Raw genomic sequence first — 55,463 nt, forward strand, 5'->3', positions numbered from 1 at the left:
ATCGTTCGACTTGCATGTGTTAAGCACGCCGCCAGCGTTCGTCCTGAGCCAGGATCAAACTCTCCGTAAAAAAATGCTGCCAAACCGGCCCCGAATAACCGGCGACAAACCATACGAAGACAAACCCCACGAGAACGCGGGGCCAATCCATGGCATCACACCCCCCACCCGACGAGGCAGGCAAGGGCATGTGTAACCAAAACAAAACAAAACCCGCGAACACCACCACACCAAACCAGACCGGCCGGCACGACGACGCCCACGAATCCATATGGCATCAAAAACTTGGCACACTGTTGAGTTCTCAAAGAACAGACACACACCATCAGCAGCCAGGAACCCAGTTCCCAACCCCTCCGGGGCAACCTCTCAAGCCTATCCTATCGAAATCCGTGCTCTTGCCATTCTCGACGAGACCTGGCTCACAGCGAATTTCTCAGGCAATCCTCCCTCGGACGCAGTTGACCTGCGAACCATTTGGCGGATTGTTCCCGCGGGACCGGCCACCATCTCGGTGTCCGTGCCTCCCTGGCGGGACTCCGAAATATTAGGCAGACCCCGAACCGACGGTCAAACCACCGGCACATGGCCTGCGCCACACCGGAGCGGTGGCGCCCTCGACGGCGTCCGCTGGCGTCAGCGCCACCGGACGCCGTCGAGGGTGGCCCGGAAGAACACCCCAGGACCGGCCGGCCAGCTCGCCTCGAACGATCGCGGCACGGTCACCCGGCCGCCGCCGTCGGTCGCGACCGTCACCTCGTCCTCGAAGGTGACCGTGAAGAGGTGCTCGGCGTACCCGTCCCCCACCGGGTTCCCCCAACGCGGTGCGGTCACCCGCCGCAGCGAGCCGTCGTCGTCGATCTCGACCTCGACGCGGTGCGTCGATCCTCCCAGCGCGATCTCGGCCGTCGCGCGGCGATCGTCGTCCGCCCGCCACACGATGGCCGGGTCGAGGGCGGCGCCGGGCAGCAGCATCGTCTCGGCGGCGAGGCGCCCGGCGGCGCTGCGGGGACGTCGGCGTCCCGGGCCGCCACGACGGGCACGAGACCGCCGAGCCGCCAGCGCATCTCCCCCTGCCCGTGGGTGTACCGGTCGAAGCCGCGAACCCGCAGCCCGCCTCGCCCCGCCCTCGCCGCCCAGACGTATCCCATGGGCGGCGCGAGCACCTGAAGGGCGGTGAAGGGTTGCCACCGGCCGAGCCGGATCTCGCCGTGCATCGCCAGGAGCGCGGCCCCCGGCACCTGGGTGCCGGGCGCGATCGCGTGGCGCAGCCACCGGGCCACCGGCGCGGGCAGGTGCTCGACGTCGGCCGGCTCGAACCTGCCAGGCTCGGGCCTCGGCGCGGCAACGGCCCGCCAGTCGCGGCGGACGGCGCGGGTGAGGCCGGCGGGAACGGCGGCGCCCGCGGCCGGCGGTACTGGGGAACGTGTGCTCGGCAGGCGGTCGCCGGTCCTGCCGGCCCAGGCGGCACGCTCGGCGCGCTCCTTCACCCCGAGCAGCATGCGCCGGTCCATGACGTACCCGATCGGCTCCACGAGCGTGGGACCGAACGTGATCCGCGTGAGCGCGTCGCGAGAGCTCGCGCTGCGGAAACGGCTGACGAACCGGCAGCGACCGCCAGGCAGGTCCTCGAGGTGGAAGAGCCAGGACACCGCCGTCCAGGGCTTGCCGGACGCCACCGCACCGGTGTCGGCGGCGGCGTGGGCGACGAACCACCGGCCCGGCTCGAGCGCCACCACCGGCAGCGCGGGGGACCTCGGGTGGAGCACCAGCCCGTCCCCGGTGCGCAATTGCCACGCCGGTTCGACGGTGTCGGCGTTGCGGACCCCGCAGCCGAAGAGGTCCTCCAACCAGGCGTAGCTGTAGAACCCGCCGCGGTCCGCACCCACCTGGGCGATCCAGGGCCACACCGCCGAGGCCGGGGCGTCGATCTCGATGCCGTGCGTCCACTGCCACCTCGGCGTCGGCACGAGGTCATCGCCCGGGTAGGAACGCCCGGCGTCGCGGCCCAGCCCCCACCGGCTGCGGCGCGGCCGGTCGAACGGCGTCACCATTGCGCCTGCCATCCGGGCGGCGCCGCCCAGCCCCTCGACCACCGCCCGCCAGCCCAGGTCGCGGGCCCGCGGGCGTGCGCCCTCGACGGCGGTGGGGCCACGACCGCCGTCGCGCTCGGCGGTGGGGTGGGCAGGGACGGTGGTCGCCACGACCTCGGTGTCGTTCGCCATGCCTCCAGCGTGCCGACGGTAGGGAGGCGGCACGAGGGCCCAAGGTCACCGAGGCGGTGCGAGGGCCCAAGGTCACCGGGGCGGTGCGAGGGCCCAAGGTCACCTACGCGGTGCGAGGGCCGAAGGCGGGCGCGGCACGCGCCGTCGCCGCTACCCTCCCGGCATGGCGCGAGTGATCTACAACGCGGCGGCGACGCTCAACGGCTTCATCGCCGACGAGGCGGACTCGCTGGGCTGGCTCTTCGCCGTCGACGGCGAGGGCGCCCCGGACAACGCCGCGTTCATGGACCGCATCGGGGCGCTGGCGATGGGGTCGACGACGTACGAGTGGATCCTGCGCCAGGAGAACGTCGACGAGCAGCCCGAGCGGTGGCACGAGCTGGCCTACGTCGGCGACCGGCCGACGTTCGTCTTCACGCGCCGGGTGCTCTCGGCGCCGCCGGGCGCCGACGTCCGCTTCGTCAGCGGCGCCGTGGCGCACGCGCTGCCCGAACTCGTCGGGGCGGCCGGCGGTCGGGCCGTCTGGGTGCTGGGCGGCGGCGACCTCGCCGGTCAGTTCCTCGACGCCGGCGCGCTCGACGAGATCCAGGTCTCCCTCGCCCCCGCCACGCTGGACGGCGGTGCCCCGCTGCTTCCCCGGCGGGTGGAGCCGGACCGGCTGCGGCTGCAGAGCGCCGAGCGGCACGGTCAGTTCGTCCACGTCGTCTATGCGGTGGTGAATCCGGCGCGCCCCTGACCCGGCCCGCGGCCCCGTGACCCGACGGACTTCCCTCAGGGCACGCAGGGGCCCGAGCCGAGGGCCGCGAGACCTTCCCGGTCCCCGGGGCCGAAGCCCTGCAGGCCGTTGTTCTCCGAGGACATCAGCTCAGAGGGGTCGTCCACGTGGTCCAGGCCCACCAGATGTCCGAGCTCGTGCATGATGATCGCGCGCGCCTGCGCGGCGCCGTCCGGCCGCTGGAGGATGGCCGCGAGGTCCGGCCCGTCGAGCGCGACGCCGCCCGTGACGTAGTGCGCGAGCGCGCCGGGGGTCTGCTCGGCCGTGCTGCCGCCGACGCCGGCGATGTCCCCCTCCAGGCGCGGCACCTCGACGGGCGAGGCCCACGCGATGACCACCGGGCCGTGGTTGCCGAGCACGGAGGGCGCCGCGAAAGGCATCTCGTCCGTGGCGCCCGCCGCCTCGAACACCAGCCCCGTCGCCCGGGAGACCTCCCCGATCGCCTCGGCGAGCAGGCCGGCGCCGCCGGCCGGTGCGTACGCCTCGTTCACGACGTACCGGATCGGCTCGCACGGGCTGTAGGTGACCGACGTGCCGGGGCGCCCGGGCTGCTCCTGGGCGAAGGCGAAGGAGCCCACGCCGGTCGCCACGTCGGGGGGCGTCCCCAACGGCGCGTCGCGTCCGAGGATGCCCAGCGGCTCGCCGTCGCCGAAGGCGGTGTAGCCCACCATCGCCGCCGCGGCCGCGGCGGCGAGCACCACCCACGCCCCCGCGCCACCTCGCCGACGGGGCCCGGGGCGACCGGGCGCGAGCGATCGTGCATCCATCCGGTCCAGCTCCCGGAGGAGGCGGCGCATCCGGCGCCGGCGCCGGGCCGGCCCGAACGCCAGCCGGTCGGCGAGCTCTCCCCTGGTCACCGACGCAGCATTCCAGGTTCGGGACGGCTTTGGACCCTTTTTGGGCACCGACGCAGCGACCGACGGCGCCCGCCGCGACGGCGCCACGAGAACCCCTTGACGCGGTACTTGCTTTTTGCAAGTGTGGTGCCGGTCCGCAGCAGCGGGCGGTGCCACACACGTCAAGGGAGACTGAGCATGGCCACGGAGATGTTCGTCAATCTGCCCACCTCCGACCTGGAGCGGGCCAAGGCGTTCTACACCGGCCTCGGCTGGCGCATCAACGAGAACTTCACCGACGAGAACGCCGCGTGCGTCATCATCGACGAGCACCTGTACCTCATGATCCTCACGCGGGAGTTCTTCGCGACGTTCACTGACAAGCCGATCGCCGACCCGCACACCTCGCTGCAGGTCGAGACGGCGTTCAGCCGCGACAGCCGCGCCGAGGTCGACGCCATCATCGAGCGCGCCGTCGCCGCCGGCGGCACCGAGCACCGCGAGGCCCAGGACTACGGCTTCATGTACTCCCGGGACTTCGAGGACCCGGACGGCAACCTCTTCAGCGCGCTGTGGATGGACCCGGTCGCGGCGGAGAAGGGCCCGGAGGCGTTCATGGCGCAGCAGGGGCAGCAGGAGGCGGGCGCCTGACGCATGCGTCCTCGCGCATACGGGCAGTACTGCGGCGTCGTCACGGCCCTCGAGCTGGTCGGCGAACGGTGGGCCCTGCTCATCGTTCGCGACCTGCTCGTGGGGCCGCGTCGCTACACCGACCTCAAGCAGGGCCTCCCGCGGATCCCGACCAACATCCTCAGCACCCGCCTCAAGGAGCTGCAGGCGGCCGGGGTCATCCACCGCGTGCCGCTCGCCCACGGCCTGGTCTACGAGCTCACCGAGTTCGGCCGCGGGCTGGAGGAGGTCGTCCTGGCGCTGGGCCGGTGGGGCTTCCGGGCCATGGGCGAGCCCGAGCCCGGCGACGTCGTCACCTCGGACTCGCTGACGATGGCGCTGCGCACGGCGTTCCACCCCGAGCGCGCCGCGGCGCTGCCGCCCACCGCGTACGAGGTGCACGTCGGCGACGTCGTCCTCGGGCTCGACGTCGCCGACGCGGCCCTCGCCGTCGCCCCCGGCCCGCGCCCCGGCGCCGACCTCGCTTTCGCGGCCGGGCCGGCGATCCGCTCGGTCATCGCCGGGGAGGTCTCCCCCGCCGAGGCCATCGAGCGCGGGGTCGTGCACGTGCTCGACGGGGACCCCGACCTGCTCGGGCGGTTCGCCACCACGTTCCACCTGGCCCCGCAGCCCGCGCCGGCGGCCGCGTGAGTGTCCCGGGGCTCGCGCCGCCTATCGCGCGGGCGCCGTGACCAGCAGCATCGTGGCGTCGTCCTCGGACTCGAGGCCGGCCAGGCGGTGCTCCAGGACCTCGAGGTCGAGGGTCACCTCGGTGGTGGCCCGCAGCTCCTCCAGCCGGGTCCGCATGGACGCGTCGCGCCGCTCGACGAGCCCGTCGCTGAACAGCAGCAGCGACTCGCCCGGCGCGAGGGTGAGCCGGCCGCCGTCGGGCCGGCCGCTCAGGAACCCCAGCGGCAGGTTGCGCGTCACCTCGGCCCACCGGGCGTGCCCGTCGCGCACCACCAACGGGGGCAGGTGCCCGGCGCAGACGTGGTCGACGACCCCGGTGTCCGGGTCGAGCACGCCGGCCCACAGCGTCGCCATCACCCCGGGCAGCAGCTGCTTGGCGAGCCGGTCCAGCGCCTCGAGCGCCGGTGCCACCGCGCCGTCGTGCGCCACGAGGAGCGAGCGCATGCCGTTGCGCAGCTGGTTCATGGACGACGCCGCCGGGAGCCCGTGGCCGGCGACGTCGCCGACCACCAGGGCCACGTGGCCTGAGGCGAGCTCGAAGCTGTCGTACCAGTCGCCCCCGACCCGGCCGCCGTCGGCCGGGCGGTAGCGCGCCGCGACCTGCCATCCGGCCGGCTGCGGCAGCCGCTCGGGCAGCGACGAGCGCTGCAGCGCCAGCGCCGCGCCGAGCTCGGGCCGGGTGCGGCGGTAGAGCATCTCGACGACGAGCCGGCGCACCGCCGCGGCTGCCTCGACGTCCTCGACCGACCACGGCCGCGCGGTGCCGCGCACCACCTGCTGCCACCGGGCGAAGGACCGCCGCGGGCCGAGGCGGGCGACGCCGTCGTCCCCCACGGTGACGGGCTTGTCGTCCGGGTTGCCGCCCCAGGCGACCTCGCGGGCCACCTCGCGGCGGAACAGCGCGAAGGTGTCGCCGTCGGGCAGCGGCACCACCAGCGCCCCGGCCACCTCGCCGAGGTCGCCGTGGCCGGGCAGCGCGGTGGATAGCGCGTCGTAGGTACGCAGCCCGGTGGTGTCGGCGACGGTGGCGCCGTCGTCGGTCTCGCGCAGCGCCCGGACGACGTCGTCGACGTCGGGCGGCACGAGGCCGACGGCGGCCGAGGTGCCGCCGACCCGCAGCATCAGCCCGTCGGCGTCGAGCAGCTCGAGCAACCGCGGCTGGGCGACGGCCTCGGCGAGCGGGCCGTCGTCGGTCGCCCCGGTCAGTCGCCGCAGCTCGCCGGCCACCACCTGCGCGTACCGGGCGCGGTCGGCGGCGGCGCGCACCACGGCCTGCAGGGACAGGCCGGCGGCGAGCGTCTCCGTGGCGGCGCGCACGGCGAGGGAGGGAGTGTGCGGGCCGGCGACGTGGTGGCAGGCGATCATGCCCCACAGGCGCCCGTCGTCGAGCAGGGAGATGGACATAGACGAGCGCACGCCCATGTTGTGCAGGTACTGCACGTGCACGCCGGAGACCGCGCGCAGGGTGGAGAAGGTCAGGTCGGTCGGCGCCCCGGTGCGCGGGTGCAGCGCGGGGACGAGGCGGGCGGTGGGCGCCGCGGTGTCGGAGATCAGCCGGATCCAGTTCTTCTCGTACAGCGCCCGCGCCTGCGCGGGGATGTCCGAGGCCGGGTAGTGCAGCCCGAGGTAGGGCTCGAGATCCTCCCGGCGGGCCTCGGCCACCACCTGGCCGTTGTGGTCGCGGTCGAAGCGGTAGACCATCACGCGGTCGAAGCCGGTCAGCCGGCGCACCCCGTCGGCGGCGAGGTCGTAGATCTCCTCGACGCTCGAGGCCGCGGCGGCCTCGCGGAGCACGCCATGGGCCTGCTGGAAGACGGTGGCGTCCGGCGTGCCGTCGGCGCCCGGCGCGGGCAGCGGTTCGGCCTCCACGAGCGCCGACCCGTCGCTGCTGCGGTGCGTGGCCACGAGCCAGTCGCCCCCGCGGATGGTCAGCTGCCGGACGGTGTCGCCGAGCGGGCCGCCGGCGCGGGACTCGGACAGGCGCAGACCCGACGCCGCCTCCTCGCCCAGCACGGCCGCCGGCGGCCGGCCCAGCGCCGCCTCGACCGCGACGCCGAGCAGGTCGGGCAGGTTGTCCGAGACCTGGACGACGACGTCGTCGTCCACCACCAGCAGCACGCCGCGGCGCTGGACCGCGCCGGGCACGTGGATGGGCTCGGCCTCGCACGCCTGCAGGTCGACCTCGTCCAGGGCCGTCTGGTCGTCGATCGTCATGCGCCTGCTTCCTGTCCCGCGCCGGGGCGGGTGATGTGGATCGTGCCGAGCTCGGCGAAGACCGCGCGGTTGAGCCGGAAGGCCTCCTGGGCCTCGGCGACCGTGCGCGCGGTCTCCGCGGCGTCGAGCTCCAGGGCGTCGAGACGCTCGCGGTAGCGGTCCTTGAACGGTTTGGCTTTCGGGATGTCGGGGAAGTCGTAGAACGTCAGCCCGTCGCCGCCCACGCCGTAGTGGCGCTGCACCATCCGCTTGATGATCTGCCCGCCGGAGAGGTCGCCGAGGTAGCGGGTGTAGGCGTGGGCGGCGTACTCGGGCAGGTGGCCGGCGACGGCGCGCAGCCGCGCCGCGTAGGCGCGGGTGGCGGGCAGGATGCGGAGCCGGTCGCGCCAGCCGGGGCCGTGGAGGTGGGCGAGGTCGCGCTCGATGGAGGGCACGCGTTCCAGCGCGGAGAACACCAGGTGCCGCCCCCGCGGGTCCCGGCGCATCGCGGAGCCGCCGTCCTCGAGCGCGCGGTAGATCGCGAGCTGCTGGCCGGCCAGGTCGGCGTAGGCGGCGACGTCCAGCTCGCCGGCGAGCAGCGCGCTCACGAAGGGCTGGGACTCCGCCGCCCGGTGATCGTCCTGGGTGCCGTCACGCAGGCGCTGCGACAACGGCGCGCCCGTGAGGGTCGCCTCGAGCTGGGTCCCCCCGGAAACGCGCATTGGTGCGACGTTATCAGGCGGCCATCGCGCGCCGAGCCGTCCCGGCGGTGACGTTTCAGTCCAGGAGGCCGGGCACCGCGACGACGCGGTCGGCGAACGCGTCGACCTTGGTCTCCCAGCCGTCCTCCAGGGGTCCCCTCAGCCCGGTGACGAGGATGCGGTCCTCGCCGACCTTGTGCAGGCCCTTGGCGTCGAGCAGCTCGGTCATGATCGGCCGGACGCGTTGCCACCTGTCGAGGCTCTCGGCGCTGGGCAGCTGGCCGCTCTTCTTGTCCGGCTTGGGGGCGGCCTCGGTGGTGAGCAGGGCGTACGGGGTCCCCGCGGGCAGGGTCACCCGGCGCAGGAACCGGCGGGCGACGCCGATGGGCTTGCCCATCCGGCCCGGGGAGCTGAAGACGTACAGGTCCGCGGGCGGCAGGTGCTGCGGGTCGGCCTGCCGCACGTGGGCGACGTCGACGGTGATGCCCTTCGCCGCCATGACGTCGCGGAACCGCTTCGCGACGGTGGCGCCGTTGCCGTACTTCGAGGCGTGGACGTAGGTAATGTTCATGGCTTCCTCCCTGCGGTGGTCCCGGCCGGACGGCGTTCGGCCCGGAGAAGGGCGACGGCGAGGACGAGGAGCCACGCCATCGTGGCGTAGATGTTCAGGCGCTCGAGCGCGCCGAGACCCGGGGTCGGCGCCCCGGCAGCGAGGTGCGGGGCCAGGGCGAAGGTCAGTGCGCCGCCGGCCAGGAGCGCGGCGATCGTGGCGATCGAGTAGATGCTGAACGCCTGGCCGTCCACGGCCGAGCCGACGGCGATGATCGCCAGCGCGAGCACCACCAGCGCAACGGTGACGACGATGTGCGCGGTGTCGGTGGCCGTACGCGTGGCGCCGCGCAGGTGGATCGGCGCGAACGGCCCGGCGGCACTGACTGCGCCGTAGGCGATGAGGCCGACGCCGAGGACGCGCCGCAGCGGCCGGCCCGCTGCCGTCACCAGGACGCCCGCCCCGAAGGCGAGCACGAGCGCGTCGAAGAGCAGGAACAGCGGGACGACCACCGCCCGCACCGGGGAGCCGATCGCCATGAGCTCGCTCACCGCCTGGTCGGCGTAGCGGTAGCCGGCCCAGCGGGACGCGGCAAGGACGTCGGCGACGACGTAGACGAGCGGGGCGACCACCCCGCACACCAGGAGCCACTCCCCCGGTGTCTGTCGAGCGGTGGGCGCCGGGGCCAGCACCGTCGCATGGGTCATCGTCCTCACCCCCGACGGGCGCGAGTGCCGGGACGACGTCCGCGGCACGTGCCGTGTCCTCAGACACCACTGTCGCTGCGCCGGCGGCCTGGCACCAGCGACCTACGTCCCCATGCGGCCGCGGGTGGGCGCGGCTGCGCGGTGGGACGCGGCTGCGCGGGCCGGCGACGACGCGGGCACCGCGCCCGGCGACGGCACAGGCATCGCGGCCCCCGCCGTCGTCAGCGCCGGCTCTCCCGCCAGGCCGTCCCCACCGAGGGCAGGCCCTCGCGGACGCTCCGGTACGACGGCGCCCAGCCCAGCTCGCGCTTGGCCTTGGAGGTGTCGAGCCGGATGCTGGCCCGGGTCATCAGCCCGCCGAGGTAGGGCGAGAGGCGCAGCGCGGCGTCGGGCACCCGCCACGGGCGCGGCGCGCCGGCCGCCTCGGCGAGGGCGTCGAGATAGGCGGTCCAGGTGAGCGGGTGGTCGTCGGCGACGTTGTAGGCCCGCCCTGGGCGGCCGCGCTCCAGGGCCGCGACGGTCGCGGCGGCCGCGTCCTCGACGTGGAGGGCCGACATCCACGTGCCGACGCGCGGGGCAGGCAGGACCCGCCGCGCGGCCATGTCGAGCAGGCCGTAGGTGCCCGGCTCGGGTCCGTAGAAGAACCCGTACCGCAGGGCAACGCCCTCGAGGCCCGGGGCGGTGAGCACGTGCCGTTCGTTGGCGCGCATCGCCGCCACGTGGACGTCGAAGCGCGCGCCGCCGGCCGGGCCGAGCGGGGCGTCCTCGCTGACCGGTCGCTCCCCGTGGTCGGTGAACCCGTACACGTAGAGGAAGGACTGGGTGACGAACCGGCGGGCCCCGACCTGGCGCGCCGCGGCCAGGAGGTTCGCGGTGCCGCGGGTGCGCAGGCGGTCGGTGGGGTACAGGTCGCGGTGGCGCATCGGCGCCCGGCTCAGCGCCGTGCCCTCGTGCACGACGGCGTCGGCCCGGAGGCCGTCCAGCGCCCGCAGGAGCCCGCCGCGGTCGAGGACGTCGGCGACGACGCCCTCGACGCCGCCGTCGCGCAGCCGGCGGGCGCCGTCGGGGTGCCGGGTGAGGCCGACGACGTCGTGCCCGGCGGCCTGCAGCCGGCGCGTGAGCGGTCGGCCGATGACGCCGGTCGCCCCGGCGACGAGGACCCTCATTGCCCCTCCTGGAAGCGTGCGATCTCGCCGGCCACGGTAGCGAGGCAGGGCTCGGCCGGGGCGTGGATCGCGATGGCCACGCCGCGGGACCCGGACACGGCGGCGCGGGCAGGTCCCGTTGACGCCGCCACCCGAGCGCGCCAGCATGCCCCCGTGCCCTACGAGTTCGACGCGCCGCTGTGGGTCTGGGACGCCCGAAAGGTCGACACCTGGACCTTCGTCTCCGTGCCCACGGACATCGCCGACGAGGTGGACGAGCTGACCGCGCCGTTCGCGCGCGGCTTCGGGTCGGTGCGCGTGGAGGTCACCGTCGGTGCCACGGTGTGGCGCACGTCGATCTTCCCGAGCAAGCCGGAGCAGACCTACGTGCTGCCGATCAAGAAGGCGGTGCGGCACGCGGAGCGCCTGGAGCCGGGCGACACCGCCCGAGTGCGGATCGAGCTGCTCGACGTCGGGCGGGGCTGACGCCTTCGGACGGGGCTGGCGCGGCTGACGCCGGGCGAGCCCGCGCCGTCGGGCGAGGCTCACGGCGTCAGACACGGGTGTGGGCCCGGCGCCGTCCGGCACCAGGCCCACACCGTGGTCTTCTCCGACCGCGCTACCGGGATGCCCCTGGTGCGCGGCCCGGTGGATCAGGCCACCTGCTCCTCGTGCTTGCCCTCGGCGAACTCCTCGACGAGCTTGGCGTTGAACGCGGGCAGGTCATCCGGCACCCGGCTGCTGACCAGCCCGGCGTCGACGACGACCTCCTCGTCCACCCAGTGCGCCCCGGCGTTGCGCAGGTCGGTCTTCAGGCTCGGGTACGAGGTCATCGTGCGGCCCTTGACCACGTCGGCGTCCGTGAGGATCCAGCCGCCGTGGCAGATCACCCCGACCGGCTTGTGCTGCTCGAAGAAGGCGCGGACGAACGCCACGGCCTTCTCGTCCATCCGGGTCTTGTCGCCGTTGGCGACGCCGCCGGGCAGGACGAGCCCGTCGAACTCGTCGGCCTTGGCCTCGCCGGTGGACGTGTCGACGCTGGCCTCGTGCCCGTTCTTGCCGGTGATCGTGCCCGACTCGGTCGAGACGAGGGTCGCCATCGCGCCGGCCGAGGTCACCGCCTCCCAGGGCGAGGTCAGCTCGGAGTCCTCGAAGCCGTTGTTGGCCAGGAAGGCGATGCGCTTACCGCTGAGGTCCGTCATTCCGTGCTCCTCTCGTTCCATGGGTTTGGGGTCCCTTCGACCGTACGAGGCCGACGCGCATCTCGCCTCTCGGCGGGTTGTCGGCGGGGCGTGCCCTGCCGGACGCCGCCGCCGAACGAGCCTGTGGAAGACGGGCGCCTCGCCGCGCCGAGGCCGGAATGATGTCGCGCATGGCCGACTTCATGGGGTTCCCGGACTGGGGGCCGCGGTTCTACGCCGAGCTCGAGCAGCACAACACGCGCGACTTCTGGGCGGCGCACAAAGACCGGTGGGAGCGGGACGTGCGCGACCCGATGCGCGCGCTCCTCGCCGCGCTCGAGCCCGAGTTCGGCCCCGCCGTGATCTTCCGGCCCTACCGGGACGTCCGGTTCAGCGCCGACAAGTCGCCGTACAAGACCCACCAGGGCGCCATCGTCGGGCCGGCGCCCGGGCTGGGGTACTACGTCGCGCTCGACGCCGACGGCCTCACCGTCGGCGGCGGGTTCCGGACCCACTCCCCCGCCCAGACCGACCAGTACCGGCGGGCGGTGGACGCCGACGACGACGGCGAGCTGCCCCGGATCGTCGGCACGCTTGTCGACCAGGGGTTCGCGCTCGAGGGCGCCACGCTGAAGACCCGACCCCGGGGCTACCCGGCCGACCACCCGCGGATCGAGCTGCTGCGCCGCAAGGAGCTCATGGCCGTGACCAACGTCGGCACGCCGCCCTGGCTGGCCACGCCCGCGGCCCTGGACCACGTGCGCGGCATGTGGCGGCAGCTGCGGCCGCTGGCTGAGTGGATCGTCGCGCGGTGTGCCCCGGCGTAAGATCCGGCCGGCACGCCGCGCTCCGTGCCGCCCCTCCGGCGGGCTGGCACCCTGGCGGTGATGCAGCAGATCAGCGACAAGCTCTACTCCTGGGCCTCCGTCGTCGACGAGGAGACGCTCGAGCAGGCCCGGCTCACCGCCACGATGCCGTTCGTCCACCCCCACGTCGCGCTCATGCCCGACGCGCACGTGGGCCTGGGCGCGACGGTCGGCTCGGTCATCCCGACCGTCGGCGCGGTGATGCCGGCCGCCGTCGGCGTCGACATCGGCTGCGGCATGGTGGCCGTGCGCACGCAGTTCACCGCCGAGCAGGTCCGCGGCGTCGGCCGGCCGCTGGCGCAGCTGCGCGAGCAGATCGAGCACGCCGTCCCCCTCAGCGCGGGCCGGTACAACCGCAAGGTCCGGGGCACCGCGACCGCCGCCGTCGGCCAGCTCGAGCAGCTCGCGCGGGAGAGCGATGTCGCCCCAGCCAACTTCGGCAAGAACTGGCGGCTGCAGCTCGGCTCCCTCGGCGGGGGCAACCACTTCATCGAGATCTCCGACGACGAGCAGGGCGGCGTGTGGGTGTTCCTGCACTCCGGCAGCCGCGGGGTGGGCAACCACATCGCCCGCCGCTTCATCGACCGGGCCAAGCACCTCGCCCGCTCGCGCGGGATCCACCTGCCCCACCGAGACCTGGCGTACCTGCCCGACGACGACCCCGCCTTCCACGACTACCTGGCCCACCTGCACTGGGCCCAGGAGTTCGCCCGGCTCAACCGCGAGGTGATGAAGGAGCGGGTCATCGACGAGCTGGCCCGCTTCATGGACGCGGACGTCGAACGGGTGGAGGAGGTCAACGCCCACCACAACTACACCGCCACCGAGACGCACTTCGGCACGGAGGTCCTCGTCTCCCGCAAGGGCGCCGTCGACGCCCACGCCGGCGTGCGCGGGCTCATCCCCGGCTCGATGGGCACCGCCTCCTACGTCGTCACCGGCAAGGGCAACGCGATGGCGTTGTGCTCGGCCCCGCACGGCGCCGGGCGGGTCTACTCCCGCGCCCGGGCCCGCAAGACCTTCACCCAGGACGACCTGCGCCGGCGCATGACCGGCATCGAGTACCGCGACCTGCCCGACTTCATCGACGAGATCCCCGACGCTTACAAGGACATCGACGTGGTCATGGCCGACGCCGCCGACCTCGTCTCCGTCGACCACGTGCTCCACCAGCTGCTCAACGTCAAGGGGCAGTGACAACGGCAGCGGGCTCGACGGCGCGTCGGGGACGGTCCCGCAGGACCGTCCCCGACGCGCGCTCCGGCTACTGCGCGGCCACCGCTTGCAGCACGTCCAGCCGCGCGGCGCGGCGGGCGGGCAGCAGTCCGGCGACCAGGCCGCCGACGGCGGTCAGCGCCACCACCAGCAGCAGCCGGTCCAGCGGCCAGGCCACGGGCACCGGATCGGCCCCGGACAGCGCCCGCACGGTCGCCGCGCCCAGGCCGGCGCCGAGCCCGACGCCGATGACCACGGCCAGGGCCGCGACCAGCACGGCCTCCCAGCGCACCATCCACCGCACCTGCCGGCGGGTGGTGCCGATCGCCCGCAGCAGCCCGATCTCCCGGGTCCGCTCGACGATGGACAGGGCGAGGGTGTTGGTGATGCCCAAGAGCGCGATCGCCACGGCCAGCAGGAGCAGCACCGTGACCATCCCGAGGATCTGGTCCACCGCGGAGGCACGGGCGGCGACGGCCTCGGCGAGGTCGCGCACGGCGGCGGTCGGGTAGGCCTCCAGCGCCGCGGTCACCGCGGCCTTGGTGGCCTGGGCGTCCGCGCCGTCGGCGAACCCGACGAGCAGGCTGGCGTCGACGTCCTCGGTGAAGTGCTGGGCGTAGGTGTCCATCGCGATGAGGAACCCGGTGGCCAGGGCCTGGGCGTCGCCGTCGTCGATGATGCCGACCACCGGCAGCTGCTGGTCGCCGGTGCGGGCGAACGTCATCGTCAGGGCGTCGCCCACGCCCAGCCCGCGGGCGGCGGCCTGCCCCTCGGCGAGCACGATGCCGCCGGCGGCGAGGTCCGCCAGCGAGCCGGCCACCATGTCGACGTCGGCCACCTTCCCCAGCGTGGCGGGGTCGACGGCGGTCAGGGCGCTGGTGGCGCCGGCGTCCTTCCAGTGCCCGTAGCGCATGCGGGAGACGACGGCGACGCCGAGCACCTCCTCGACGGCGTGGTGGATCTCGTGCGAGAGCCCGCCGAGCATCTCCGCCCGGGCGCTCTCGATGACGAGGTCGGCGCGCACGACCTCCTCGTAGGTGCCGGCGAGAGAGGCCTTGACCGACGCGCCCACCACCGTCATGAACGTGATGAGGGTCAGCCCGATGGCCAGCGCCGTGGTGGTCGCCGCGGTGCGACGCGGCGCCCGGGCGGCGGACTCGCGGGCCAGCCGGCCGGTCAGCCCGGCGGCGTCGAGCGGGCGGCCCACCACCCGGGCCAGCCCGGGGGCGAGGACGGGCCCGAGCAGGGTCAGCGCCACCAGGGCGGCGACCGCCCCCGCGGCGACGACGGCCACGGGCGCGCCGGCCAGCGCCGACCCCACGGCGGCGACGGCGACCGTGGCCGCGACCACGCCGGTGACGACCCGGCCGCGCCGGGCGGGCACCGCGGCGCTCTCGCGCATCGCCTCGATCGGCGCCACCTTCGCGGCCTTCCGGGCCGGGCCGAGCGCCCCGAGGACGGTGACGACCACGCCGATCGCGACGCTGACGAGCACCGTGCGCGGGGCGACCACCAGGCCGCCGTCGGGCAGGGCGACGCCGAACGCGCCGGCCATGCCGCGCAGCCCGTAGGCGGCGGCCACGCCCAGGGCGGTGCCGAGGGCGGAGCCGGCCAGGCCGATGACCGCCGCCTCGCCGAGCACCGAGCGGCGCAGCTGCCGGGCGGTGGCGCCGGCGGCGCGCAGCAGGGCCAGCTCGCGGGCGCGCTGGGCGATGACGATGGCGAAGGTGTTGGCGATGAGGAAGCCGCCCACGAGCAGCGCGGCGCCGGCCATGGACAGCAGCATCACCCGGATCATCGCCAGGCGGGAGCGGGCCGCGGCGGCGCCGGCGGCCAGGGTGTCCTGGGCGGTGGCGACGTCGTAGTCGGACCCGAGCTCGGCGGCCACCGCCGCCTGGAGGTCCGCCGGGGCGACGCCGTCGGCGGCGACGGCCTGGACCTGGGTGACCTGGTCGCCCAGGTCGAGCAGCCGCTGGGCGGTGGGCAGGGCGACGAGCGCCATGGTGGTGTTGGCCAGGCCGTCCTCGGCGCCGAAACCGGCCAGGCCGACCACGGTGAGGGTCTCGGTGGTGTCGGCCTGGACGGTGACCCGGTCGCCGACGGCGAGGCCGTACGTCCTCGCGGTGGCGACGTCGAGGACCACCTCGCCGTCCGCCGTCGGCGCGTGGCCGGTGCGGATCTCGAACGCGCCGTACGGCGCCGGGGACCACGAGGCGAGCAGGGAGGCGCCGGCGGGGACGAGCGCCTCGCCGTCGACCTTGAGCAGGCCCTGCCCGGCGGCCGAGGCGGCGGCGTCGGCGACGCCGGGGACGGCGCGGACGTCGTCGAGCAGGGTGGCCGGCAGCGGGTCGCGCTCGACCTCGACACCCATGGCGGAATCGAAGGCGGCGGCGTCGCGCACGGTGAGGTCGACGCCGGCGGTGGCGGTGCGGAACTGGTCCTCGAAGAGGCGCTGGGAGGTGTCGGTCAGGACGAGGGAGCCGGCCACGAACGTCACGCCGAGGACGACGGCGAGCAGGGTCAGGGCGAAGCGGGAGCGGTGGGCGCGCACGTGCGCGAGGGTCAGGTGCCACATGGCGCTCACTCCTTCCCCGCGCCGAGGCGGGCCATGCGGTCGAGGATGGCGGCGGTGCCGGGCCGGTCGACCTCGTCGACGATGCGGCCGTCGGCGAGGAAGACGACGCGGTCGGCGTGGGCGGCGGCACCGGGGTCGTGGGTGACCATGACGATGGTCTGGCCCAGGTCGTGGGCGGCGTAGCCGAGGAGGCCGAGGACGGCCTCGCCGGCGCGGGAGTCGAGGTTGCCGGTGGGTTCGTCGGCGAAGACGATGTCGGGCCGGGCCACCAGCGCCCGGGCGACGGCGACGCGCTGCTGCTGCCCGCCGGAGAGCTCGGTGGGGCGGTGGCCCAGGCGGTCGGTCAGGCCGACGACGTCGACCAGTTCGGCCAGCCACGCCTTGTCCGGGCGGGCGGCGGCGAGGGTGAGCGGCAGGGCGATGTTCTCCGCGGCGGTCAGGGACGGCACGAGGTTGAAGCTTTGGAAGACGAAGCCGACGCGCTGGCGGCGCAGCAGGGTGCGCTGCTCCTCGTCGAGGGTGGTCAGGTCGGTGCCGCCGAGCAGGATCTGGCCGGAGTCGACGGTGTCGAGGCCGGCGAGGGCGTGCATGAGGGTGGACTTGCCGGAGCCGGAGGGGCCCATCACGGCGGTGAAGCGGCCGACGGGCAGGCGCAGGTCGGCGCCGTCGAGGGCGCGGACCTCGGTGGCGCCGCGGCCGTAGGTCTTCACGATGGCGCGGGCCTCGGCGGCCACGGCGGTCGTGGCGGGGGCGGTGAGCGTGGTCATCGGGGGTCCTCTCAGCGGGTGGGGCGGCGGGTGGCGGGGCGACGGCGCCGGGCGAGCCGGCGGGTCCGGGCGGCCTGGGCCTCGCAGATGAGGTCGCGGGTGCGGATGTCGTGAAGGTCCAGCCAGGTGTTCATGGGGTCCTCAGCTCTCGAAGGTGGCGGCGACGGCGTCGATCGCGGCGGCGACGTCCGCCCGGTCGACGGGGAGCTCGGTGGTGACGGCGACGCAGCCCGTGGCGGGGTCGGCCTCCACCGCGGCGATGCCGGTGATCCCGGCGATGGCGGCGGTCAGCGCGGCGGCGCGGGACCGGTCTGTCATGGCGGGGACGTGGAAGGTCGTGCTGCCCACGAACGAGCGGGGCGTGTGGCGCATCATCATCGGGGGCTCCTGGGGTGGTTCTCGGGACACCACGAGGTTCCCGCCCGGAACGCCGGGGTCGCGCCGGGGAAATTGCCGGGTTCGGGGTGCGGCGGCGCCCGCACCGCGAGGTGGGCACCACCGCATGGCTTCGGCGGACCAGCTGGACCTCCACCTGTCGCCAGACGCAGACGGGGCCGCCGCGTGCCATGCACGCAGCGGCCCCGTCACCGTCGGGCGGCGAGCGCCGCACCGCCGGCGGGCGGGCCTACCCGGCGCGGTCGCCGGTCAGCTCAGGGTCGGCGAACTGGCTGAGCATGTTCACGTCCATCAGGAACGACTCCGAGCCGTCCTCGTTCAGGAACGCCGACGGCCCGTCGGCCATCATGATCTGAATGACTTCCTCCTCGAAGAAGAGGGGGCTGTGCACCGCGCCGTCGGGCTCGATGACGTAGTCGCCGGTCTTGAAGTCACCCGCCTGCTCGTGGCGACCCGCCCCCTTGATGATGTAGATCTGCGACATGCCGATGTGCCGGTGGGGCGGCAGCACCGAGCCCTTCTCGGAACGAATCATGATCGTCCAGGCACCGGTCTCCCGGTCCAGCCGCAGCACCTTGATCCCCACCCCGGGCGCGAGCTCGCGCCACGGCATCCCATCCGTGGCGATGACGATGCCACCGTCCTTGTCCAGCTCCATTGCTGATCCTCCACACTCGTGTGCGTCGTCGCTGTGACGACCGTTCCGTCGGGCGTTGCTCCAGCTGGCGCTGGCTCGCGCCCGTGTGCCTGCGCTCCCTGCCGGCGGGAATCGCGTCCTTGCGATGCCGGTGAGGCAGCAGCGTGCGGCGGGCGGGGTACTCACCCGCTGTGCGTTCGCGACCTCCTTTCCATCGACGGACAACCCTGACGGCGTGGGTACGGACGCGTCGTCGCGTCCGCCGACCCGCGATCCTCAGGCACGGAGCGCCACCGGCGGCTGCTCCCGGTGGATCGGGGTGTCCACGTCGCTCAGGCGCCGGCCGGTGCCGCCCCACCGCAGGGCCACGATCTCCCCGGCGATGGACACGGCCGTCTCCTCCGGGGTGTGGGCACCGAGGTCCAGGCCGATGGGCGAGGAGAGCCGGGCGAGCTGCTCCTCGGTGATGCCGTGCTCGAGGAGCTGCGCATTGCGCTCGACGTGGGTGCGCCTGCTACCCATCACCCCGATGTACGCGGCCGGGCCGTTCAGGGCCTCGACGAGCAGCGGGATGTCGAACTTCGGGTCGTGGGTGAGCACGCACAGCACGGTGCGCTCGTCGACCGTGACCGAGCGCAGATACTCGTGCGGCCACTGCACCACGATCTCGTCCACCTCCGGGAAGCGCGCACGGGTGGCGAAGACCGGCCGGGCGTCGCAGACGGTGACGTGATAGCCGAGGAAGGAGCCCATCCGCGCCACCGCGGCGGCGAAGTCGATGGCCCCGAAGACGATCATGCGGGGCGCGGGGGCGAAGGACTCCACGAACACCGACAGCTCGTCCATGCGCCGCTCGCCGTGGGCGCCCAGATGGACCATCTGGTTGCGGCCGTGCTCGAGCAGGCCGCTGGCGGCGTCGACGATCGCGGCGTCGAGCCGCTCCTCCCCGGTGCCGCCGCGGGCCACGCCGTCGACAAGCAGCAGGTGCCGTCCCACGAGGTTCCCGTCCTGGCTGACGGCGACCGTCGCCAGCGCCGCGGGCCGCTCGGCGTCGACGGCGGTGAGCAGGTCCGCCAGGTGGTCCGGCGCGGCAGGGTCCACGCGCTGCACGAACAGCTCGATGGTGCCCCCGCACGTCAGGCCCACCTCGAAGGCATCGTCGTCGCTGACGCCGTAGCGGACGAGCTGGGGCCGGCCGGTCTCCAGCACCTCCCGGCAGGCCTCGTAGACGGCGCCCTCGACGCACCCGCCGGAGACGCTGCCGACGGCCTCGCCCGCGACGTTGACAGCCATCGAGGCACCCGGCCCCCGTGGGGAGGACTTCCAGGTACGTACCACGGTCGCGACGGCGAACGGCTCCGTCCAGGACCGGATGCTCTCGAGGATGTCACGCACGGCGTTCGTCTCCTTCGACGTCTGTCTGCGCCAGGGCGCGGGGGTCGTGGGGCCGGCGAGCGGCGCCCACCGGAGGGGTGTCGATGTCCCGGCCGGTGGCCAGGTCGCCGCACTCGACGGCGAGATGGGCGCGTCCGCGCAGGTACGGGCCGGCGCCGTCGGCGTCCGTCAGGGCGGCCAGCACCGGGGCGAGGTGGGTGCGTGGCAGGACAACGGGATGCCCGGGGCGGGTGTCGAAGACGGCGCGGGCGAGGCGGTCCCCGGCAGCGGTGAGGACGCGCTCGACCACCTCGGGGCCGACGTCCGGGCAGTCGACGACGTGCACCACCACGCGCGCCGGACCGCCGCCTACGGCGGTGAGCCCGGCGCGCAACGATGCCCCGATGCCCCGCTCCCAGCCCGCGCAGTGGATCTCCTCCGCCCCCGCGAGGTGCGGTGGGCGGGCCGCGCCGGTGACGACCCGGACGGCGGAGCAGCCGCCGTCGCGCAGGGCGCCCACCGCGCGCTCGAGCCACCCGGGCACGAGGATCTTGGGCATGCCGTACCGGCTGCCGGCGCCCGCGGCCAGGACGAGGCCGGCGGTCTCGGCGACGGCGACCATGGTCCCTCCTGCGGCGCTGGTCGAGGGTGGGCGTGGCCCGAGGGCCGGGCTACGATGACAGGATTCTTGGGGATGATTTGATCACATGTCAACCATCAGCCGCGGTGGAACGGAGCTCTCACATGACGGTGCCGCTCGGTCTGCCTTCCCGCCTGCCACCTGACAGTCTCGGGCGCCCCCTGCGCGACCTGCGGATCTCGGTCACCGACCGGTGCAACTTCCGCTGCGTGTACTGCATGCCGAAGGAGGTCTTCGGACGCGACTACGCCTTCCTGCCCAAGAACGAGATCCTCACCTTCGAGGAGATCGCCCGCGTCGCCCGGGTGGCCGTCGCCCATGGGGTGGAGAAGATCCGCCTCACCGGCGGAGAGCCCCTCCTGCGTCGCGGGATCGAGGAGCTCGTCGCCGCGCTTGCGGAGCTGCGCACCTCGGAGGGTCGCCCCGTCGACGTCGCCCTGACCACCAACGGCTCCGCGCTCGCCGTCAAGGCGCGCGCCCTGAAGGACGCGGGCCTGTCGCGGGTGAGCGTCTCCCTCGACTCCCTCGACCCGGAGCGGTTCGCCGCGATGAACGACGTCGACTTCCCGGTCGCCAAGGTCCTGCGCGGCATCGACACCGCGCGCGAGGCCGGCCTCGACCCGGTCAAGGTCAACATGGTGGTCAAGCGCGGGACGAACGACGCCGACGTCCTCCCCATGGCCCGGCACTTCAAGGGTACGGGCGTGATCGTGCGGTTCATCGAGTTCATGGACGTCGGCTCGACGAACGGCTGGCGGATGGACGAGGTCCTGCCGTCGGCGGAGGTCGTCGCCCGGATCGACGCCGAGCTTCCGCTCGAGCCGGCGGCGCCCAGCTACCGAGGCGAGACCGCCGCCCGGTGGCGCTACCGCGACGGCGGCGGCGAGATCGGCGTCATCTCCTCCGTCACCGCGGCCTTCTGCAGGACGTGCACCCGCGCCCGCCTCTCCACCGACGGCAAGCTGTTCACGTGCCTGTTCGCCGAGCGGGGTCAGGACCTTCGCGCCGTCCTCCGCGACCCCTCGCGGACCGATGCCGACCTCGCCGCGACCCTCGGGGGGATCTGGGCCGCGCGGGAGGACCGATACTCCGAGCTGCGGGCCACCCTGAAGGACCGCCGCGCCGGACGGATCGAGATGTCCTACATCGGCGGGTGACCCGCAGGGGCTGACAGGGCGACCGGCTCGGCGACCACGCCTCCGGTCGCACCCCGGCCGGCGCCGCGACGCGCCGCGGCGCCGACCGCCACCTCCGCGCCGGGCAGGGCGCCGCACCCACCCCAGCGGTGCCGGTGCGGGCGCTGACGGCTCCTCAGCGCGCGGCCCGGCGACGGGCCCGGCCGCCCGCCGACCGAGCCAGGCTCGTCGCACCGGCCAGCGCACGCCCGCCAAGGTCCGTCGCACCGGCCAGCGCACGCCCGCCGAGCGTCGTCGGGCGGAGGAGCAGCTCGGCGCACAGGTACCCGGACAGGGCGTTGGTACCGGCACCCGGCCAGGTCGCGGCCCCCACCTGGTACAGCCCCGGCACGCCGGTGACGTACCCGGAGGCCCCCAGCCACGGCCGGAAGAGGAAGTTCTGGGCCACGTGGTGGCTGCCGGCCACGCTGTCCCCGCCGACGAGGTTCGCGTTCGACCGCTCCAGGTCCAGCGGCGAGAGGACGGTCCGCGCACGCACCAGCGCGCCGAAGCCGGGCGCGTACGCCTCGATCTTGGCGACCACCCGGTCGGCCACCGCCTCCTTGGCGGCGTCCCAGTCATCCGCGGTGATCTCGCCGGCGGCGTCACCGCGGATGGTGGAGGGCAGGCTGCGGACCTGGACCCAGACGACCTGCCGGCCGTCGGGGCTGCGACTGGGGTCCACCTGGCTGGTCTGGCCGACCACCAGCAGGGGGCTGTCGGGGATCAGGCCCGCGAGCGACTGGGTGTACGTGCGGGCCAGGTCGTCGACGTAGGGCCCGACGTGGACATAGGCGAACGAGGCCAGGTCCGGGTGCCCGGACCACGGGATCGGCCCGTCTAGGGCGAGGTGCACCATCATCGTGCCCGGGCCGTAGCTGAAGCGCCGGGCCTGCTCGCGCTCGGTGGCCGGGACGCCCGGAGCGCCGTCGAGAAGGTCGCCGTACAGGTGCACCGGCGCGGTGCCCGCGACGACGGCGCGGCGGGCCGCGATGTGCTCGCCGCCGACTACCACGCCGCGGGCGCGGCCGCCCTCGACCACGACGCGCTCGACGCGGGCGCCGGTGCGCACCTCGCCGCCCGCCTCCTCGACGAGGGCCCCCAGGGCGCGCGGCAGGCTGGAGACGCCGCCCTCGGCGATGGCGATGCCGGCCTCCATGTCCCCGAACGTCTCGACGAAGGGGAACATGGCGCCGAAGGAGACATCGGGACCGTAGTCCAGGTGCATCCCCCAGGCGGCCAGCAACGACCGCGCCTCCGCCGTGGCGAACCACCGCTCGCCCAGCTCGCGGGTCGAGCAGGCCAGCAGCTGGGCGAAGGACGCCAGGCGGCGCACGCCGGCCCGCCGGACCGCACCGGCCAGGTGCTGCAGGGCCGCCCGGCTGGGCAGCCGCGTGCCGTACAGCGGCATCAGGGTGGTCATGAACTCGTGCTGGAGCTCCCGCAGCCGCCGCCAGCCGGCGAGGTCCGCCTCGCTGTGGGCACCGAGCTCTCGCTCCGTGCGCGCGGCGTCCTGATAGACGCGCAGGCTCTTCCCGCCCGGGAAGACGCTGGCGTACGGCCGCTCGGAGACGACGGGCCGGAACCCGGTGCGGGCGAGATCCTCGCGCAGCTCGGCGTAGACGGGGCTGGCCAGGAAGAGGTTGAGGTTCGTCGCGTACAGGTCGTGGACCAGCCCGGGCTCGGTCACCTCGCCGCTGCGGGTGGCGCCGCCGACGTCGTCGTTGGCCTCCAAGACGACGACGTCCCAGCCGGCCCGGGCGAGGTACAGGGCGGTGACGAGGCCGTTGTGACCGGCCCCGATGACGACGGCGTCGCAGGTTCGCACGGATGATCCTCCGGGTGTTGTAGGGGTCAGTTCTCGGGCCGCGGGCGGGTGACGTGGAACCTGCCGTCGTGGAACAGCAGCGGGTCCCCGCCGGCCCAGGAGTAGCGCTCGACCTGGCCGACGTGGATGTCGTGGTCGCCGGCGTCGTGGACGGCTACGCGCCGGCACTCGAAGGAGGCGACGGCACCGGCGAGGACCGGCGCGCCGCCGAGCCCGTCGGTGTACTCCACGCCCGCGAACTTCTCGGGTGACCCCGACACGGAGAACTGGCGCGAGAGGTGGTGCTGGGCGTCGGCGAGGATGTTGACGGCGAAGTGCTCCGCGCCGGCGAAGGCGGGCAGGCTCGTGGCCCGCTTCGAGGGGCACCACAGAATGAGCGGGGGGTCGATCGAGACGGACGTGAAGGAGTTCGCCGTCATGCCGTGGCACACGCCGTCGGCGTCCCTGGTCGTGACCACCGCCACGCCCGTGGCGTACTGGCCGAGGGCGGCGCGGAAGTCGCGGGGGTCCACCGGGCCGCGCGCCTCCGCGACACTGCGGGAGATCAGCTCAGCGGCGTCGGCCGCCTCGAACCACCAGCGGTACGCGGTGCGGGGGTCCTCGAGGCTGTTCGCCACCGCCTGGGCGACGCCGGGGACCGTCCCGGCCGCGGTGAGCAGCTTGCGCTGGTGCGCGGTGAGGTCCACGAGGACGGAGTTCGTCCACAGGACCGCCCACTTCGCCCATCCCCGCCAGAATGCCTCGAACGTCCGTCGCTGCCACCCGGCGTCGAACTCCCGCTCCCCCCGGCGCAGGATGGCGTCGAGGTAGAAGTCCGCTGCGAGGGTGGCGTTGTTTGACGGCTGCGAGGCGATGGGATCGGTCGCCACGACGGCGGTGCCCAGCCCGAGCACCGTGCGCCCCGACGGCAGGGTGCCCACCGGCTGGCGGACCACGGGCGTGACCCGGCCGCGGGCGACGGACGTCTCGTCCAGGAGGCGCGCGCCCGCGAAGCGTCCCGCCTGCGAGGGGAAGTGCTCGCCGAGCAGCTCGAGGGTGGTGGCGAGGTGGTCGTCGGCGTCGGTGACGGCCTCGAGGCGCCGAGCCAGGTCCGTGCCGGGCCGCCCCTCGAACATCATGACCTGGGCGACCCCCCGCTCGGTGAGCATGGGGTAGTTGAGGAACTCCCCGGCGGCGGGATCGACGGCCAGGTGCAGGGCGGCGCCGGCCGGGTCCGGGGCGACGCCCGTGACGAGGGCGACGGCGAGCACCCGCTGGGGCGCGGTGAAAGCGGTGCGGGAGTGGTCGGTGGGGAACACCGTGCCTACCTCGCCCTTGCCGGTGGCCACGATCGTGAGGTCGTGGGTGGCCGCCAGCTCCTCGGTGGCCGCCACGGTCATCGACTCGATCCGCAGCGTCCCTCCCCGCGACTGGAACAGCTCGAGCCAGGCGCTGTACTTCAGGCGCAGGTCGACGGAGCGCGCCGGCGAGTCGAAGGCGGTGCGCCAGTGCACCGGCTGGGGGCCGGTGAGGGTGAGGTCGAGGTCGCCGATCGTGGGCGCCTCACCCTCCCAGGTGGGCAGGTCGGAGTTGTCCTCCACCTCGAGCGCGGGAGCGAACAGGCACGAGGTCGCCATGACCGCGCCCGCGCGGATCTCCGCCGGGGCGCGGTCGGTGACCAGCGAGACCTCGTAGCCGTGGTGCTGGAGACCGAGGGCGAGCTGGATGCCCGCCTGCCCGGCGCCCACGATGGCGATGCGGCGTCCCGTCACGACCGGCCTCCTCCTGGGCATGGCGCGTCAGTGCCCCTGACCGGCGGCCTGTCGCTCGGCGAGGGTCTCCCCCGCGATCATGAGCTCCGCGGCGGGGACCTCGACGATCCAGGCGCGGACCGCCGAGAGCGGGGTCCCGGTGCTCTCCTGCGCCGCGCGGGTGACGGCGGCGAGCAGCTCGCGCTTCTGCTCGTCGCTGCGGCCGGAGCCCATGGTGATCTGGATGAGGGGCATGTCGTCCTCCTGGTGGTGTCGGTCGCCCGGCGTTGCCGGGCGGGGAACGTGAAGAGTGGCGGCGACGCCTCAGCGGGCGCGGGTCGTCTCGAGCGGGCCGGCCGGCAGCTGCGCGCCGACCCGCTCGGCGGCGCGCCGGATCCCGTCCATGACGGTGGCGTCGATCTCGATGCCCTCGGTCTCGGCGCGCTGGCGCCGTTCGGCCTCCGGCTGGCCGGGCAGCATGATGCGCTCGACGCCGGGGCGAGGGCGCGAGCCGGTGACCTCGGCGGCCAGCGCGGCGACGCGCTCGTCGAAGCCCGGGCCGAACAGGGCGGGGTTGATGGCCAGGAAGAAGTGCGCGCAGTCGTAGGGAACCGTCGCGTCCTTGTAGAGCGGCTGGACGCCGGCGCCGAACGCGCCGCCGGACAGCACGCCCGAGAGGACGTCGATGACCAGCGCCAGCCCGAAGCCCTTGGGGCCGCCGGTGGGCAGGAGCATCCCCGCGATGGCGGCCAACGGGTCGGTGGTGGGCTCGCCGTCCGCGTCGGTCGCCCAGGTGTCGGGGATGGGGCGTCCCTCCGCCTCGGCGATGCGGATCTTCCCCATCGCGGCCTCTGAGAGCGCCATGTCCAAGGAGATGACGGGGCCGCCGTCGCCAGGGACGGCGATGGCGAGGGGGTTGTTGCCCACCACCGGCTGTGCGCCGCCGACGGCGGGCATGAGGGGCCTGGTGTTGGAGGTGGCGAGCCCGATGCAGCCACGCTCGGCGGCCATCTCCGTGTAGCTGGCGGCCCGCCCGAAGTGGAAGGCGTGGCGGACGGCGACGGCACCGAGCCCGTAACGGTGCGCCTTGTCGATGGCCAGCTCCATCGCCTGGTGCCCGGTGAGTTGGCCCAGGGCGTGCCGGCCGTCGAGGACGGCGACGGCACCGAAGTCCTCGACCACCTCGCCCTGCTCGTGGGTCGAGACCGACCCGCCGAGCAGGCGGTCAACGTACATCGGGAGCAGCATGCTGCCGTGCGACGGCACGCCGGACATGTCCGCCTCGACGAGGCTCTCGGCGACGAGGCCGGCGGCGTGGTCCGAGAAGCCGACGGACCGGAACACGGAGCTCACGGCTCCGCGTAGCCACTCGGCGCTGACGTGGTGGGCGCTCATGCGCGTCCCCCTCTGTGTTGTGATCTGTGATATCTGATTGTCATCATGTCATGCGAGGGGCCGTCCGGGAAGGGGCGACACCCTGTTCGGGCGGAGCGCCGCACCGCCGGAGCGTGCCGGCGTGGCACCCCTGTTCGCACGACCGGCGCCGTGGCCGGCCGGCGTGCCGCCCACCCCGCCTCAGGCCGGGACGTCGTCGGTGCGGCCGCCCCGTGCAGCGCCTTCCAGGGGCGCGTCGGCAGCCGTGTCCTGCGACGCCGACGTCTCCGCAGGAATCGACGCCGGGCGTCCGGTCCGCACTCTCCCCCGCCCGGCGAGCCGGTCCCAGGGCCGGCGCAGGGCGAACTCCCGCCCGCCGGTGATGCCCTCGGGGCGCAGGAGCAGCACGAGGACGAGGACGGCGCCGAGGACGATGAGCCGGGCGCCCTCGGGAACCGTGACGATGACGGGCCCGAGGACGACGCCGCCCTGGAAGAGCTGGAGGGCGGAGTCGAGGACCGAATACGTGATGGTGCCGACCACGGCGCCCCACAGGCTCTGGCGACCACCGAGGACCAGCATGGCGATGAGGGTGAAGGTGAACTCGATCCCGAGCTGGGAGGCCTGCACGACGCGGTTGGTCTCCGCCCACAGGGCCCCGCCGAGCCCGGCGACCGCCCCGGAGAGCGCGAACGCAACGATCCGGTGCCAGGTGACGTTCACGCCCGACGCCGGCGCGGCGATGAGGGACTCCCGGCTCGCGCGAAGCAGGCGGGCGCTGCGGGTCTGCTGGTAGAGCCAGGAGACGACGATGGCCGCGAGGGCGAAGAAGAGCAGCTGCTGCAGCCCGAGGGAGTTGGGGATGCCGACCATGGACTGCCCGCTGGGCGGGGCGATCTTCGTCCAGTAGGTCAGCACCTGCCCCACCATCAGCAGCAGGGCGAAGGTGGCGATGCCGGCCTGGAGGCCGTTGGCGCGCATGAGGAACGGGGCGACCACGGCGGCGAAGACGCCGCCGCCGATCAGCGCGAGTACGACTGCCGTGCCGAGTGGGAGCTGGGTGTCGATGAGGACCGGGAAGGCGTTGGAGAGGAGGTTGGCCTTGAGCACCGGGTCGATGACCATGAGCCCGAAGATCCAAGCTCCGACGGCGACGAAGGCCACGTGCCCGAAGGAGAGCACCCCGGAGTTGCCGATGAAGATCTGCAGGCCGACCACGATGACGAGGTTGACCAGCGCGTACTCGGCCTGGACCGGCAGGGCGCCGCCCATGAGGCTCGCCAGGAGGATCCAGACGTAGACGACCACGAGCGGGCCGGCGAGGGCGACGAGCCGGGTCCCGAGGCCGGGGCGGGCGGGAGCGTGCCCGCCGGAGGTGTCGGTGTTCATGCGCGCTCCAGGACGGGGCCGCGGACCAGCAGGCCGGACGGCTTGAGGATGAGGATCACCATGACGACCGCGAAGACGAAGGCGTTCCGGAAGTTCACCGCCTCGCTCGGCAGGTACGTGGTCAGGGCCGAGCTGGCGAAGCCGACCAGGAAGCCGCCCACCAGCGAGGTCCCGAGCTTGTCGATCCCGCCGATGACGGCGCCGATGAGCGCGAGCACCGTGATGTTCACGCCGAAGGTGGGGGCGACCGCACCGGTCTGCACCGTGAGGACGAACGCGACCACGGCGGCCAGCGCTCCGCTGATGCCGAACGTCAGCGCGATGACCTTGTTCGCCCGGACCCCGAGCAGCCGCGCGGTGGCGAAGTCGGCCGACGCCGCCTGGACCTGGAGACCCAGGCTCGAGCGGTTGAGGAACTGGTGCAGGGCGAGGAGCAGGATCGCCGCCGCGAGGATCGTCACGAGCGAGAGCATCTGCACCCGCATGCCGCCGATCTCGACCGAGCGTGCCAGCGCCGGCGCCACCGGAGCGGTGCGGACGTTGTTGCCGAAGGCGATCTCGTAGACGCGCTGGAGCAGGAAGCTGAGCCCGAAGCTGGCGATGAGCAGGGTCGCGGGGTTGGCGCGGCGCATCCGCCGGAAGACGGCGAACTCCAGCAGCAGGGCGAGCACGACGGAGGCGACCAGCGCCAGCGGGAGCGCGACCCACGGCCCGAGGTGCCAGGTGAGCACCAGCGTGTAGGCGGCGATCGTGATGAGCTCGCCGTGCGCGAAGTTGGCCAGGCGCATGACGCCGAAGACGAGGCCGATGCCCAGCGCGGCGAGCCCGTAGAGGGCGCCGTTGGAGATGGCGTCGATGAGTGCTTGGACGTTGGTCATGATCCGAAGTAGGCCTTCGTGAGGAGGGCTTCGTCGTCGGCGGCCTCGGGCGTGAGCTCGAGGGTGATCTCGCCGTCGTGCAGCACGTAGGTGCGGTCGGCGAAGGCGATGGTGAACTCGGCGCGCTGCTCGACGACGAGCACGGCGGTGCCCTGGGCGCGCACGGTCTCGAGGGCCTCGAAGACCGTGTCGACCGCCGTGGGCGAGAGCCCGAGGGACGGCTCGTCGAGCATGAGGACGTCGGGCCGGGCCAGGAGCGCCCGGCCGATCGCCAGCTGCTGCTGCTGGCCGCCGGAGAGCAGCCCGGCCGTCCGGTCCGCGAACTCGCGCAGGATCGGGAAGAGCTCCAGGACGGCCTCGAGGTCCTCGGCGGCGCCGGCGCGGTCCCGCCGGCCGACCAGGCCCAGGCGCAGGTTGTTGCGCACGGAGAGGTCCCCGAAGATGTGCCGCCCCTCGGGCACCAGGGCCAGGCCCCGGCGGATCACGGTCTCCGGGGCCAGCCCGGTGATGTCCGCGCCGCCGAGGCGCACGTCGCCCGTGCAGCGGACGGCGCCCATCAGCGCCTGGAGCGTGGAGGACTTCCCGGCGCCGTTGGGCCCGATGAGGCCCACCGTCTCGCCGCGCCCCACGGTGAAGGAGATGCCCTTCACCGCGGGGACGCCGCTGTAGCGAACCTCCAGGCGGTCCACCTCGAGGGCGGGGTCAGGCGGCGTCGTGGACACGTCCGCTCCTTCCCAGGTAGGCCTCGGCCAGGGACTCGCTGCCCTGGACCTCCGCGGGCGTGCCTTCGAGGAAGCTCTTCCCCTGGACGACGACGTGGATCAGGTCGCAGACGGCCATGATGAGGCGGATGTTGTGGTCGATGAGCAGCACGCCCGTCCCGGCGGCCGCGATGGAGCGCACCACCTCGCCGAACTCCCCGATCTCGCCCTCGTTGAGGCCGGCCGCGGGCTCGTCGAGCAGGAGGTAGCGCGGTTCCACGGCGAGCGCCCGGGCGACGCCGAGGCGCCGTTCGGTGCCGTGCGGGAGGGTGGCGGCCATCTGGTTGGCGCGGTCGGCGATGCCGAGCCGCTCCATCAGCTCCTCCGCCCGGCGGCGGGCCTCCGCCCGCCGCCGGCCGGTGCCGAGGGCAGCCACCTCGATGTTCTCGCGCACCGACAGCCCGTGGTAGGTGTGCCCGTGCTGGAAGGTGCGGGCCAGCCCCGACCGCGCCTTGGTGCGCGCGTCGGTGCGGGTCACGTCCGTGCCGTCCATCGTGACGGTCCCGGTGTCGGGGCGGTCGTAGCCGCTGATGATGTTCACCAGCGTCGACTTCCCCGCCCCGTTGGGGCCGATGAGGCCCAGCACGGCCCCCCGGGTCACCGCGAGGTCGACGCCGGAGAGCGCCTTGACCCCGCGGAAGGACCGGGTGATGCCGCTGGCCGCGAGCGTGTCGGTCATGGCTGCCTGCGCGCTCATCCGGCGAAGGTCACCTTCTCGGGGGCGCGCTCCTCCACGAAGGCGAGCTTGCCGTCCTTAACGACCAGCACCCGCATGGGGCGCTCGACCGAGATGTGCAGGTCCGTCGAGAACTCGGTGGGGCCAGCGAGCAGGTCCAGCGGGCCCATGGTCTCCAGCGCGGTGGTGAGCTTGTCGCCGTCCCAGCTGCCGGCCTTCTCGTAGGCCGCCTTGATGGCCTGAAGGGTCGAGGGCCCCGCGACGAACGCGCCGACGGAGGGCCGCTCGCCGTACGCCTTCTCGTAGGCGTCGGCCGCCTCGTTCACGGCGGGCTCGGGGTCGTCGCCGTTCTTCGCGGCGTAGGTGACGATGTAGTAGTCGCTCAGGCCGGGGATGCCGCCGGTCCAGAAGTCGCCGTCCATGCCGAAGCCGGAGATGATCGGGGCGGTGACGCCGCCGTCGCGCATCTCCTTGGCGACCGTCGCGCCGCCCGGGGAGTAGCCGCAGTTGGCGATGACGGCGGGCGCCTCGCCCGCGGCCACGGAGGAGACCGTCTCGCGGACAGAGTCGCCCTGCTGGTAGTCGTACTTGGCGATGATCGTGCCGCCGAGCTCGGTGAACCGCTTCTCGAAGATCTCGCACTGGTTCTGCGTGTACTTCAGCGTGGTGTCGGTCAGCAGGACGGCGCTGGTCCAGCCCTGCTCGTAGGCGAACTCGGCCTGGACGGTCGCCTCGCCCGGCGTCCCGCTGCCCATCGAGAAGCCGTTCTTCAGGCCGCCGGCCGGACCGTAGATCGGGTCGCCGATGCACGGGGCGATGCTCAGGACGTTCTCGGACTCGGCCACGAGGGCGGCGGGCGAGGAGACGTCGTAGTCGCAGGTGACCACGAGCGCCTTCGCGCCGCCACCGATGAGCTCCGTGGCGGCGGAGGCGTACCGGTCGAGGTTCGTGCCGGTGTCGATGACCTTCAGCTCGACCTCCTGGCCGCCGATGCCGCCGTCGGCGTTGAGGCGGTCCGCCTCGAGCTTCATGGCGTTGAGCGGCGGGGTGTCGATCGGACCCATGAATCCGGAGCTGGCCATGACCACGCCGATGGTGACCTTGCCGCCGGCGGAGGCCGAGGTCGAGGCGTCGTCGGTCGCCGCGTCCCCGCCCGTGGGGGCGCTGGAGACGCAGCCGGACAGGAGCAGGGCCGCCCCGGCGAGGCCGGCGAGCGGGACAGAGAGGCGGGGGAGGGACATGTCACCACCGAGTTTCGGTTGGGGGTCGAAGGACCCTGGGAGGGACAGGGACGGCGCATCGGTGCGCGGTCGTGATGGCTGATCTTGCCACTGTGATCACAGATATGACAGGGGCTGAGGTCACGGAATGGTTAAGGATTCTCCTCAGGCGCGGGTCAGCGCGGGCGCACCGACGACGTCCGCGTACCGGGCGGTGATCTCCTCCGCGCGGCCCAGCGGCAGGATCGCCGCGACGTGGGCGTCGGGGCGCAGGAGCACGACGGCGTCCTCCCCCAGCCCGAAGCGGCGGCGCAGCCGGTCGGCGGGGTCGAACAGCGCCCGGTCGCGCAGGCCGGAGTCGTGCGGCGCGTCCCACCGGCTGACGACGTAGTGGCGCAGGCCCGCCACGGTCGGGCGCGGGATGGACGGCTGGCGCCGGGCGTCGGCGAAGTGCAGCGCCACGAAGGAGTCCGCGCACAGGTCGTGCAGGTGGACGAGGCCCTCGGGACCGAAGACCGGCAGGTCGGGTGCCCGGTCCCCCGCGACCACCGGCAGCGGTGCGTCGCCGGACTTGACCATCGACCAGTCGCCGTCGCCGTCGACGTCGAGGCGGACGCCGAGCAGGGCCCGGGTGAAGGCGTTGCCCCAGTTCCCCTCCCCCATGGCGGAGACGCCGTCGGCGCGGCGGCCCATGTTCGCCCGCGCCGCCTCGGCCAGCGCGCCGGACCCCTGGATCGCCACCGGCGCCTGCTCCCGCTCGTACCCGCCCAGCACGGTCTCGTCGGCCCAGCCGCGGAAGAGCCACGCGAGGCGCCAGGGCAGGTTGGAGGCGTCGAGGATCCCGGTGTTGAGGCCCAGCGCCCACATGGGGGTGATGAGGTGCGCGGCGTCACCCATGAGGAAGACCCGGCCCACGTTCCACGTCTCGGCCACCCGGTGGTGGACGCTGTAGATGTTGGTGCCCAGGATCTCCATGCTGTCGGTCTCGCCGATGAAGCGGGCGACCTTCTCGGCGAACTCCTCCCGGCTGGGTTCGGGGCGGCCGGGCGCGAGGGGGAAGAGGAAGCGCCAGCAGTGGGGCTGGCGCACCAGCACCATCCACTCCTGCGGGTCGCCGAAGTAGGCCAGGTACGGGTAGTCGCGCGGGTTGGCCAGGTCGAGGTCGACCTTGAGGTCGACGAGGGTGTACCGCTCCTCGAGGGTCTTGCCCTCCACCGTGATGCCGAGCTGCTCGCGGATGGTCGACCGGCCGCCGTCGCAGCCCAGCACGTAGCTGACCTCCTCGCGGACCTCCCCCGCCGGGCCGTCGAGGACCAGCGAGACGCCGTCGCCGTGGTCGGTGAAGTCGCGCAGCCGGTGCCCCATGCGCAGCGCGCCGGGGGCCTTGCGCTCGAGCGCGTCGCGCAGGAGCGGCTCGAGCTCGTGCTGGGGGATGTTGATGACGAAGGGGTAGCGGGTGTCCTCGGTGAGGTCGCCGGTGCGCACGGAGAGCGTGGAGGCGTTTGTGGCCCGGTCCAGCTCCCCGATCTCGTCGACCCGCACGGCGGCGCGCATCACGTCGTCCAGCGCCCCGTAGCGGTGGAGCACCTCCAGGGTGCGGGTGAGGATCGTCCCCGCCTTGGTGTCCAGCGAGAGGCGGTCGTCCTCCTCGAAGACGACGACGGGCACCCCGTAGTGGGCCAGGCCGATGGCGGTCACGAGCCCGACCGGGCCGCCGCCGACGACGGCCACCGGGCGTTCGAGGTTGGTCACTTCTCCTCCTTGCGTGGGCCCCGCGGGGCGGGGCCGGGACGGGGGCCGGGGCGGTGGATGGCCGGCCGGTCGGTGCGCCGGACGAGCCGGGTGGCGGCCCGGTATCCCGAGCCTGCGCCCAGGCCCGGCCCGGGATGGACGGCGGCGCCGATGTGCACGAGGGCGTCCACGCCGGTGCGGCCCGCACCGTCGGGGAAGGGCCGCCACCACAGGTTCTGGTCGAGCTCGGCCGAGCCGCCGTAGGGGTCGCCCGCCACCGCGTTCGGGTTGCGCGCGACCAGGTCGAGCGGGGTGGTCACCCGCACGTCGCGGATCGCGGCGTCGAGGTTCGGCGCGTGGGCGGCCACCCGCTGGAGGACCCGCTCGGCGTAGGCCCGCGCCAGCGCCGCGGTCCAGCCGCCGTCGGTGCGCAGCTGACCGGCGGCGTCGCCCACCGGTGCGAAGGGCACCTCCTGCAGCTGCAGCCACAGCGCGCCGGCGCCGGGCGGCACCCGGGAGTGGTCGAGCAGGTGCTGACGCCCCACGACGACGGTGGGCCTCCTGGGGAGCAGGCCCGCCTCCGCCTCGGCGCAGGCGATGCCGGTCGACGCCGATCCGTCGCTGACGTGCACGAGGGGGACGTCGGCCAGCCGCTCGTCGGTCCAGGCCAGGGGCCGGTCGAGGGTGACGTGGACGTGCATCGCCGCCCGGCCGGGCCGGTAGGAGCCGGCGGCCGCGCGGTGCCGCGGGGGTGCGGCGTCTCCGAGCAGCCGGCCGTAGAGGGCCTGCGGGGAGACGGACGCCAGCACCGCTCGCCGGGCGGGGATGCGCCGTCCGCCGGCTGACACGCCCACGGCCCGCCCGCCCCTGACGAGGATCCGGTCGACCGACGTGCCGGTCATCACCCGCACGCCGAGCTCGGCGAGCAGCCCCTCGAACGCGGCCACGAAGTTCCCGGCGCCGCCCTCCACCACCGGCAGTCCGGCCAGGTGGGTCGAGGCCGCGAAGACCGGCAGCATGAACCCGCCCGAGGCGCTGTCCGGGGACAGGCCGGCGTGCAGCAGCCACGGCACCCACAGGTGGTCGACCTCCGGGCCACGGAAGGACCGGGCCGCCCAGGACCGGCCCGAGGCGAGCAGGTCCCGGGCCAGGTGCTCGGTCCCGCGCAGGCCGAGCCGACCGCCGAGGCCGAGGGCCGCCCGGACGCCGCCCACGGAGCGCAGGTCCGCGCCCATGAGCGCCCCGACGTGGCCGGCGCGGGCGGCGAAGCCCTCCACCATGGCCAGGTATGCGCTCCGGTCGGCCGGGTCGGTGAGGCCGCTGGCGGTGGCCTCGGGGTCCCGGTGGGCGACCGTGACGCGCCCGCCGTCGCCCACGCTGGCCGTGACCGAGCCCTCGGTGTTGCGGTAGCTCAGGCCGTGCCGGGCCAGGTCCGCGCCGAGCTCGGCGAAGGCCGGGGAGGTGACGAAGAGCGGGTGCCAGGAGGAGTACAGGTCGTCGACGTACCCCGGCGTGGTGGCCTCGCCGGAGGCGATGAAGCCCCCGATCCGCTCGTTGCGGTCGATGAGCACCACGTCCCAGCCCGCGCGGGCCAGAACGGCCGCCGCGACCATGCCGTTGACCCCGGCGCCGACGACGACGGCGTCGGGAGCCTGGGCCGGCGCGCTCACCCGGCCCGCCGGGCGGCGAGGGCGGGACGCAGCACGGCCAGGTGCGTGGCGCACCAGGCCTCGAGGGCGGCGTCCGGGTCGGCCAGGTCGGCGTCGAGCACGAACACCCCGCGGGTGGGCATGCTCGCGCCGATCTCCACGAGCACCGGGCGCAGGGAGGTCTCGACGGCGAGGGCGTGGTGCGGGGCGCCGGCCACCATGAGCGGCACGGTGGGGATGCCGAGCAGCGCGTCGGCGCCGAACCGGTCGAGGAACGCCTTGAGCAGCCCGGTGTAGGTGGCCTTGTACGTGGGCGAGGCGACGACGAGGGCGGCGGCCTCGCGCACGGCCTCCACGGCCGCGGCGACCCCGGGCGAGGAAGGGTCGAAGAGCTCCCCGGCGAGGTCGGCGAGCTCGACGACGCGGACCTCGCCGTCACCGGCCACCCGCCGGCCCAGCGCGGCCGCCGCCGCGGCGGTGCGCGAGCCGGCCCGGGGGTTCCCCACCACGACGACGACGGGGCGGCTCATCGCGGCTTCCGCACGCCCTTGCGCTCCAGGCGCGGGAGGACCTCCTGGGCGAAGTACTCGAGCTCGGAGACGTAGTCGACGAACGCGAGGGTCAGGCCGGAGAAACCGGCCCGGTAGTAGCGCTCGAGCTCGTCGGCGACGTCGTCGGGCGTGCCGTACAGCGGGACGGAGCCGTGCCCGGCGGCGAAGCGCGACCGGTAGGTGGCCAGCATCTCCGGGGTGAAGGACTTGGCGTGCAGGTTCTGCAGGCGCATGAGGTTGTCGACGGCGGACCAGTCGGCGTTCTCCTCGGCGTAGTAGCGCAGGAACTCCTCGGCCTCCCCGCGGGTGGGGCGGCAGACCACGTGGCTGGGCGTGAACACGCCGAACTTGCGGCCGTAGGCCTCGCGGGCGTGGCTGGTGAGCTTCTCGACCACCCCGGCGCCGTCGTCGGGCCCGAAGACGTTGGTGAAGACGTAGTCGGCGTTGCGGGCGCCGAACTCCCGCCCCTGCCCGGAGGAGCCGGCGTTGAGGATGGGCATGCGGCCCGCGAACGGCTTGGGGTTGCCGTAGATGTGCTTGCCCTGGAAGAACCGGCCCTGGTGGTCGAACGGCTCGTCCTCGCTCCAGATGCGCTCGATGAGGTCGAACCACTCCTGGGCCATTGCGTAGCGGTCGTCGTGCTCGGTGGGCAGGTCCACCCCGAAGATCTCGTACTCGGGCTGGTTCCAGCCAGCGACGACGTTCAGCCCCGCGCGGCCGTGGCTGAGCTGGTCGATGGTGGCCAGCTGCTTGGCGACGACGATCGGGTGGTTGAAGGCGGTGTGGACGGTGGAGAAGATGGTGATGTTCTTGGTCTTGGCGAGCAGCCCTGCCGCCCACGTGATGGTCTCGAGGACGCCGCCGTGGAAGTTCGTCTCGCCGCCGTAGCCGATCCACCGGGCGATCGGCAGCAGGAAGTCGATGCCCACCTCGTCGGCGAGGACCGCCATCCGCTCGTTGTCGTCCCAGCTGGCGCTCCAGCGCTCCTCGATCTTGGTCACGGCGAACCCGCCGGAGCAGTTCGCGCTGAACAGGCCGAGCTTCAGGCCGGTGTCGGTGAGCATCGGGCGCTGCAGCCCGGTCTGGGTCGTCTGGGTCATCGGGGTCTCCTGATGGTGCTGGAAGGGTGGGAGGGCACGCCTGACCGCGGCGGCCGGCGTACGGCCGCCGCGAGGGCGGGGGGGCGACCGGCGGTCCGGCCCCGCGTGCCGGTCGGCACGCGGCCGCGCCGACCGGGCTCAGCCGCGCGTGCTGGCGGCGGCGGCCGCCTGGAGGACGTCGCAGATGGCTCGGGCGACGATCTCGGCGCCCACGCGCTGGCCCACGCTGGCGGCGGTGCCGCCGAGGAGGACGTCGGCCTCCCAGCGCACCGTCGAGCCGCCGGCGGCGGGCTCGAAGCTCAGCAGGAGGTCGGCGTCGACGAGGTTGCTGCCCCGGGTGGCACGCACGGCGACCGCCGCGGAGGAGTCGGTGACCCGCCCGGGGGTGATCGTCGTCGCGAACCGGATCGGGCCGAGGGAGATGACCGGGTAGTACTCCACCCGGAGCGTGCCGTCCTCGGTGACCTCGACGTCCCGGAAGGCCGGGACGCCGGCGAGCACCTCGGGCGAGGCGGCGAGCGACCGCAGCGCGTCGGGCCCGGCGGGGGTGTCGAACGTGCCGGCGAGCTTCATCGGATCACCTTGACCTTGGCGGAGTTGGCCCCGGCGAGAAGGTCGAGGACCACCTCGGAGGGGATGTGGCTGTCGAGGACCATGCCCGTGTCGCGCAGCGCGTCCTGCACCGCGGCGCCGAGGGTGTGCTGGGGAGCGCCGCCGCCCTCGCCCATGCCCTTGGCGCCGGTGGGCGTGAACGGCGAGGGGCTGACGACGTTGTCGTAGCGCAACGTCGGCATGTCGTAGGAGGTGGCGGCGTGGTAGTCGTAGAAGTTCGCGCCGAGCAGCTGCCCGTCCGGCGTGTAGTGGAAGTTCTCGAAGAGCGCCGCGGACAGGCCGTGCGCCGTGGCGCCGTGCACCTGGCCCTGGATGAGCATCGGGTTGATGGGATTGCCGCAGTCGTCGACCATCCCGTACCGCAGCACCGTCACCTGACCGGTCTCCTCGTCGATCTCCACGACGGCCGCGTGGACCTGGGTGGAGTACGTGAGGGTGAGGTTGCCCTTCTTCGTCTCGATGTCCGGCACGGTGAAGGGGGCGTTGTACACGCCGCGGCCGACCAGGGTGACGGTCTCGGCCAGCTCGCGAGGCAGCTCCGCCGGAGACATGTGAACCAGCCAGCCCACCGCCTGGATGGGCATTTGCCGGTCCGGGTCGCCGGCGACCTTGACCATGCCGTCCTCGAGGACGAGCTCGTCGGGGGTAGCGCCCAGCTGGGAGCCGGCCACGAGCTTGATCTCGCGGACGAGCTTGTTGGTCGCGTCGATCAGCGCCCCGATGCCGGTGACGACGAACTGGGAGGCGTAGGAGCCGGAGAAGCCGGTCTGCGCGCCCAGCAGCGAGTCCCCGCCCCGGTGGGTGATGAGGTCCTCGGGCCGCAGGCCCAGCATGTCCGCGACGACCTGAGCCATCGTGGTCTCGTGCCCCTGGCCGTAGGCCACGCCGCCGGTGACGACATAGACGGAGCCGTCCGAGCCCATGCGCACCAGCCCGGCCTCGGTGTTGCCGCTCATCCCGGAGTTGGGGTTGATGTAGCGCGACTGGCCGAAGTTGTTGGTCCCCGAGTCGAGCGTGGACCCGATGCCGATGCCGATCCGCTTGCCGGTGCCCACGGCGGCCGCTTGCAGGCGCCGGGCGTCCTCGTAGTCGATGAGCTCGAGCACCTTGCGCAGGCTGAGCGGGAGGTTGCCCGAGTCGTACACGCACTCGTTGACGGTGGTGTAGGGATACTGCTCGGGCTGGATGTAGTTCTTCAGCCGGAACTCCACCGGGTCGAGTCCGAGCTTGGTGGCGGCGATGTCGAACAGGCGCTCCATCGCCCACAGGTGCTGCATGCGGGAGTAGCCGCGCACCGGCAGGGTCGGGCCCTTGTTGGTGTACACCGACTTCCAGTTCACCCGCAGGTGCTTGATCTGGTAGCAGGCGTTGGCCACCTGGGACCAGATCGGGGCGCCGAGCGGCTCGTAGCGGGTGTAGGCGCCGTGGTCGTCCAGGGCGTCGTAGGTCACGCCGAGGACGGTGCCGTCGTTCTGCACGGCGATCTTGAGGTTGGTGAAGGTGCGCTCGTTGGAGTGGCCGCCCTCCATGTGCGCCTCGGAGCGCGTCTGGGTCCAGCGCACGGGCCGGCGGAACTTCCGGGCCATGAGCGCCAGGGCGACCATGGGGATGAACATCCCGACCTTGACGCCGAAGGAGCCGCCGATGTCCTTGCTCAGCAGGCGGATCTTCTCCACGGGGTGACGCAGCGCCTTGGAGATCATCAGCAGCGTCAGCTGCGGCTGGGCGCACCCGCTCTGGATCGTGAAAGTGTCCATGCCCGCGTCGTAGTCGACCGAGACGACGAAGGTCTCCAGCGGCGTCGGGGAGAAGCGGTGGAAGTGCAGCTCGTCGACCTCGATGACGTGGTCGGCGTTCTCCAGGGCGAAGTCGATGTCGCCGAAGTCGAAGTCGCCCTGCCAGGAGACGTTCGAGCCGATGCCCTCGTGGAGCACCGGTGCCTCGGGCCGCACGGCGTCGCGGGCGTCGACGACGACGGGCAGCGGCTCGTACTCCACCACGACGGCGGCGGCGGCGTCGCGGGCCGCCTCGCGGGAGTCGGCGGCGACGGCGACCACGGGCTCGCCGACGTACCGGACCTTGCCGCCGCTGGCCAGGGGCCGGTCGACCTCGGCCGCGCCGGGGCCGGCCTGGTACTCGATGAAGGGGTCGCTGAGCTCCTCGACGTCCTGCGGGGTCAGCGTGCCGACGAAGCCCTCGACCAGTGCGGCGCCGGAGACGTCGATCTTCGTGATGCGGGCGTGGGCGTAGGGGGACCGGACGAACTGGACGTAGGCGAGGCGGTAGGTGGGGGTGTCGTCGGCGAACTCGCCCTCGGCACGCAGGAGGCGGTCGTCCTCGCGGCGGAGGATCGCCTGGCCCTCGTACTTCTCCTTGGCGGTCGCCGTCGTGGAGGTGATGGTCATGCCCGCGCCTCCTCGGCCTCGGTGTGCCGGCCGTGCGGCAGCGGGGCGTCGGCCCCGCCGGCGGCGCAGACGGCGTTGACGATGTTCTCGTAGCCGGTGCAGCGGCAGATGTTGCCCTTCAGGGCCCGGCGCACCGACTCGTTGGTGACCTCTTCACCCGACTCGAGGAAGTCGGTGGCGGTCATGAGGAACCCGGAGGTGCAGTAGCCGCACTGGAGGGCGTGGTGCTCCTTGAACTTCTGCTGCAGGTCGTTCAGGGTGCCGTCCTCAGCGGCGAGCGACGCGGCGGTCTCGACCTCGGAGCCGTCGGCCTGGACGGCCAGGATCATGCAGGACTTCGCCAGCTTGCCGTCCCAGCGGACGGTGCAGGCGCCGCAGTTGCCCGTGTCGCAGCCGATCTTCGGGCCGCGTCGGTCGAGGTCGTCGCGCAGCCAGTGCACGAGCAGCTTGCGGGAGGGGACGACGCCCGTGCGCGTCTCGCCGTCGACGGTGACGGTGATGGTGTGGAGGTCCGGACCGGTGAGCAGGTCCGCCGTGGTCTGCTGGCTCATGCCTGCTCCTTCTCGGTGAGGGCGACCAGGGCGCGGCGCAGCTGCACCTTGGCCATCGCGCGCCGGTACTGGGCGCTGCCGTGGGTGTCGGAGATGGTCTCGAACGGCTCGGTGTCGAACGCCTTCAGGGCCGCCGTGACGGTCTCGGCGGCGGCCGGGCGCCCGGCGAGGGCTGCCTCCACCGCGGGCAGGCGCACCGGGGAGCCGGGCACCGCGCCGAGGAAGACGCGCGGGTCGGCGAGCGTGCCGCCGCTGACGCCGGCTCGCACCACCACCCGGGCCAGCGCCCAGGAGTCCCGGGCGAGCTGCATGTGGCGGTGGACCAGGACGTCCGTCGCCGGCAGCGCGGGCACGTGCACGGCGACGAGCAGCCCGCCGCCCGTCACCGCGGTGCACAGGGCGCCGCGGAAGAAGTCCGCGGCGGGCAGGGTGGCCGTGCCGTCGTCGACGATGACCTCGAACGCGGCGCCGAGGGCCGAGAGCAGCGGCGGGAAGTTGTTCGTGGGGTCGTTCAGCGAGACGTTCCCGCCGATCGTGCCCCGGTTGCGGACCTGGCGGTCCACCAGGCCGGCGGCCATCTCTGCCACGGCCGGGGCCACCTCGTTGACGAGGGGACCGGCGGCCAGCTCCGCGTACGTCGTCGCGGCGCCGATGCGCACACCGTCGGCGGATCGCGAGACGCCGCGCAGCTCCTCGAGGGCGTGCACGTCGATCAGCGCCGACGGCGAGACCAGATCGAGCTTGAGGGCGTTGATCAGCGTCTGCCCGCCGGCCAGCACGGCCGAGCCGGGCACCTCGCGCAGAAGGGTGGCGGCATGCCCGGCGCTCTGCGGCCGGACGTACCGGAAGGGCGGAAGAATCATGAAGGGGACCTTCCTCTCGAGCCCGAGGGCTCGGTCGTCGTCGTCGACTCGAATGGCGGGAAGCATCGCGAATCTGTGATCACATGTCAAGAGGATCAGATACGCGTGTCCCGCCCATCCTGCTCCGTCGTGGCACCGGCGTGCGGCTTTTCGGCCGGAGGCCTCTGCTCGCGGCTTCCCGCGGCCCCGCCGTCCGTGATCACACATCGGTACACTCGGTGCACGCCCGGCAACCCGGGTCCGTCCCGCGCGAAGGTTCCGAACACCATGACGTCCACCGACCACGACCTGTTCGAGCTCTCCCCCGACGGCCCCGCCGGGATCCACCGGACGATGGCGGACCGCGTCACGGTCGAGATCCACCGGCTCATCATCATGGGTGACCTCGAGCCCGGGGCCGCCCTGCCCATCCGCGACCTCGCCGACCGCTTCGGCACCAGCTCCATGCCGGTGCGGGAGGCGCTGCGCCGCCTGGATGCGCTAGGCCTCGTCGAGATCACCCCGCACCGCGGGGCCCGGGTCGCCGAGACCTCGGTGGAGGACCTCGAGGACACCTACCGGGTCCGGCTCCTCCTCGAGCCGCTCGCCGTCGCCGCGGCCGCCGAGTCCGTCGACGACGCCCACCTCGAGCGGGCGGCCGACGCCCTCGCCCGGCACAACGCCGCTATGGACGCCGGGGACCTCGACCGGGCCCGCACCGCCCACACGGAGTTCCACTTCCTCCTCTACCAGGGGGCCGGCTCCCGGTGGCTCCAGCGGGCGATCGAGCCGGTCTGGCAGAACAGCGACCGCTACCGCTTCGCCGCCTCCGGCGGCGAGAAGGACCGCAGCCGCGCCGAGCACACCGAGATCCTCGAGGCGTGCCGGGCGCACGACGCCGCCGCCGCCGAGGCGGCCATGCGCCGCCATCTCGAGGGGGCGCGCGACCGCATCAGGGCCGCGATGCGGTCCCACCGCGTCTGACCGCCCTCCTCGCGGGGAGGGGCGCCCCAGCCTTGCCCGGCCCCTCCTCCGCACGGGCGGGGAGACCGGAGGGCCGCGGCCGCACACCGGCGACCCGTCCGGGTGAGCCGGCCCCCGACCGGCCCGGACACGCACCCGTTCCCATAGCCAACTTCATTGACATGTGATCACATACTCCCCAGGGCGGCGCGCGGCGCAGTGAGGGCGCCCGCCGCCAAGCTGACGAGAGGGAACCGGTGACCACTGCCTTCGAGCCCGCCCCGGACCGGACGGGCGGGCTGCACGACACCCTGTCGGACCGGGTGACCGCCGAGCTGCACCGCCTGATCCTGACCGGTGAGCTGCCCGCGGGGTCGGCCCTGCCGATCCAGGAGCTGGCCGAGCGGTTCACCACGAGCGCCATGCCCGTCCGCGAGGCCCTGCGGCGCCTCGCCGGTCTCGGCGTGGTGGAGATCGTGGCGCACCGGGGCGCCCGGGTGCGCGACCTGACCGAGGAGGACCTCGCGGACACGTACCGGATGCGGCTCACGCTCGAGCCGCTGGCCGTCTCGCTCGCCGCCGAGCGCAGCGACGAGGCGGTCGCCCGGAAGGCTATGGAGGCGCTCGAGCGCCACGAACGGCACCGCGAGGCCGGCGACCTCGAGCGCGCGCGGCGCGCGCACACGGATTTCCACTTCGGCCTGTACCGCGCCTCGGGCTCGCGCTGGCTGCTGCGGGCGATCGAGCCGGTCTGGCAGAACAGCGAGCGTTACCGCTTCAGCGCCCGCCGCGCGCACGCCGCGGTGCACCGGAGCGCCACCGACGCCTTGCGCAGCCACGAGGAGCACGTCCACATCCTCGACGCCTACCGGGCGGGGGACGCCGCGGCCGCCGAGCGGGCCATGCGCGAGCACCTCGAGGGCGCCATGACGCGCATGCAGGCCGCGATCAGCTGACGCGGGCGTGCCCCGCCCGGTCGACGCGGGTGTCAGGCCCCCGACCGTCCCGCCGCGGCGCCGAGGAACGCGGCCGCGTTGTCCGCTGCCACCCGGTCCGCGGCCGCCGGGCCGCGGTGCGCCAGCAGCGCCAGCGGGTCGTCGGTGCCCATGGGGAAGGGCCAGTCGCTGCCCACCAGGAGGTGCTCCTCGCCGACGACGCCGACGGCGAGGTCGAGCGCGGCGGCGTCGTGGGCGAGGCAGTCGACCCACAGCCGGGCGGCCTCCTCCCGCAGGTCCGCGTCCCGCCGGGGCACGCCGGGGCGGTCGGTGTCCAGCCCCCGCTGGTACCGGCCCAGCACCGCCGGCAGCACGCCGCCGCAGTGCACGAGGGCGATCCGCAGGCCCGGGTGGCGCTGGAGCACCCCACCGAGGAGGAGCTGGGCCGCGGCGAGACCGGTCTCGACGGGGTTGCCGAGGAGGTTCCCGAGGTAGAGCTCGTCGAGCCGCTCGTCCGGGGAGGCGCCGGGGTGCAGCACCAGGGGTGCGTCGAGAGCGACGAGTCCCGCCCACAGCGGGGCGAGCCGGTCGTCGGCCAGGCTCACCGAGCGCCCGCCGGCCGAGGCGGTGAACCCGACCGACCTCTCCCCGAGCCGACCGAGCTCGGCGACGGCCAGGTCGGGGTGCTCCAGCGGCAGGTAAGCGAGCGGCACGAGGGCCGGGTAGCCCCGGGTGAGCTCCCGCAGGCCGTCGTTGAGGGCCCGCACCCACCGTTCGGCCTGCTCGGGCGCCAGGTGCTGGCGGTACAGCGGCGGCGGCACCGAGACTAGGGCGCGCTCCAGCCCGGCGCCGGCGAGCCACTCGACCAGCCGCTCGGGGGCGTACAGGCCCGGCGGGCCGATGACGTGCTCGCCGGCGGCCAGCCGGCCGCCGGCGTCCCGCAGCCCGGCGGCTGCGAGGACGTCGGCGGCCGGGACCGGCACCAGGTGCGTGTGGATGTCCGTCCGGGTCATCCCACCACCTGATAGGCGGACAGGGAGCTCGCCGTGACGGTGTTGCGCAGCTCGCCGAGCCCCGTGACGCGCGTGACCAGCTCGTCCCCCGCGCCGAGGAAGATCTGCGGCTCGCGGGCGTTGCCGATCCCGCTCGGGGTGCCGGTGAGGATCACGTCGCCCGGCAGCAGGGTCATGCCCCAGCTGAGCTCGGCGATGATCTGGCCGATGGTGAAGGCCATCTGCCGCGTGCTCGCCGACTGCAGCTCGCGCCCGTTGAGCTCGAACGTGATCCGTAGGTCGGCCACGTCGACCTCGTCCGGCGTGGTGACCCAGGGCCCGATGGGCATCGAGGCGTCGATGCTCTTGCCCTTGAGCCACTGGCCGCCGTGGGCCCGCTGGAGGTCGCGCTGGGAGACGTCGTTGGCCACGAGCAGGCCCGCGACGTGCTCCATCGCCCGGTCCTCCGGGATCGACCGGCCGCCGCGGCCGATGACGACGGCGACCTCCGCCTCGTAGTCCCACTTCGCCGAGAGGTCCGGGTCCCACGCGATGGGGTCGCGCGGGCCGATGACGCTCAGCGGGCCCTTGGTGAAGAAGGTCGGGTGCTCCGGCCGGCTCGCCGGGTCCTGCCCCTCACGCTTGCCCTTCGACTCCTCGAAGTGGTCCCAGTAGTTCCAGCCGGTGCACAGCACGTCCCGGTTGAACCGGGTCAGCGGTGCGAGCAGGTCCAGGGCGGCCGTGGCCACCCGCTCTGCGCCCGCCGCGGCCGCGGCGGCCGCCGCGGCGGCCGCCGGGTCGCGGACGATCTCGTCCGGGGTGGGGGCGCCGGCCGGCAGGACGAGCGCCTCCTCCCCCTCGACGAGGAACGTGCGCCTCTCCCCCGCGTGGCGCGCGGCTCCGAAGCGCATCAGCCCGCCTCGGGCAGGACGGCGATGGCGTTGATCTCGATGAGGTAGTCCTTGTTGACGAACTTCGAGACCTCCACCATCGTCGAGGCCGGCGCGACGCCGGTGAAGTACTGGCTGCGGACGGCGTGGATGGCCTGGAAGTCCTCCATGTTCCGCACGTACACGTCGACGCGGACGATGTCGTCCAGGGTGCCGCCGGCGGCCTCGACCGCCGCCTGGAGGTTCTGGCACACCTGGTGGGTCTGGGCGCTGACGTCGCCGACGCCGGTGACCCCGCCCTCGGCGTTGCGGGCCGTCATGCCGGAGATGAACACCAGCGTGCCCTGGGCCTTGATGGCCGTGGCCTGGGCGAAGTGGCCGTTCGGCACGGCCAGCTTGTCGCTGCGGATCTCAGTCTTGGTTGCCATGTGGTCTTTCCTTTCGGTGGAAGGGGTTGTGGCCCTGCGGCGGGTGCGGTCGTCCTGCCCGCCCTGGGGCCGGTGGGGTTGGATCAGCGGATGGATCAGCGCGCGTCGGCGGGGTCGGAGTACCAGCTGGGCTGGGTCGGGTAGTGCGGGCCGTCGTAGATCTCCAGCAGCACGGTCTCCTCCTCGGCGAGGGTCGGACCGTGCATGCTCCCGCGCGGGTTCCAGTAGAAGGAGCCGGCGGTCAGGGTGACGTCGGTGGGGACGTAGGTGTAGCGCCCCGACAGGCAGAACATGAACTGGTTGGAGGCGTGGGAGTGCCGGCTCGGGATGCCCGAGCCCTTCTCGAACTTCACCAGCGTGATCGAGGCACCGGTGTCCTCGTTGCGCCACAGCGTCTTGTGGCTCAGCCCGGCGAGGGTCTTGTCCACCCACTCCAGGTCGCCGCTCTGCACGAGGATCTCCCGGAACCGGTAGGTCGCCTCGCCGTCGAGGACGGGGCCGGCCTGCTCGCGGGAGCGGTCCGGCGCCTCGCCGCCGTAGCGGGCCGGCTCGGAGAGGTTCTCGGCCCACTCGTGGGCGTCGACGGCCTCGGGGCGCGGGGGCGTGGGGACGAGCGGCAGGGGCGTGCTGATCTCGGTCATGCGTGGTCCTTTCCGGTGCCGTGCGCCAGGTAGTCCAGCGCGACGACGAAGAACGTGCGGTCGTGGTCGGTCTCGTTGTCGAGCTTGTAGGTCCCGCCCTCGTGGTAGCTCACGGAGGCGGCCAGCGCGTCGTCCTCGAGGTCGGCGTCGAGCTCGGCCACCACGTGACCGACGTCCTCGAGTTCGAGGGCGAGGCGCGTGCGGGCGGGCACCGTAGCCGTCCAGACCCGGACGTAGTCGGTGCCGATGACGGGCACGCGGCCGTCGTCGGGGCGGGGCAGGTCGGGCACCTCGCCCTCGATGCTGCGGGCCCCCGGGCCGACGTCGAGGATGCCCTCGGCCCGGTTCTCGCCCAGGTCCTTGAGCTCGAGGAGCCGGTTGCGGTACCGGGTGCCGCCCGTGTTGGTCAGGCGGTGGATCGGCGAGACGGGACGGAAGACGGCGCCGCCAGAGTACTCCGAGACGTGGCGCGGCTCGCTGCCGTCGAGCCAGTCCATGCGCCCCGAGGAACCGGCGACCGACAGCACGACGTAGGGGTTGTGGTGCTGGTGCCACGGGTGCGTGCCCCCCGGGGGCAGGACGACGTCCCACACCCGCACGACCGGGGTGTCGAGGATGACGCTCGTTCCCACCCCGACCAGGGTGATCTCCGTTCCGTCCGGCGCGGTGACGACGTCGTTCATGCGAGGACCTCCTCGGGCTGGGGGGCCGCGGCGGCCCCGTCGGGTTCGGCGCCCGCGTCCGGGGCGCCACGGAGCTCCGCCGGGCCCGGCCGGACGATGCGGGCGTAGATCTCCTCGGCCACCTGGGAGCCGGTGGACCAGTCGGCGATGGCCGCGATGTGGCCGTCGGGGCGCAGGAGCACGACCGTGCCGTCCTCGACCCCGAGGCGCCGGCGCAGCCGCTCGCCCGGGTCGAAGCAGGACCGCTCGCGCAGGCCAGAGTCGTGCGGGGCGTCCCAGCGGCTGACCAGCAGGTGGGTCAGGCCGGGCGTGCCCGCCGGGGGCAGCACGGGCCGGCGGCGGGCGTCGGCGAAGTGCAGCGCGACGAAGCTGTCGGCGGCCAGCCGGTGGAGGTGGGCCTCCTCGCCGTCGGGGCCGTACACGGGCACGTCGGGCACCCGGTCGCCGACCCGGACGGGCTGGGGCTCCTGGCCCGCGCGGACCATCGACCACTCCCCCGTGCCGGCCACGTCGAGGCGGACCCCGAGCAGCGAGCGGGTCATCGCCCAGCCCCAGCCGCCCTGCCCGCCGCTCTCGACGCGTCCGGCGCCCCCCATGGCCAGGCGGGCGCTCTCCGCCATCTCGCCGGAGCCGCGGATCGCGACGGAGGACTGCTCGGCCTCGTAGCCGGCCAGCAGGGCCGGGTCGGCCCAGCCGCGCAGCACCCAGGCCAGGCGCCAGGGCAGGTTGGAGGCGTCCAGCACGCCGGTGTTCAGGCCCAGCGCCCACATCGGGGTGATGAGGTGGGCGGCGTCGCCCATGAGGAAGACCCGGCCCTCGCCCCAGCGGTCGGCCACGCGCTGGTGGACGGTGTAGACGTTCGTGCCGAGCAGCTCGACGTCGTCCACCTCCCCGATGAACCGCAGCGCCTTGTCGCGCAGCTCCTCCGGTCCCGGCTGCGGCGCGTCGGGCCGCAGCGGGAAGAGGAACCGCCAGCAGTGCGGCTGGCGCACGAGGATCATCCACTCCGCCGGGTCGGCGAAGTAGGCCAGGTAGGGGTAGTCACGGGGGTTGCCGACGTCGAGGTCGACCTTGAGGTCGACGAGCATGTACCGCTCCTCGAGGGTCTTGCCCTCGACGGTGATGCCGAGCTGGTCGCGGATGCCGGACCGGCCGCCGTCGCAGGCGAGGACGTACCGGGCGTCGAGCTCGTGCACGCCGTCGGGACCCTCGACGGTCAGGGTGACGTGGTCGGGTTGCTGGACGAGGCCCGTCACGCGGTGGCGCAGCCGCAGCACCTCGGGGTCGCGTCCGCGCAGCACCTCCTCCAGGACGGCCTCGAGGCTGTTCTGGGGGATGTTGACGACGAAGGGGAAGCGGGTGTCGCCGGCCAGGACGTCGGTCTTCACGCTCGGCGCGGCGGCGTTGGTGGCCCGGTCGACCTCGCCGATCTCGTCCATCCGCAGCGCGGCGCGCAGCACCGGGGCGGCGGCGCCGTAGCGGTCGAGGACCTCGATCGTCCGGGTCAGCACGGTGCCGGCCTTGGTGTCCAGCGAGAGCCGCTCGTCCTCCTCCAGGACGACGACGGGGATCCCGTAGTGCTTCAGGCCGAGGGCGGTGATGAGGCCGACGGGCCCGGCGCCGACGACCACGACGGGCAGCTCGCCGGTGGGGGCGCCAGGAGGGGCGGTGGGTGCCATGCGGGTCACTCCTTGGGGTAGGAACGGTCGCGGCTCAGCGTCGAGCCGGTCATCGTGGCGGCGTCGGAGAGCAGGAACAGCAGGGGCCCGACGACGTCCTCGGGCGTGCCGATGCCGGTGGTGCGGGCCCAGTGCTCGCGCTCCGCCCCGTCGGGGTTGGCGGCGCGGAACTGCGGGGTGTCGACGACCCCGGGGGCCAGGACGTTGACGCGCACCCGGTGCTCGGCCACCTCGGCGGCGAGGGACTTGGCGAACGGGATGAGCGCCCCCTTGCTCGCCGCGTAGGCGGAGGCCTCGGCCCGGCCCATGTGCGCCAGGCCGGAGGTGAACAGCACGATCGAGCCGTCGCGGCGCGCGACCATGGACGGCAGCACCGCCTGGCAGGCCCACACGACGCCGTCGAGGTTCACGCCGAGCACCTTGCGCCACTCGTCGGGGTCCATGTCGGCGACGGCGGTGCGCGGCTGGATCGCGGCTCCCGCCACCAGGCCGGTGACGTGCCCGTGCTCGGCGACGACGGCGTCCACGGCACCGTGGACGGCGTCGCGGTCGGCGACGTCCACCCGCAGCTGGCTGACGCCCGGGGCGCCCACGAGGGCGTCGGAGTGCGCGACGTCGAGGACGACGGCCTGCCCGCCCGCGGCGCCGACGGCCCGCGCAAGGGCGGCGCCGATGCCGTTGGCACCGCCGGTGACGAGGACGACGTCCCCTGTCGAGTCGAAGCTGGTCTTCACCTGATGGCCTCCATGTCGGTTCGGGGAAGGTCCACGCCGACGGCCGCGGCCGCCCGCTGCAGGCCCTCGAGGGTGCTCGGGTCCATGACGATGCCCTCGGCGGCGGCCCTGGCTGCGAGGGCGGCGCCGCGCTGGCCGGGCAGAACGACCGGGTCGGCGCCCGGGCGGGGCCGCGAGCCGAGGACGCCCGCGGCGAGCTGCGCCATGCCGGCGGCGAAGGCCTCGCGGCCCACGAAGTGCTCGACGTCGATGGCGAGGAAGAAGTGCGCGCAGTCGTTGGGGACCGCGGTGTCCTGGTAGAGCGGCGCCACCGCGGTGCCGAACGCCCCGCCGGAGAGCACGCCCGCGAGGACGTCGACGACCAGGGCCAGGCCGAAGCCCTTGGCGCCCCCGGCGGGCAGGAGCATGCCCTCCAGGGCGGCCGCCGGATCCGCGGTGGGCACGCCGTCGGCGTCGGTGGCCCAGGTCTCGGGGATGGGCCGCCCCTCCGCGGCGGCGATGCGGATCTTGCCCAGCGCGGCCTCGGACAGGGCCATGTCCACACCGAGACCGGGGTCGCCGGGGGCGGCGACGGCCACGGGGTTGTTGCCCACGACCGGCTCGGCACCGCCCGGCGCGGGCATGAGCGGGCGGGTGTTGGCCATGGCCACCCCGATGCAGCCCTGGGCCGCGGCGAGCTGGGCGAAGGGCAGGGCGCGACCGAAGTGGAAGGCCCCGCGCACGGCGACCGCGCCGACGCCCAGCCGCTTGGCCTTCTCGACGGCCAGGCCCATGGCCTGCACGGCGGTGAGCTGGCCCAGCGCGTGGCCGGCGTCGAGGACGGCGCCGGCTCCGCCGTCGTCCCGGACGACGTGAGCGGTGGCGGCGGTGCTGACGGAGCCGGCCCGCAGGCGCTCGACGTACATCGGCACGAGCATCACCCCGTGCGAGGCGACGCCGTGGGCGTCGGCGTCGACGAGGCTGTCGGCGAGGGCGCGCGCCGGCTCGGGGGCGAGCCCGGCGCCCTCGAGGACGGCCGCCGTCGCGGCGGTGAGCCAGGCGGGGCTCACAGTGGATGGTGTGGTCAACGGTTCTTCCCTCTCTCGGGCGCGGGCGGCGGTGCGGGCTGGGTGGGATCAGACGGTCATCGCCCGGCGCATGCGCTCCTTGGCGCCGGTGAGGTGGCGCCGCATCGCCCGCGCGGCGGCACCGGCGTCGTGGTCCAGGCAGGCCTGGAGGATCTCCGTGTGCTCGGCATGGCTGCGGGCGAGCGCCTCGGGGTCGCCCGGGGAGGCGAAGCGGTACCGCTCGCTGTTCTGCCACACCGGCTCGATGGCCCGGAGCATCCAGCGCGAGCCGGAGGCCCGGTACAGGAGGAAGTGGAACTCGGTGTGGGCGGCGCGGGCGGCGTCCACCTCCCCGCCGTGGAGCAGACGCTCGTGGCGCTCGAGCGCCACGCCGGCCTCGCCGCCCTGTTCCAGGGTGAACTGCCGGGCGGCGGCCGCGACGATCACGGGCTCGAGGGCGAGCCGGGTCGCGTACGTGTCCTCGAGGTCCACCACCGACAGCTCGGCGACCCGGGCGCCGCGGTGCGGGACCACCTCGACGAGGCCGAGCGCGCCGAGGCGCCGCAGCGCCTCGCGCACCGGCATCGCGCTGGTCTCGTACTGCTCGGCGAGCTCCTGGATCCGCAGCCAGGACCCGGCCTCGAAGTCCCCGCCGAGGATGGCCCGGTGGAGCTCGACGGCGACGCGGTCGGCGAGGGTGCGCTGAAAGCCGGAGCCGTCGCCCGGGGAGAGCTCGAAGAGCTGGCTGGTGCTGCTCACCGGTGCTCCTCCGCCCAGGGCAGCAGCGCCTTTTCCAGCCAGGCCAGCAGGTAGAACAGCACGATGCTCATCAGCGCCAGCAGGACGATCGCGGCGAAGGCGAGCGCGGTGTCGGCGCTGGCGCCGGACTGGACGATGACGAAGCCCAGGCCCGATGACGCGCCGACGAACTCGGCGATGACCGCGCCGATGACGGCCAGCGAGATGGCGTTCTTCAGCCCGACGAAGACCTGCGGCAGGGCCCAGCGGAAGCGGATCTTGGCGAACTCCTGCATCTCGGAGGCGTCCAGCGAGCGGGAGAGCTCCACGAGCTCGGCCGGGGTCGAGCGCAGGCCCGAGACGGTGGAGAGCACGATCGGGAAGAAGCACAGCAGGATGACCATGACGATCTTGGGCGTCTGCCCGAAGCCCATCCACACGACGAGGATCGGGGCGATGGCCACCTTGGGCACCGAGTTCACCGCGAGGAGCAGCGGGTAGAGCATCAGCTCCACCACCCGGAACCGGGAGATGGCCATGGCGACCGGGATGCCGATGAGGATCGACAGCGCGAAGCCGAGGAGCGTCTCCCCCAGCGTGACCCAGGTCTGCTCGAGCAGGTAGGGCCCGAGCTCGACGAGCGTGCCGGCCACCACCTGGGGCCCGGGCACGAGGTACTCGGGGATCTCGAACAGGACGGTGGCCAGCCACCACAGCGCCGCGATGAGCACGACGGCCAGGACCGGCAGGCCCACGGTGGCCAGGGACTGCGAGCTGCGGCCACGGCGCCGGGCCGGGACCGTGCGGGTCGCCGGGGCGGTGCCGTTCTTCGGGGCGGTCACGGCGGTCATGCGGCTGCTCCTTCGGGCTCGGGCATCAGCAGGTCGTGCAGCCTGGCGCTGACCCGCGTGACCTCGTCGGCGTGGGCGTTCTGCCCCAGGGTGCGGGGCCGGGGGATGCCGACGTCGACGACCTCACGCAGCCGCCCGGGCCGCGGGCTGAGGACGACGACGCGGTCGGCCAGCAGCACGGCCTCGTCGATGGAGTGGGTGACGAACACGATCGTGGTGTTCTCCTCGGCGACCACGCGCTGGAGCTCGACGGACAGCTCGGCCCGGGTCAGGGCGTCCAGGGCGGAGAAGGGCTCGTCCATGAGGAGGACCTTCGGACGCTGGATCAGCGAGCGGCACAGGGACACCCGCTGCTGCATACCGCCGGAGAGCTCGTGCGGGAGCTTGTCCTCGAAGCCCTTCAGGCCGGCGAGCTCGAGGAGCTGGTGCGCCCGCTCGCGGTGTGCGTCGCGGTCGAGCCGCAGGATCTCCACCGGCAGCATGAGGTTGTCCAGGACCGACCGCCAGGGCAGCAGCGCCGGACGCTGGAACATCACGCTGACGTCCCGGCGGGGCCGGCGCACCGGCTCGCCCGCCACCTTGACCGTGCCGGCGGTGGGGGTGATGAGCCCGGCAATCACCCGCAGGAGCGTGGACTTCCCGCAGCCGGAGCGGCCCACGAGGGTGACGAACTCGTTGGTGGCGACCTCGAGGTTGATGTTCTCCAGCGCGTGGACGGTGCCGGTTTTCGTGGTGAAGACCTGGGAGACGTTGTCGATGGAGATCATGGCCTGCTCACTTCCCGGGCGCGAGGTCGAAGTCGACGACGTCCTCCGGGGTCACCGGGTTCTTCAGGGCCGGGCCCATGATGTCGATAGTCGACTGGACCCGGTCGGGGTCGATCGCGCCGACCTTCGTGCCGTCCACCTCGACGTAGGGCGCCATGAGCTTGACCTCGGCGGTCGCGACGTCCTGGTTCTGGGTGGGCTGGTACTTGCGGAGGATCTCCCCGGTCTCCTCAGGGTTCTCCACCGAGTACTCCAGGCCCTTGAGCAGCGCCTCGGTGAACCGGCTCACCAGCTCCGGGTCGGCCTCGGCGAGCTTGTCGGAGGTGAACAGGACGTTGCCGTACAGGTCCGGCAGCACGTCGCCGTAGGGCAGGACGACGACGTCCTTGCCCTGCGCCGCCGCGGCGATGAGCGGCTCGCCCACGACGAACTGACCGATCGCGTCGACCTGGCCGCTGACGAGCAGCTGAGGCAGGGCCGGGGGCGCGGCGGGGACGAACTCCACCGAGGCCGGGTCGAGGCCGGCGGCCTTGGCGTAGGTGGGGAAGATGACCTGGTTCGTCGAGCCGGGCTGGTCGCCGACCTTCTTGCCGGCGAGGTCGGCCGGCTCGGCGATGCCGCGGTCCCCGAGGGTGACGACGGCGGCGAGGGACTTCTGGTGGATGACGCCGACGGTCGTCACCGGCAGCTGCTCGTTGGCGACGGTGACGACGACGGTGGAGAAGTCCCCGGTGCCGAAGTCCGCGCTGCCGGAGGCGACGAGCTTCATGACGTCGACCGTGCCGGAGCCGGGCTCGATGGTGACGTCGATGCCCGCCTCGTCGAAGAAGCCCTTCTCCTCGGCGACGTAGGCGTAGGCGTCGCGGCCGAAGGTGTTGAAGGACGTCAGGTACGTGACCTTGGCGGTCTCGCCCGCCGCGGAGGAGGACTTCCCGCCGGCGCTCGGGGCGGCCCCGGCGTCGTCGCTGGCTCCGCCGCAGGCGGCGAGGGCGAGGACGCCGACGAGGGCGGCGGCGGCGCTGAGGGTGCGTCGTGTCTGCATGGATGTTTCCTGTCGCTTGGTGCTTGGCGGGCGCCTTCGCTCGCCGGAGGGGGTGGCACCGCGTACCCCGGGGTGGTGGGGCTCGCTGCGGTTGTTCTGGGGCGCTTGTTGCGTCAGGCGATGTGATCTTCATTGACCGCCTGGCCAGAGCCTGCCCGAGAATTTGATCACATGTCAAGTTGCTGAATCGGCGCGTATCGGTCGCAGCCGTACCGGCGCCGCACGGCGGCGTGGAAGGGCAGGGCGCGCCGGGTCGCGCGCACCTCCGGAGGGCGCGGTGGACGTCTCCCGCCCGTGTCGTGAACGGCGCCCAGCGCCCCGTCATGGACGACGCCCAGCGCTCCCGCGCGCCTGACGTGGAGGCACGTCAGGGCCTGCCGGCTCCCGCCGGAACCACCGGGTCCGCCCCGACGAACCGTGCCCGGCCGGCGAAGCACCCGAGCACCAGCTGGGCCAGTGCCACGGCGATGATGAAGACGATCGCCGGCGCCCAGGAGCCGGTCCAGTCGCGGATCGCCGCCATGACGAGCGGACCGGCGGCTGCCATGAGGTAGCCCACCGTGTGGGCCATCGCCGAGAGACCGGGGACGTCGGCGGCAGTCCGGCTCCGCAGCACGATGAGAGAGAGCGCGAGGGGGAAGGTGCCCCCTCGCCGATGCCGAGCAGCACGGCCCACAGCCACGGCGCGGCGGCCGGCGCCAGGGCGAGCCCGGCCAGCCCGGCCAGGATGAACACGACCATCCCGGCCGCCGCGACCCGCTGGTCCCGGGCCCGGGAGCTGAGCACGGGGACGAGCAGGCCCGAGCCCGCACCGACGAGGATCGACGTCGAGAGCAGCAGTCCGGCGTTCGTGGCCGTCATGCCGGACTCGCGGGCGATGCTCGGCAGCCAGGCGACGACGCAGTAGAAGCCCACCGACTGCGTGCCGAGGTAGGCCGAGACCTGCCAGGCGAGGGGGTGGCGCCACAGCTGCCGGGTCGCGGCCGAACCGAGGTCCGCCGCCGCGCCGCCCCGGCCCCTCGGCGCCCAGAGCACCAGGGCCACGACGGCGAGCAGGGCCCAGGAGGCGAGGCCCCAGCGCCACCCGCCCAGCCAGCCCGCGATGGGCACGGTGACCCCCGCCGCGATCGTGGCGCCGAGGGCGAGCGTGAGGGAGTACGCGCCCATCACCGCCATGGCCCGGCTGGGCAGCTCCCGGCGGATCAGTGCCGGGACCAGCACGTTCGCGACCGCGATGGCCCCGGCGGCGACCGCCGTGCCCAGGAGGAGCAACGCGAACCCTCCCCAGGGGCGGGCCGCCAGGGCCAGCGCCACGACGGCCAGGACGGCGAGGACGGTCCGCTCGAGGCCGAACCTCCGGGCGAGGCGGGGCGCGAGCGGCGCGCCCAGGGCGAAGAACAGCAGCGGCGCCGTCGTGAGCACCCCGGCCTGGGTCACGCCGAGGCCGAGCCCGAGGTCGTCCCGGCGGATCTCGGGCAGGAGCGGACCCACGCTCGTCAGGGCGGGCCGGAGGTTGACGGCGACGGCGAGGAGGCTGAGGACGAACACCGCTGCGCCACCCCGCGTGAGGCGCCGGCCCACCGCCGGCGAGTCGTCCCCCTCCCCCGCGACGGTGAGGCCGTCGGGACCCTCCGGCGGGCGTGGCGAGACGCGCCGCGGCGCCCCCTCTCTCAGATCGCACATGGCTGAGGCGCCTCCCCGTGTCGTGTCGCGGCACCCTCCGCCGGACGGCGCCTCGCGCGGCCTGGCGGCCGAGCGGAGCACGTACCAGGGACGACGGCGGCGCTCGGCGGGGGCGTCGGGATTCTTCAACCGATTTGATCACATGTCAACGCGCGTCGGCCCCTCCGCCGAACGTTCAGCTGACTGCGCCTCCTGGACGAGCCCACACGACCGCGCGTCCCGCGGGAGCCGGCGCACGACCGCGCATCTCGGAGCGCAGTCCGCGCGAGGTGGATAGACGCCGCCTCCGCCCCCGCCACAGACTCGATGCATCGGCCGCCCGACGTCGCGCGCGCCGCACCGCTCCATCACCGGGCCCGGCGCCGTCCGGGCCGTCCAGGACAAGTACCCCCTCGACCCACGGAGGTTCAGATGGCTCGACCGATCAAGGAAGCCCCGGACTTCAAGCTCGGCACCTTCAGCTCGAACTGCTCGTCCGGTCTGGCGGTGACGAAGGCACCCGACCGGTGGTCGGGCAGCTGGGCGGACAACCTCCGGCTCGCGAAGATCGCCGACGAGGCGGGTATCGACTTCATGCTGCCCATCGCGCGCTGGATCGGGTACGGCGGCAAGACCAACTTCCACGAGGGCGTGCTCGATCCCACCGTCTGGGCCGGGGCGTTGCTCGCCCACACCCGGCACCTCTCCGTCTTCGCCACCGTGCACACGGCGTTCAACCACCCCATCGTCGTCGCCAAGCAGCTGGCGACCGTCGACCAGGTCGGGCAGGGACGGGCG

54 protein-coding genes, 1 rRNA gene and 2 pseudogenes (1 of these 57 running past the window's edge) are annotated in these 55,463 nt (G+C 73.7%); 10 read left to right on the plus strand and 47 right to left on the minus strand.

Annotated elements, in window-relative coordinates; translation table 11 throughout:
• From GD970_RS00005 to GD970_RS00015, 3 genes and pseudogenes are all read right to left on the minus strand, one after another.
• Positions 1–70 (minus strand): 16S ribosomal RNA (locus GD970_RS00005); the annotation flags it as partial.
• Between the two features lie 566 nt (positions 71–636).
• On the minus strand, positions 637–975 hold the full coding sequence (locus GD970_RS22545) for a DUF6544 family protein (RefSeq protein ID WP_319593443.1): 339 nt from the start codon (positions 973–975) through the stop codon (positions 637–639).
• Between the two features lie 50 nt (positions 976–1,025).
• Positions 1,026–2,225: pseudogene (locus tag GD970_RS00015) on the minus strand (DUF6544 family protein); the annotation flags it as partial.
• Between the two features lie 163 nt (positions 2,226–2,388).
• Between GD970_RS00015 and GD970_RS00020 the strand changes: the two are divergent.
• Entirely contained in the window at positions 2,389–2,961 is a 573-nt protein-coding gene (locus GD970_RS00020; RefSeq protein ID WP_152199261.1) for a dihydrofolate reductase family protein, read from the plus strand.
• Positions 2,962–2,996: 35 nt separating this feature from the next.
• Here the strand turns inward: GD970_RS00020 and GD970_RS00025 are convergent, their stop codons facing one another.
• Positions 2,997–3,857: a zinc metalloprotease gene (locus GD970_RS00025; protein ID WP_152199271.1), complete on the minus strand. Its 861-nt coding sequence runs from the start codon at positions 3,855–3,857 to the stop codon at positions 2,997–2,999.
• 177 nt (positions 3,858–4,034) lie between these two features.
• On the opposite strand from GD970_RS00025, the gene GD970_RS00030 reads away from it, so the two are divergent.
• Positions 4,035–4,487, plus strand: coding sequence for a VOC family protein (locus GD970_RS00030; protein ID WP_152199274.1), 453 nt, complete (start codon positions 4,035–4,037; stop codon positions 4,485–4,487).
• Between the two features lie 3 nt (positions 4,488–4,490).
• Entirely contained in the window at positions 4,491–5,156 is a 666-nt protein-coding gene (locus tag GD970_RS00035) for a winged helix-turn-helix transcriptional regulator (protein ID WP_152199276.1), read from the plus strand.
• A gap of 21 nt (positions 5,157–5,177) precedes the next feature.
• Here GD970_RS00035 and GD970_RS00040 read toward each other — a convergent pair whose 3' ends face one another.
• The 5 genes from GD970_RS00040 to GD970_RS00060 form a co-directional block, all read right to left on the minus strand.
• Complete coding sequence (locus GD970_RS00040) at positions 5,178–7,409, minus strand: SpoIIE family protein phosphatase (RefSeq protein ID WP_152199278.1); 2,232 nt, start codon at positions 7,407–7,409, stop codon at positions 5,178–5,180.
• On the minus strand, positions 7,406–8,110 hold the full coding sequence (locus GD970_RS00045; protein WP_152199281.1) for a biliverdin-producing heme oxygenase: 705 nt from the start codon (positions 8,108–8,110) through the stop codon (positions 7,406–7,408). Before GD970_RS00045 ends, GD970_RS00040 begins: the two co-directional genes overlap by 4 nt.
• Before the next feature lie 55 nt (positions 8,111–8,165).
• Positions 8,166–8,660 (minus strand): NADPH-dependent FMN reductase family protein, encoded by a 495-nt coding sequence (locus GD970_RS00050; protein WP_152199284.1) that lies wholly within the window; start codon positions 8,658–8,660, stop codon positions 8,166–8,168.
• Positions 8,657–9,346, minus strand: coding sequence for a DUF998 domain-containing protein (locus GD970_RS00055; protein ID WP_152199286.1), 690 nt, complete (start codon positions 9,344–9,346; stop codon positions 8,657–8,659). Before GD970_RS00055 ends, GD970_RS00050 begins: the two co-directional genes overlap by 4 nt.
• Before the next feature lie 221 nt (positions 9,347–9,567).
• Positions 9,568–10,512: an NAD-dependent epimerase/dehydratase family protein gene (locus GD970_RS00060; protein WP_152199288.1), complete on the minus strand. Its 945-nt coding sequence runs from the start codon at positions 10,510–10,512 to the stop codon at positions 9,568–9,570.
• 153 nt (positions 10,513–10,665) lie between these two features.
• Between GD970_RS00060 and GD970_RS00065 the strand changes: the two genes are divergently transcribed.
• Positions 10,666–10,977: a DUF1905 domain-containing protein gene (locus tag GD970_RS00065; RefSeq protein ID WP_152199290.1), complete on the plus strand. Its 312-nt coding sequence runs from the start codon at positions 10,666–10,668 to the stop codon at positions 10,975–10,977.
• A 167-nt stretch (positions 10,978–11,144) separates the two neighbouring features.
• Here the strand turns inward: GD970_RS00065 and GD970_RS00070 are convergent, their stop codons facing one another.
• Complete coding sequence (locus tag GD970_RS00070) at positions 11,145–11,693, minus strand: type 1 glutamine amidotransferase domain-containing protein (protein ID WP_152199293.1); 549 nt, start codon at positions 11,691–11,693, stop codon at positions 11,145–11,147.
• A 170-nt stretch (positions 11,694–11,863) separates the two neighbouring features.
• Here GD970_RS00070 and GD970_RS00075 point away from each other — a divergent pair, with 170 nt between their 5' ends.
• Positions 11,864–12,499 carry a DUF2461 domain-containing protein gene (locus GD970_RS00075; protein ID WP_152199296.1) on the plus strand — a complete coding sequence of 212 codons (636 nt, stop codon included), beginning with the start codon at positions 11,864–11,866 and terminating at the stop codon, positions 12,497–12,499.
• A gap of 60 nt (positions 12,500–12,559) precedes the next feature.
• Positions 12,560–13,735: an RtcB family protein gene (locus GD970_RS00080; RefSeq protein ID WP_152199298.1), complete on the plus strand. Its 1,176-nt coding sequence runs from the start codon at positions 12,560–12,562 to the stop codon at positions 13,733–13,735.
• 67 nt (positions 13,736–13,802) lie between these two features.
• Here GD970_RS00080 and GD970_RS00085 read toward each other — a convergent pair whose 3' ends face one another.
• From GD970_RS00085 to GD970_RS00110, 7 genes are all read right to left on the minus strand, one after another.
• A complete protein-coding gene (locus GD970_RS00085; RefSeq protein ID WP_152199301.1) occupies positions 13,803–16,328 on the minus strand; it encodes an ABC transporter permease in 2,526 nt (841 codons plus the stop codon).
• Between the two features lie 5 nt (positions 16,329–16,333).
• Positions 16,334–17,095, minus strand: a complete 762-nt coding sequence (locus GD970_RS00090) for an ABC transporter ATP-binding protein (RefSeq protein WP_152199303.1) — start codon at positions 17,093–17,095, stop codon at positions 16,334–16,336.
• Between the two features lie 11 nt (positions 17,096–17,106).
• Positions 17,107–17,229, minus strand: coding sequence for a hypothetical protein (locus GD970_RS22425; protein ID WP_264372225.1), 123 nt, complete (start codon positions 17,227–17,229; stop codon positions 17,107–17,109).
• 7 nt (positions 17,230–17,236) lie between these two features.
• Positions 17,237–17,473 (minus strand): cation transporter, encoded by a 237-nt coding sequence (locus GD970_RS00095; protein WP_170297129.1) that lies wholly within the window; start codon positions 17,471–17,473, stop codon positions 17,237–17,239.
• Between the two features lie 247 nt (positions 17,474–17,720).
• Positions 17,721–18,149 (minus strand): cupin domain-containing protein, encoded by a 429-nt coding sequence (locus GD970_RS00100; RefSeq protein ID WP_152199308.1) that lies wholly within the window; start codon positions 18,147–18,149, stop codon positions 17,721–17,723.
• 255 nt (positions 18,150–18,404) lie between these two features.
• Complete coding sequence (locus tag GD970_RS00105; protein ID WP_152199311.1) at positions 18,405–19,523, minus strand: XdhC family protein; 1,119 nt, start codon at positions 19,521–19,523, stop codon at positions 18,405–18,407.
• Entirely contained in the window at positions 19,516–20,124 is a 609-nt protein-coding gene (locus GD970_RS00110) for a nucleotidyltransferase family protein (RefSeq protein ID WP_152199313.1), read from the minus strand. Before GD970_RS00110 ends, GD970_RS00105 begins: the two co-directional genes overlap by 8 nt.
• Before the next feature lie 122 nt (positions 20,125–20,246).
• Between GD970_RS00110 and moaA the strand changes: the two genes are divergently transcribed.
• Complete coding sequence (gene moaA / locus GD970_RS00115; protein WP_152199315.1) at positions 20,247–21,299, plus strand: GTP 3',8-cyclase MoaA; 1,053 nt, start codon at positions 20,247–20,249, stop codon at positions 21,297–21,299.
• Between the two features lie 154 nt (positions 21,300–21,453).
• On the opposite strand, the gene GD970_RS00120 is transcribed toward moaA, so the two are convergent.
• The 17 genes and pseudogenes from GD970_RS00120 to GD970_RS00200 form a co-directional block, all read right to left on the minus strand.
• Positions 21,454–23,145 (minus strand): phytoene desaturase family protein, encoded by a 1,692-nt coding sequence (locus GD970_RS00120; protein ID WP_152199317.1) that lies wholly within the window; start codon positions 23,143–23,145, stop codon positions 21,454–21,456.
• Positions 23,146–23,171: 26 nt separating this feature from the next.
• The gene (locus tag GD970_RS00125; protein ID WP_226925024.1) at positions 23,172–24,896 is read right to left on the minus strand and encodes a flavin reductase; all 1,725 of its coding nucleotides are present in this window, start codon (positions 24,894–24,896) and stop codon (positions 23,172–23,174) included.
• Positions 24,897–24,923: 27 nt separating this feature from the next.
• Positions 24,924–25,136: pseudogene (locus GD970_RS00130) on the minus strand (tautomerase family protein); the annotation flags it as partial.
• Between the two features lie 63 nt (positions 25,137–25,199).
• On the minus strand, positions 25,200–26,270 hold the full coding sequence (locus GD970_RS00135) for an Ldh family oxidoreductase (RefSeq protein ID WP_152199324.1): 1,071 nt from the start codon (positions 26,268–26,270) through the stop codon (positions 25,200–25,202).
• Between the two features lie 180 nt (positions 26,271–26,450).
• A complete protein-coding gene (locus tag GD970_RS00140) occupies positions 26,451–27,638 on the minus strand; it encodes a branched-chain amino acid ABC transporter permease (protein WP_152199327.1) in 1,188 nt (395 codons plus the stop codon).
• Positions 27,635–28,516: a branched-chain amino acid ABC transporter permease gene (locus GD970_RS00145; RefSeq protein ID WP_152199329.1), complete on the minus strand. Its 882-nt coding sequence runs from the start codon at positions 28,514–28,516 to the stop codon at positions 27,635–27,637. The genes GD970_RS00140 and GD970_RS00145 overlap by 4 nt, the downstream gene beginning before the upstream one ends.
• On the minus strand, positions 28,513–29,238 hold the full coding sequence (locus GD970_RS00150; protein ID WP_211489620.1) for an ABC transporter ATP-binding protein: 726 nt from the start codon (positions 29,236–29,238) through the stop codon (positions 28,513–28,515). The genes GD970_RS00145 and GD970_RS00150 overlap by 4 nt, the downstream gene beginning before the upstream one ends.
• On the minus strand, positions 29,219–29,974 hold the full coding sequence (locus tag GD970_RS00155) for an ABC transporter ATP-binding protein (RefSeq protein WP_152199332.1): 756 nt from the start codon (positions 29,972–29,974) through the stop codon (positions 29,219–29,221). Before GD970_RS00155 ends, GD970_RS00150 begins: the two co-directional genes overlap by 20 nt.
• Complete coding sequence (locus tag GD970_RS00160; protein ID WP_152199334.1) at positions 29,971–31,194, minus strand: ABC transporter substrate-binding protein; 1,224 nt, start codon at positions 31,192–31,194, stop codon at positions 29,971–29,973. Before GD970_RS00160 ends, GD970_RS00155 begins: the two co-directional genes overlap by 4 nt.
• A 144-nt stretch (positions 31,195–31,338) precedes the next feature.
• Entirely contained in the window at positions 31,339–32,925 is a 1,587-nt protein-coding gene (locus GD970_RS00165) for an FAD-dependent monooxygenase (protein ID WP_211489621.1), read from the minus strand.
• Positions 32,922–34,574 carry a phytoene desaturase family protein gene (locus GD970_RS00170; RefSeq protein ID WP_152199337.1) on the minus strand — a complete coding sequence of 551 codons (1,653 nt, stop codon included), beginning with the start codon at positions 34,572–34,574 and terminating at the stop codon, positions 32,922–32,924. Before GD970_RS00170 ends, GD970_RS00165 begins: the two co-directional genes overlap by 4 nt.
• The gene (locus GD970_RS00175) at positions 34,571–35,083 is read right to left on the minus strand and encodes an NADPH-dependent FMN reductase (RefSeq protein ID WP_152199340.1); all 513 of its coding nucleotides are present in this window, start codon (positions 35,081–35,083) and stop codon (positions 34,571–34,573) included. The genes GD970_RS00170 and GD970_RS00175 overlap by 4 nt, the downstream gene beginning before the upstream one ends.
• The gene (locus GD970_RS00180) at positions 35,080–36,204 is read right to left on the minus strand and encodes an LLM class flavin-dependent oxidoreductase (RefSeq protein ID WP_226925025.1); all 1,125 of its coding nucleotides are present in this window, start codon (positions 36,202–36,204) and stop codon (positions 35,080–35,082) included. Before GD970_RS00180 ends, GD970_RS00175 begins: the two co-directional genes overlap by 4 nt.
• A gap of 138 nt (positions 36,205–36,342) precedes the next feature.
• A complete protein-coding gene (locus GD970_RS00185) occupies positions 36,343–36,777 on the minus strand; it encodes a CoxG family protein (RefSeq protein ID WP_152199343.1) in 435 nt (144 codons plus the stop codon).
• On the minus strand, positions 36,774–39,221 hold the full coding sequence (locus GD970_RS00190) for a xanthine dehydrogenase family protein molybdopterin-binding subunit (RefSeq protein ID WP_152199345.1): 2,448 nt from the start codon (positions 39,219–39,221) through the stop codon (positions 36,774–36,776). The genes GD970_RS00185 and GD970_RS00190 overlap by 4 nt, the downstream gene beginning before the upstream one ends.
• Positions 39,218–39,772 carry a (2Fe-2S)-binding protein gene (locus tag GD970_RS00195; protein WP_152199347.1) on the minus strand — a complete coding sequence of 185 codons (555 nt, stop codon included), beginning with the start codon at positions 39,770–39,772 and terminating at the stop codon, positions 39,218–39,220. The genes GD970_RS00190 and GD970_RS00195 overlap by 4 nt, the downstream gene beginning before the upstream one ends.
• The gene (locus tag GD970_RS00200) at positions 39,769–40,635 is read right to left on the minus strand and encodes an FAD binding domain-containing protein (protein WP_170297130.1); all 867 of its coding nucleotides are present in this window, start codon (positions 40,633–40,635) and stop codon (positions 39,769–39,771) included. Before GD970_RS00200 ends, GD970_RS00195 begins: the two co-directional genes overlap by 4 nt.
• A 267-nt stretch (positions 40,636–40,902) precedes the next feature.
• Here GD970_RS00200 and GD970_RS00205 point away from each other — a divergent pair, with 267 nt between their 5' ends.
• Positions 40,903–41,598 carry a GntR family transcriptional regulator gene (locus GD970_RS00205; RefSeq protein WP_152199351.1) on the plus strand — a complete coding sequence of 232 codons (696 nt, stop codon included), beginning with the start codon at positions 40,903–40,905 and terminating at the stop codon, positions 41,596–41,598.
• A 236-nt stretch (positions 41,599–41,834) separates the two neighbouring features.
• Positions 41,835–42,533, plus strand: a complete 699-nt coding sequence (locus GD970_RS00210) for a GntR family transcriptional regulator (protein ID WP_152199353.1) — start codon at positions 41,835–41,837, stop codon at positions 42,531–42,533.
• A gap of 32 nt (positions 42,534–42,565) precedes the next feature.
• On the opposite strand, the gene GD970_RS00215 is transcribed toward GD970_RS00210, so the two are convergent.
• The 13 genes from GD970_RS00215 to GD970_RS00275 all read right to left on the minus strand — a co-directional run bounded on the left by GD970_RS00215 (position 42,566) and on the right by GD970_RS00275 (position 54,551).
• Positions 42,566–43,525: an amidohydrolase family protein gene (locus GD970_RS00215; protein ID WP_152199356.1), complete on the minus strand. Its 960-nt coding sequence runs from the start codon at positions 43,523–43,525 to the stop codon at positions 42,566–42,568.
• The gene (locus GD970_RS00220) at positions 43,522–44,415 is read right to left on the minus strand and encodes a fumarylacetoacetate hydrolase family protein (RefSeq protein ID WP_152199358.1); all 894 of its coding nucleotides are present in this window, start codon (positions 44,413–44,415) and stop codon (positions 43,522–43,524) included. The genes GD970_RS00215 and GD970_RS00220 overlap by 4 nt, the downstream gene beginning before the upstream one ends.
• Complete coding sequence (locus GD970_RS00225; RefSeq protein WP_152199361.1) at positions 44,415–44,822, minus strand: RidA family protein; 408 nt, start codon at positions 44,820–44,822, stop codon at positions 44,415–44,417. The genes GD970_RS00220 and GD970_RS00225 overlap by 1 nt, the downstream gene beginning before the upstream one ends.
• 95 nt (positions 44,823–44,917) lie before the next feature.
• Complete coding sequence (locus GD970_RS00230) at positions 44,918–45,463, minus strand: cupin domain-containing protein (RefSeq protein ID WP_152199364.1); 546 nt, start codon at positions 45,461–45,463, stop codon at positions 44,918–44,920.
• Complete coding sequence (locus GD970_RS21430) at positions 45,460–46,146, minus strand: cupin domain-containing protein (protein ID WP_193314854.1); 687 nt, start codon at positions 46,144–46,146, stop codon at positions 45,460–45,462. Before GD970_RS21430 ends, GD970_RS00230 begins: the two co-directional genes overlap by 4 nt.
• Positions 46,143–47,825, minus strand: coding sequence for an FAD-dependent monooxygenase (locus GD970_RS00240; protein WP_152199366.1), 1,683 nt, complete (start codon positions 47,823–47,825; stop codon positions 46,143–46,145). Before GD970_RS00240 ends, GD970_RS21430 begins: the two co-directional genes overlap by 4 nt.
• A gap of 5 nt (positions 47,826–47,830) precedes the next feature.
• Complete coding sequence (locus GD970_RS00245) at positions 47,831–48,559, minus strand: SDR family NAD(P)-dependent oxidoreductase (protein WP_152199368.1); 729 nt, start codon at positions 48,557–48,559, stop codon at positions 47,831–47,833.
• Positions 48,556–49,626, minus strand: a complete 1,071-nt coding sequence (locus tag GD970_RS00250; RefSeq protein ID WP_152199371.1) for an Ldh family oxidoreductase — start codon at positions 49,624–49,626, stop codon at positions 48,556–48,558. Before GD970_RS00250 ends, GD970_RS00245 begins: the two co-directional genes overlap by 4 nt.
• 48 nt (positions 49,627–49,674) lie before the next feature.
• Positions 49,675–50,364 (minus strand): GntR family transcriptional regulator, encoded by a 690-nt coding sequence (locus tag GD970_RS00255; protein ID WP_152199373.1) that lies wholly within the window; start codon positions 50,362–50,364, stop codon positions 49,675–49,677.
• A complete protein-coding gene (locus GD970_RS00260) occupies positions 50,361–51,194 on the minus strand; it encodes an ABC transporter permease (protein WP_152199376.1) in 834 nt (277 codons plus the stop codon). Before GD970_RS00260 ends, GD970_RS00255 begins: the two co-directional genes overlap by 4 nt.
• Positions 51,191–51,961 (minus strand): ABC transporter ATP-binding protein, encoded by a 771-nt coding sequence (locus GD970_RS00265; protein WP_152199378.1) that lies wholly within the window; start codon positions 51,959–51,961, stop codon positions 51,191–51,193. The genes GD970_RS00260 and GD970_RS00265 overlap by 4 nt, the downstream gene beginning before the upstream one ends.
• Positions 51,962–51,968: 7 nt before the next feature.
• A complete protein-coding gene (locus GD970_RS00270) occupies positions 51,969–53,003 on the minus strand; it encodes an ABC transporter substrate-binding protein (RefSeq protein WP_152199381.1) in 1,035 nt (344 codons plus the stop codon).
• Positions 53,004–53,324: 321 nt separating this feature from the next.
• Positions 53,325–54,551 (minus strand): MFS transporter, encoded by a 1,227-nt coding sequence (locus GD970_RS00275; RefSeq protein ID WP_170297131.1) that lies wholly within the window; start codon positions 54,549–54,551, stop codon positions 53,325–53,327.
• Positions 54,552–55,097: 546 nt separating this feature from the next.
• Here GD970_RS00275 and GD970_RS00280 point away from each other — a divergent pair.
• A protein-coding gene (locus tag GD970_RS00280) for an LLM class flavin-dependent oxidoreductase (RefSeq protein WP_152199386.1) crosses the window boundary here: on the plus strand, positions 55,098–55,463 show its beginning. It continues 768 nt past the right edge of the window; 366 of the gene's 1,134 nt are visible here — the first part of the coding sequence; it begins with the start codon at positions 55,098–55,100; the stop codon falls past the right edge of the window.

The organism is Georgenia thermotolerans (assembly GCF_009193185.1).
GTDB classification, from domain to species: Bacteria; Actinomycetota; Actinomycetes; order Actinomycetales; family Actinomycetaceae; genus Georgenia; species Georgenia thermotolerans.

Excerpts from the sequence above, each read along its gene's own strand:
- GD970_RS22545 (WP_319593443.1), bottom strand. The coding sequence starts at position 975 with ATGCTGCTGCCCGGCGCCGCCCTCGACCCGGCCATCGTGTGGCGGGCG.
- GD970_RS00020 (WP_152199261.1), top strand. The coding sequence starts at position 2,389 with ATGGCGCGAGTGATCTACAACGCGGCGGCGACGCTCAACGGCTTCATC.
- GD970_RS00030 (WP_152199274.1), top strand. The coding sequence starts at position 4,035 with ATGGCCACGGAGATGTTCGTCAATCTGCCCACCTCCGACCTGGAGCGG.
- GD970_RS00035 (WP_152199276.1), top strand. The coding sequence starts at position 4,491 with ATGCGTCCTCGCGCATACGGGCAGTACTGCGGCGTCGTCACGGCCCTC.
- GD970_RS00040 (WP_152199278.1), bottom strand. The coding sequence starts at position 7,409 with ATGACGATCGACGACCAGACGGCCCTGGACGAGGTCGACCTGCAGGCG.
- GD970_RS00045 (WP_152199281.1), bottom strand. The coding sequence starts at position 8,110 with ATGCGCGTTTCCGGGGGGACCCAGCTCGAGGCGACCCTCACGGGCGCG.
- GD970_RS00050 (WP_152199284.1), bottom strand. The coding sequence starts at position 8,660 with ATGAACATTACCTACGTCCACGCCTCGAAGTACGGCAACGGCGCCACC.
- GD970_RS00055 (WP_152199286.1), bottom strand. The coding sequence starts at position 9,346 with ATGACCCATGCGACGGTGCTGGCCCCGGCGCCCACCGCTCGACAGACA.
- GD970_RS00060 (WP_152199288.1), bottom strand. The coding sequence starts at position 10,512 with ATGAGGGTCCTCGTCGCCGGGGCGACCGGCGTCATCGGCCGACCGCTC.
- GD970_RS00070 (WP_152199293.1), bottom strand. The coding sequence starts at position 11,693 with ATGACGGACCTCAGCGGTAAGCGCATCGCCTTCCTGGCCAACAACGGC.
- GD970_RS00075 (WP_152199296.1), top strand. The coding sequence starts at position 11,864 with ATGGCCGACTTCATGGGGTTCCCGGACTGGGGGCCGCGGTTCTACGCC.
- GD970_RS00080 (WP_152199298.1), top strand. The coding sequence starts at position 12,560 with ATGCAGCAGATCAGCGACAAGCTCTACTCCTGGGCCTCCGTCGTCGAC.
- GD970_RS00085 (WP_152199301.1), bottom strand. The coding sequence starts at position 16,328 with ATGTGGCACCTGACCCTCGCGCACGTGCGCGCCCACCGCTCCCGCTTC.
- GD970_RS00090 (WP_152199303.1), bottom strand. The coding sequence starts at position 17,095 with ATGACCACGCTCACCGCCCCCGCCACGACCGCCGTGGCCGCCGAGGCC.
- GD970_RS22425 (WP_264372225.1), bottom strand. The coding sequence starts at position 17,229 with ATGAACACCTGGCTGGACCTTCACGACATCCGCACCCGCGACCTCATC.
- GD970_RS00095 (WP_170297129.1), bottom strand. The coding sequence starts at position 17,473 with ATGATGATGCGCCACACGCCCCGCTCGTTCGTGGGCAGCACGACCTTC.
- GD970_RS00100 (WP_152199308.1), bottom strand. The coding sequence starts at position 18,149 with ATGGAGCTGGACAAGGACGGTGGCATCGTCATCGCCACGGATGGGATG.
- GD970_RS00110 (WP_152199313.1), bottom strand. The coding sequence starts at position 20,124 with ATGGTCGCCGTCGCCGAGACCGCCGGCCTCGTCCTGGCCGCGGGCGCC.
- moaA (WP_152199315.1), top strand. The coding sequence starts at position 20,247 with ATGACGGTGCCGCTCGGTCTGCCTTCCCGCCTGCCACCTGACAGTCTC.
- GD970_RS00135 (WP_152199324.1), bottom strand. The coding sequence starts at position 26,270 with ATGAGCGCCCACCACGTCAGCGCCGAGTGGCTACGCGGAGCCGTGAGC.
- GD970_RS00140 (WP_152199327.1), bottom strand. The coding sequence starts at position 27,638 with ATGAACACCGACACCTCCGGCGGGCACGCTCCCGCCCGCCCCGGCCTC.
- GD970_RS00145 (WP_152199329.1), bottom strand. The coding sequence starts at position 28,516 with ATGACCAACGTCCAAGCACTCATCGACGCCATCTCCAACGGCGCCCTC.
- GD970_RS00155 (WP_152199332.1), bottom strand. The coding sequence starts at position 29,974 with ATGAGCGCGCAGGCAGCCATGACCGACACGCTCGCGGCCAGCGGCATC.
- GD970_RS00160 (WP_152199334.1), bottom strand. The coding sequence starts at position 31,194 with ATGTCCCTCCCCCGCCTCTCTGTCCCGCTCGCCGGCCTCGCCGGGGCG.
- GD970_RS00175 (WP_152199340.1), bottom strand. The coding sequence starts at position 35,083 with ATGAGCCGCCCCGTCGTCGTCGTGGTGGGGAACCCCCGGGCCGGCTCG.
- GD970_RS00180 (WP_226925025.1), bottom strand. The coding sequence starts at position 36,204 with ATGACCCAGACGACCCAGACCGGGCTGCAGCGCCCGATGCTCACCGAC.
- GD970_RS00185 (WP_152199343.1), bottom strand. The coding sequence starts at position 36,777 with ATGAAGCTCGCCGGCACGTTCGACACCCCCGCCGGGCCCGACGCGCTG.
- GD970_RS00190 (WP_152199345.1), bottom strand. The coding sequence starts at position 39,221 with ATGACCATCACCTCCACGACGGCGACCGCCAAGGAGAAGTACGAGGGC.
- GD970_RS00195 (WP_152199347.1), bottom strand. The coding sequence starts at position 39,772 with ATGAGCCAGCAGACCACGGCGGACCTGCTCACCGGTCCGGACCTCCAC.
- GD970_RS00200 (WP_170297130.1), bottom strand. The coding sequence starts at position 40,635 with ATGATTCTTCCGCCCTTCCGGTACGTCCGGCCGCAGAGCGCCGGGCAT.
- GD970_RS00205 (WP_152199351.1), top strand. The coding sequence starts at position 40,903 with ATGACGTCCACCGACCACGACCTGTTCGAGCTCTCCCCCGACGGCCCC.
- GD970_RS00215 (WP_152199356.1), bottom strand. The coding sequence starts at position 43,525 with ATGACCCGGACGGACATCCACACGCACCTGGTGCCGGTCCCGGCCGCC.
- GD970_RS00220 (WP_152199358.1), bottom strand. The coding sequence starts at position 44,415 with ATGCGCTTCGGAGCCGCGCGCCACGCGGGGGAGAGGCGCACGTTCCTC.
- GD970_RS00225 (WP_152199361.1), bottom strand. The coding sequence starts at position 44,822 with ATGGCAACCAAGACTGAGATCCGCAGCGACAAGCTGGCCGTGCCGAAC.
- GD970_RS00230 (WP_152199364.1), bottom strand. The coding sequence starts at position 45,463 with ATGACCGAGATCAGCACGCCCCTGCCGCTCGTCCCCACGCCCCCGCGC.
- GD970_RS21430 (WP_193314854.1), bottom strand. The coding sequence starts at position 46,146 with ATGAACGACGTCGTCACCGCGCCGGACGGAACGGAGATCACCCTGGTC.
- GD970_RS00240 (WP_152199366.1), bottom strand. The coding sequence starts at position 47,825 with ATGGCACCCACCGCCCCTCCTGGCGCCCCCACCGGCGAGCTGCCCGTC.
- GD970_RS00260 (WP_152199376.1), bottom strand. The coding sequence starts at position 51,194 with ATGACCGCCGTGACCGCCCCGAAGAACGGCACCGCCCCGGCGACCCGC.
- GD970_RS00265 (WP_152199378.1), bottom strand. The coding sequence starts at position 51,961 with ATGATCTCCATCGACAACGTCTCCCAGGTCTTCACCACGAAAACCGGC.
- GD970_RS00270 (WP_152199381.1), bottom strand. The coding sequence starts at position 53,003 with ATGCAGACACGACGCACCCTCAGCGCCGCCGCCGCCCTCGTCGGCGTC.